Source organism: Motiliproteus sediminis (assembly GCF_017912535.1).
Classification (GTDB): domain Bacteria; phylum Pseudomonadota; class Gammaproteobacteria; order Pseudomonadales; family Balneatricaceae; genus Motiliproteus; species Motiliproteus sediminis.
In genome coordinates this window covers 444,428-496,400 of record NZ_JAERQK010000002.1, presented here as the reverse complement: position 1 = coordinate 496,400, position 51,973 = coordinate 444,428, and the positions used below count along the sequence as shown (strand labels likewise).

Here is a 51,973-nt window from a genome sequence, read left to right as displayed (position 1 = left end):
CGTTCTTTGTCGCGTTTGACAAAGAATGACGCCGCCCGGGTGGGCGGAACAGAGGCTCTCATACCTCGCCGATAATGAGCCTTAAATCTAGAACAGCCGGCCCCGAACTAATGACCGCTCCGCGCCGAATGCAGCCATATCACCATCAAGCGCTAAACCTTCAGGGGCTGGGTCGATGGTCAGGGGGTGTCTTCTGGCGGTTTGGTATCGGCTTGCGACCTGGCGCGGCTGCGCAGCCGACCGGCGACCGCCTGTTCCACCGCGCCGGGGTCGACCGCGGCACCGGCTTCCCCGGCTTCGGCACCGCCCTCTGGCATGCGGATCCGTACCTCGGGATGGGCGAAGGTGATGCCGGCCTCCTGCAATGCATCGCGCACCTGGCGGTAGGCTTCACGCCGCAGTACCCACTGTTCGCCCGGCTTGGCAGTGAACTTCATCCGCACGATAAGCGCCGACTCCTCCACCCGCGCTACCCCCTGGGACTTCAGTGGCAGCAGCAGGTTGGGTCCCAGCTCCGGGTCTTGTTGCAGGTTCTGCCCCACCTTCTTGACGATCTTGCGCACCTTCTCGATGTCGGTTTCGTAGGGCAGACGGATCTCCAGCTTCATGGTGACCCAGTCGCGGCTGAGATTCTTGATGGTCGAGATGCTGCCGTAGGGCACCGTTTGCACCGCGCCAAGGTGGTGGCGCAGCTGCATCGAGCGCAGCGAGATCTTCTCTACCGTGCCGCGCAGGTCACCGGTTTCGATATATTCGCCGCGGCGGAAGGCATCATCGACCAGAAAGAACACCCCGGAGATCACATCCTGAACCAGCTTCTGGGCGCCGAAACCGATGGCGATACCCACTACCCCTGCACCGGCGATCAGCGGGCCGATCTCGATGCCGATGGCACTGAGTACGCTGAGCAGGGTAGTGATCACCAGCAGTGCCAGTAGCATGCTGCGCAGCAACGGCAACAGCGTTTCGGTACGCGTGCCACCGGCCCCGCCTCCTTCTCCTTCCAAGCTGGCGCCTTCACCGTTATCTTCCGGCGGCTCCGGTAGATGGCGTTCAATGCAGGAGACGATCAGCTGCCAGGCAAAGTAGGCCAGCAGCAGGATCAGCAGTGTGTCCACCACCACCGACATCAAGCGTTCGCCGCCGGCTTCGCGCAGTAACTCCACTGTCCCCAGTCCCCAGGCTTCTGCCAGTGACAGCAGCGCCACCGATACCATGATGATGCGCACTCCGCTTTGCAGCACGGTGTGCATGGCCTGGCCACGCTGGGCAAAGCTGCGGGACTGGAACCAGGGCAGCTCGGTGAGTTGGTGGATCAGGCGTGCCAGCAGCCGGTCGGCCAGCGGGAATAGCAGTGTCACCCACCAGCTCAGGCCGACTTTGTCAGCCAGGGTGTCATTACCGGCGAGGCGGTGAAAGCTCCAGAGCGTCCAGAGCAACAGCAGCCAGGCGGAGAGCAGCCAGGGCCAGCTTTGTTGCAGCAGACTGCCTGCCGGTGTGGTGGGTGTTTGTCCCCGGCTGAGCAGTTGTTCCAGTGGCCGGCGCTGGGCCCAAATCAGCATCAGTATGGCCAGCGTCAGCAGTGTGCCCACCACTACTGAATACGCGGTTACCAGTTCCGAGGGATAGGTCGATTGTCGTAACAACGCCCCTAATGCACGACCAAGCAGGTAAACGCTGGCGAAGGCAAGAATAGTGCGGTGCAGCGAACGGGCCTGTTGCGGTGGTAGCGGCACAAGCCGGATGGTGCTGTTTGCGTCTGTTGAAGGGGCGAGAATCCAGCTCGAGATCATTGCCACCAGCCGGATCAATACCGCTGTGTTCATAATGACGCTGAAATAGTTTCCGGCGGCGTGATCTTCGCCGGAGCTCAGGAATAGCAGCGACAGGGCGACATAAAACAGGGCCAGCCGAATCAGGCCGATGCCGATACCCACCAACTGGACGCACAGGCTTTCAAACCAGCTGCCGAACTGCTGGTGGCGGGCGCGCTGCCCCATGCGGTGAATGGGTATGCTGAGCAGGCGTTCGATCAGGTAGGCCAGGGTGACGGCAAACAGGGTATAGAGCAGCAGGGTAAAGCCGGAGTCAAAACGGCTGCTGTCGATGATTCGGGCGCCGATATCGGCCAGGCGTTCGTCTGCTTGCGGCCAGTGCTCTCGCAGCCGGGCGATCTGCTGGCGCAGCTGGCTGCGCGCGGCATCAAAGGAGAAAGGTGTGGCGGTTAATTGCGGTTGTTGCTGTTCGGCCAGCATGTGGTGTAACTGCTGGCGCACCTCCTTGTCGGTCATCGCCGCCAGATCGTCGGGAGTCTGGGCCGCAGAGAACGCGTAAAGGGGCAGCGCTAACAGCAGCAGAAGCAGGTAATGGCGCCATCCCTGCGCAGTGGGTGTCCGGGTCATCGCAGATCCATCAGGAGCGGGTTTCTGCTTAGTTTAGATGGCTTTGCCGCGTCCGCCCGCTCAGGCTTCGGAATCGTTCAGGTGGTGGTCGCTGTGCGGTGGCACCGGATCACTGTGGCTGCGATGGCTGTGTTCTCCGCGCGGATGAATATGCACATGAGCGTGAGTATGCTGGTGCGGGTGGCTGTGAATCACGGCATCGACCAGCGTACCCTCCTGCATCAGTGCAGCGCGGTTGGCCAGTTGCTCAATCAGGCGGCGGTCATGGGTGACCAGGATCATCGTCTGCGGCAGTGCCTGCAGGTGAGCGATCAGGCGCTGTTCCGCCTCTTGATCCAGGCCGTTGGTGGGTTCGTCCAGCAGTAGGATCTCGGGCGACATCGCCAGCACTGTGGCCAGTGCCACCAGTCGCTTCTCGCCGCCGGATAGGCGGTGGGTAACGCGCTCGGCGTAAGCGTCCAGGCCCAGGCTGGCAAGCGTATCGAGGGCGATCTGGCGCGCGTCGGCGTCAGGGTGACCGAGGTTGAGCGGCCCGAACGCGACATCTTCGATTACCGTGGGGCAGAACAACTGGTCGTCGGAGTCCTGGAACAGCAGCCCGACCCTTGCCCGCAGGCTGCGGAAGCCGGCTTCGTTGACGCGGTGCTCGCCAAAGGCATGCAGGCTGCCGGCACTGGGCCGATGCAGGCCTACGATCAGCTCCAGCAGGGTCGACTTGCCGGTGCCGTTGCCGCCCACCAGCGCCAGCCGGTCGCCGGCCATCAGACTCAGATTGACGTTGCTGAACACCGGGGTGTTACCGCGCTGGAAGGCGATCTCCCGCAGCTCAAGCAGCGGTATGGATTCGGTCATGGTTTCAGTCACGGCTTCAGTCAAGGTATGGCCCCTCCGGGCAGTGCGGTCAGCATCCCCGACTCCCACAGCCAGGGGCCGGCAGCGAGCAGGATAAACAGCAGTAACAGGCCGCTGTCGGTCAGTTGCCAGCGATTATTGTCGAGCAGGTAGAGACGGCCGTGGAAACCGCGGCATTTCATCGCCGCCAGTACCCGCTGTGAGCGCTCCATGCTGCGGACCAGCAGCATTCCTACCAGCCAGCCATAGCTGCGCCAGGTGTGGCGATCGCTGCGCGGGGTGAAGGCGCGGGCGCGCATGGCGGTGCGCAGACGGCGGTACTCGTCCAGCAGCACGAACAGGTAGCGGACGCTGAGCAAAAACAAGTGCACCAGTTTGTCCGGCAGCTTCAGGCGCCCCAGGGCGTGGCCCAGTTGCTCGGGCTCCAGCGTACCCAGCAGCGTCAGCATGCCGATCACCACCGTATTGGCACGCAGCAGAATCACCAGTGCCCGCTCTACCCCCTGTTCGCTGGCACTGAAACCGGCCAACTGGAACAGTGGATCACCGGCGACGCTGAACGGCAACATCAGTGTCAGCACCAGCATGAAACCTTCAAACGCCAGTAAGCGTTGAAATAGCAGCGACCAAGGTAGCCGCAGCAGGCCGGCCAGCAGCAGAACCAGCAGCAGTAAGGAGGCCAAAGCCAGAGGTTGGCTCAGGGACACCGCGACGAGGGCCAACCACAGCGCTGCTACAACGCGCAGGCGAGGATCGCGCTTGCGCGCCCAGGTGGGCTGGCGTTCGCTGCCGAGGCTGAGGAGCGAGTTCATGGGCGGGTTGTTCGGCGGCTGCGCCACCACAGCAGGGTGCCGGTCAGGCCGAAGATCAGACCGATGCCGCCGAGGATATCGCCCAGCCGGGCGCGTTGTTGGCTGGCCTGCAGCTCCCGCCGCAATGGTCCTACCTGGCGGGCCACGGCGCGCTCTACCAGCGCCAGCAGTTCGATATCGGTGGCGGTACTGGCAGTGGCACTGGCACTGGCATAGGTGGCGGAGCGTTCAACGCTTTCGGCGTCGAGCACGCTGCCGAGTTCGCTGGCGCCAATCAACCACTCTGCGCGATGGCCGTCGCCGCTGTCGGCGATGACGGTCAGATCGCTGTCAGGATCAACCAGACTGACGAGAGAAACGCTGAACTCTCCCTGTGTATCGGCGCTAAGACTGGTGAGGAGCCGGTCGTCGCCGCTGCGAATCTCGATGGTGGCACCGATGGCCGGGTCGCCGCCGGTAAAGTAGGCGTTGCCGTGCAGTTGCTGGCCTTCGGCGTAGGCGAACACCTTCAACAGGTGAGCTTGGGCGTTGGCGGTAATCAGCGCGAGTCCCAGCAGCGCGGTGGTTAACCGTTGCCGCCAGCGGCGGTGAGCGATGCGGTTCATAGGTGCCCCCGGTTCAACAGCTCGGGGGCCACCCGCTGGATAAACTGTAGCGTGGCGCCGGTGACAAAGGCTTCGACCAGCAGCAGTGGCAGGTAAGTGAACAAAATGACCTGGCCGGCGGGCAGGTAGTCGGGGCTGCTGAGCAGCAGTGACAGACAGAGCAGTAGTCCGGTCACAGCAACGCCCGCGGCGCCGGCGATGGCACCCCAGATAAAAGTGTTGCGGCCTTGAGTCCGGTTCAGCCGCGGTGCTATCAGCAGGCCGCAGAGCAGCGCCGGCAGGGCGATGTTGAAGGCGTTGACGCCAAGCACCAGCAACCCGCCGTAGCCGAAAAATACCGCCTGCATCAGCAGCGCCACCAGCACCGCCGGCACCGCAGCCCAGCCCAGCAGTACCCCCATCAACCCGTTCAGCAGCAGGTGTACGCTGCTGGGCCCCACCGGCACCGTCACCAGCGAAGCGACAAAAAACGCCGCCGCCAGCACCGCCGCCTGGGGCAGCCGCTCGTAGTCGAGCTTTCGGGTGGCGTAGCCGACCGCCAGCGCGGTGGCCAGCGCGCCGCCCACCAGCACCGGGGCGGAGAGTACGCCGTCAGGAATATGCGCCATCGGCGGTTACCTCATATCCCGGGTATAAACCCAGATCAGACCGCCCAGCTCCACCGGTACCGGCTTGCCGGCGGGGTTGACCATGGGTTGTTCGGCCTCGACCAGCGCGGCGAAGCCCCACCAGCCGGCTCGCGGCATCACGTAACTGAACACCCCGTTGGCGTCGGCGCGGATTACCTGGGTCAGGTAGCTGTCGTTGGGGGGCGTCAGCGAGCCGTCGTTGCGCCACTCCACCTCCACCTCGGCAAAGGGCACCGGTTGGCCCTGCTGTTTGACGATGCCCTGGAACAGGTTGCCGCTCCAGAGGCCGAAGGGGCGGGTCAGCGGCTCGATCTCCACCGGCATACCGGCATCTCGCTGCCAGCCCTGCTGGTAGTCATAGGCGTCGACGATCACCTTGGTGTAGTGAATGATCATCTTGCCCTCGCCCGGCTCCCAGTAAGGGGCCGGTTCGAGATAGAACAGGTAGTTGCCGGGGCGGGTGACCGGGTAGCTGGCGCGGTAGGCGTTCTGGCCATCCACCATCTGCGGTTGCAGGGTGTCGAGCAGATTCTGGTCGCCCTGGGGGCCGAGCACCCCAAAACGCTGCGGCGTGCCCATCGCCATCGCTGGGCCGCCGGCCATCGGATGGGTGAAGGTCAGCGTCAGCTCGATCCGGCGTGAGTCTCTGGCAGAGAGCACGTCGCTGGAGGGGATTAGTTCCTGAAAGTGAGCCTGAGCGCTCGGTGTGGCCATCAAGCACAGCAGCAGGCGGATCAGCGGGCGCATGGCGGACTCCGGTTAAAAAACGAGCGCCAATAATACTATTTGAAAAATCGTAATACCATGCGTCGTTTGACGCATAAGGCGACAGCAGAGTGGACCCTGCTCAGGTCTGCGGCTTGATATGAGTGTGCTCGGGGGCGGCGTTCCCGTGACTGTGGCGTTCGTCCGCCACCTCCACCGGAATCAGGCTAAGGTGGCCGTGGCGCACCCCCGCCTGGGCGATGATGCCGTCGGCGAATTCGCGCACCTGCCCGGTTGGCCCCTTGACCACCACCGCCTCCAGACAGTTGTCGTGATCCAGGTGCACGTGCAGGGTCGATATCGCCACGTGGTGGTGATGATGGTGGGCGTTGGTGAGCCGCCGTGCCAGTTCGCGTTCATGGTGATTGAACACGTAACTGAGGGTGCCGATGCAATGCCCGTCGGCGGCCTGATCGGTGCGCTCTGCTTCCAGCTTGTCGCGAATCAGGTCGCGAATCGCCTCGGAGCGGTTGCGGTAGCCGCGGGCCTGTAAAAACTGTTCAAACTGGGCGACCAGATCCTGATCGAGGGAGACGGAGATACGTTCCAGCGCCATGGTGCGACTGCCTTTGTAACGGTGTTTGCGGACGTCAAGCTTGCCTCGAACTCGCTACGGGATGCAACGTCCATGGCTGTCAGCTAAAATTCACATGACATATACGTTTTGGCGTATATATTGTTAGCCACGTACCGCAACCTTGCTTGGTGACGACCGCGATGCTGGACCCCTTGCCCTTCTTCAAAGCCCTGGCCGATGAAACCCGGCTACGCATCGTGCTGCTGTTGCAGGACCAGGGTGAGCTCTGCGTGTGCGAGATCGTTCACGCGCTGGAGCTGTCGCAGCCCAAGGTGTCTCGGCACCTCTCCCAGCTGCGCAGCGCCGGCGTGCTTAGTGATCGTCGTCAGGGGCAATGGATCTTTTACGCCGTCGATCGCCACCTGCCCGCCTGGGCGGAAGCGATGCTCGGTAATGCGGCGGTGGCGGCAACCGCATGGCTGGACAATGATCGGGCGCGGCTGTTGCGTATGGGGGATCGCCCCCAGCGCCAGGCTGCCTGCTGTTAAGGACAACAGGAGAATAACGATGGGACTGTTTGAACGTTGGTTATCGCTGTGGGTGGCGCTCTGCATTATCGTCGGAGTATCGGTGGGTAATACCTTTCCGGCACTGTTTGGCTGGGTAGCCGGGGTTGAGGTGGCTCACGTCAATCTGGTAGTGGCGCTGTTCATTTGGGTGATGATCTACCCGATGATGATCCAGATCGACTTCGCCGCCGTGCGTGGCGTCGGCAAGCGCCCCAAGGGGCTGCTGCTGACCCTGACGGTGAACTGGCTGATCAAGCCCTTCACCATGGCGGCGCTGGGGTGGCTGTTCTTTCGGGTGCTGTTCGCCGGTTGGGTGGATCCGCAAAGCGCCGGCGAGTATATCGCCGGCATGATTCTGCTGGGTGTGGCGCCCTGTACCGCGATGGTGTTTGTCTGGAGCCAGCTGACCAAGGGTGATCCCAACTACACCCTGGTGCAGGTGTCGGTGAACGACCTCATCATGGTGTTCGCCTTTGCTCCCATCGCCGCGCTGCTGCTGGGGATCAGTGAGATCGCGGTGCCCTGGCAGACCCTGTTGCTGTCGACCGTGCTGTACGTGGTGTTGCCGCTGATCGCCGGGGTGGTGACCCGCTGGCGCTTGCGGCGTAGTGGCGGTGATACTGCCGTGGGTGATTTTGTCGCCCGGCTCAAGCCCTGGTCGGTGGTCGGCTTGCTGGCCACGGTGGTGCTGCTGTTCGGTTTTCAGGCCCACACCATTCTCACCCAACCCTACACCATTGGCCTGATCGCTATCCCCTTGCTGCTGCAGACCTATGGCATATTCGCGCTGGCGTATATCTGGGCGCGCCGTTGGCGCTTGCCCCATAACATCGCCGCGCCGGCCTGCTTGATCGGTACCTCCAACTTTTTCGAGCTGGCGGTGGCGGTGGCGATTTCGCTGTTCGGGCTGCACTCCGGTGCGGCGCTGGCGACCGTCGTGGGGGTGTTGGTGGAAGTGCCGGTGATGCTGTCGCTGGTGGCCTTTGTGAATCGCACCCGGCACTGGTTTCCGGCAGCAGAAAACAGCAGCGCTGATGTTTCCGAGGGCCATCGCCCCGCGGTAGAGAGTTAGGAGCTTTAGATGAGTACAGAGAAAACCATGCGGGTTGGTATCAATGGCTTGGGAAGGATGGGGCGGCTGGCGCTGCGGGCGGCTTGGGGCTGGCCGGAGCTGGAGTTCGTGCAGGTCAACGACCCCGGTGGTGACGCGGCCACCTTCGCCCACCTGCTTAACTTCGATTCGGTGCACGGGCGCTGGCAGCATGAGGCCGGTGCCGATGATCAGGCGCTGATCATCGAGGGCAAGCGACTGGCGTTCAGCGCCAACAGCAGCATCGCCGCCACCGACTGGTCTGGCTGCGATCTGGTGATCGAGGCCAGCGGCCGCTTTCGCCGCAGCGAGCAGCTGCAGGGCTACCTTCAGCAGGGGGTCAAGCGGGTGGTGGTGACCGCGCCGGTCAAGGAGCCGGGGGTGCTTAACCTGGTGATGGGGGTGAACGATCAGCTCTACGATCCGGCCCGGTATCCCATTGTCACGGCGGCCTCTTGTACCACCAACTGCCTGGCGCCGATGGTGAAAGTGCTGCATGAAACGATCGGCATCAAGCACGGTGCCTTCACCACCATTCATGACATCACCAACACCCAGAGCATTCTCGATCAGCCGCACAAGGATCTGCGCCGTGCACGAGCCTGCGGCATGAGCCTGATTCCTACTACCACCGGGTCGGCCACCGCGATCATGGAGATCTACCCCGAGCTCAGGGGGCGACTCGACGGCCATGCGGTGCGGGTGCCGCTAGCCAACGCGTCGATCACTGACGCCCAGTTCGAACTGCAGCGTGAAACCAGCATCGACGAAGTTAACGGGCTGTTTCAGCAGGCCGCCACTGGGGCGCTGGCAGGTATCTTCGGCTACGACGAGCGGCCGCTGGTCTCGATCGACTACCGCAGCGATATCCGCAGCGGGGTGCTGGACGGCTCCTTTACCCGGGTGGTCAACGGCACGCTGGTGAAACTCTACGCCTGGTACGACAACGAGATGGGCTACGCCAACCGCACCGTGGAGTTGGCGCGCAAGCTGGTGCTGGCCGAGCGCTGAGTCGATGACGCAGGATACTGCAGCGATGCGCCAGTACGCGCTGGTCACCGGCAACTACTGGACCTTTACCCTTACCGACGGTGCGCTGCGGATGCTGGTGGTGCTCTATTTCCACCAGCTCGGTTACGCGCCGCTGGCGATTGCGCTGCTTTTTCTGTTCTACGAGTTCTTCGGTGTGGTCACCAATCTGGTGGGGGGCTGGCTGGGAGCGCGAATCGGCCTCAACCGCACCATGAACATCGGCCTGGCGCTGCAGGTGATGGCGCTCGGTATGTTGGCGGCGCCGGCGGAGTGGCTCAACGTCCCCTACGTGATGGCGGCGCAGGCGCTGTCGGGGATCGCCAAAGACCTCAACAAGATGAGCGCCAAGAGCAGCGTAAAATTGCTGGCTGGCAGCGGCGGTGAATCATGGCTGTATCGCTGGGTGGCATTGCTGACCGGCTCCAAGAATGCGCTCAAAGGGGTGGGCTTCTTTGTCGGTGGTGCGCTGTTAGCCAGCGTTGGTTTTCAAAACTCGATGCTGGCGATGGCTGCGGTGCTGGTGCTGATTCTGGGCGGCAGCCTGTTGTGGCTGCAGCGTGATCTGGGTATCGCCACTAAGAAGGCGAAGTTTCGCGATATCTTCTCTAAGAGCCGCGCCATCAACCAGTTGTCGGCGGCGCGACTGTTTCTGTTCGGCGCCCGCGATATCTGGTTCGTGGTCGCGCTGCCGGTATTCATGAGCGAGGCACTGGGTTGGTCGCACCTGCAGGTGGGGAGCTTTATGGCCTGCTGGGTGATCGGCTACGGGCTGGTGCAGAGCATCGCTCCGGCGCTGACTGGCAAGCGCGCCGCTCATCCGCCGGACGGTGGTTCCGCCTTGCGCTGGGCGCTGGCGCTGATGCTGGTGCCGACGGCGATCGCGTTGGGGCTGGATCGGGTGCCCACCGAGCCGCTGCTGGTGGGGGGATTGCTGCTGTTTGGAGTAGTGTTCGCACTTAATTCGGCGCTGCACTCCTACCTGATCTTGTCTTATGCCTCGGCCGACGGGGTATCCCTCGACGTTGGCTTCTATTACATGGCCAACGCCGCCGGTCGGCTGTTGGGCACGCTGCTCAGCGGCTGGCTCTACCAGCAGTGGGGGTTGGCAGCCTGTCTGTGGGGATCGGCGTTGATGCTGCTGCTGACGGTGGGTATATCCACTGCGCTGCCGCGGCTGAAGCCTCTGCCGCAGGCAGAAAAAAGCCCTCACTAGGAGGGCTGATCGTTGCGCTGTAGAAACTCTTACAGGGCGTCGGGGCCGGTTTCGCCGGTGCGGATGCGGATCACCTGTTCCAGCGCAGTGACGAAGATCTTGCCGTCGCCGATCTTGCCGGTGCCGGCAGATTTGGTGATCGCCTCGATAACCTGATCGACCATGCTGTCGTCCACGGCGGCTTCGACCTTTACCTTGGGCAAAAAGTCGACCACGTATTCGGCTCCCCGATAGAGCTCGGTGTGGCCCTTCTGACGGCCGAAACCTTTTACTTCGGTCACGGTGATGCCCTGGATACCGATTTCGGACAGCGCTTCACGCACATCGTCGAGCTTGAAGGGTTTGATGACGGCACTGACCAGTTTCATTGGCTATCTCCCAGATTCAAAAGCGGAATTGCCGCAGCCGTCTATGGGCTGAGGTGATAAAAACGGTCCCCAGTATACTCCATTTGCGCGGGTGCGCCATTAGGGTGCACAAAAAGTGTGCAGTTTTGGTGGTTCTGGTAGCAAGAGGTGCTAGCAGTCCAGCAAGTGCAGGCGATGAGTGCGCGTCGTGACCTCAATGGCGTATGCGGCGCCGGGTGTTGGGCACGACCGGATTCGGCGCGTAGCGGTCATTGACTTGGCTCGCTTGGCGAAGTGTTCAAAGCTCTTTTCCGCGTTGCATGCCCGCCTCTGTTCCGCCCACCCGGGCGGGTTACTTTTTATCAGTCGTGACAAAAAGTAACCAAAAAGCACTCGCCCACGAAAGTCGCCCTGCGGGACCTGCGCGCTGATGCCACTGGAGGGGCACAACAGAATGGCCCTCCCTGGCCATACTGTTGCGGCGGCGGCCATCCCGGCCTTGCCCCTGACGGGCTGAAACCCTCAAGTGACACCAGTGCTCGTCGACTTTCTAACGGGCCCTGGGTGCCAGCCGCACCTATGTCACCTATGTAACCTAAGTCCCTTTATTCGCTGGATATAAATCCCAAACCTTCCGGCAGCTCCACCTTCCCCCTTTTACGCAGCCGGAGCAGGGTGCGAAGAATCCGATTAAGGCCCGCAAGGGGCGAGCGCTGGATGCGCGAAGCGGCGGCAGTATGGCCAGGGACGGCCATTCTGACGATCCCCGGATTGTTCGTGCCCTGCGCAGGGAATCGGCGCAGCCGACAAGTAAGTGGGGCGCTTTTTCTTTGCTTCGGTTTCTTTTGCGCGGGCAAAAGAAATGAAGGCGCCCGAGTGGGCGCAACGAGAGGTATCGGAGCGCACAGCAAGGAGATTTAAACGCCCTAGAACAGCCTTCCAAGTATGTCCGCTCCGCGCCGTTTGGCGCCACTCCCGCCTGATCCGCCAACAAACACAAAAAAGGGCGCCCGTTTTACGGGGCGCCCAAGTTTCACTGAGGTCAGGACTTCCAGTGAATCGTGTAGTTGTTGGTGTTCCTTGTGCTTAGCCCTTGTTGAACTCGGGGTAAGCTTCCATACCGCACTCAGCGATATCGACACCTTCGTACTCTTCCTCTTCGCTGACGCGGATACCCATGACCGCTTTCAGCACGCCCCAGACAACCAGGCTGGTTACGAATACCCAGGCGAAGATGGTCAGCGCACCGATGATCTGGCCGCTGAAGGTGGAACCGTCGTTAGTAACCGGTACCAGCAGCAGACCCAGCAGACCACAAGTACCGTGTACCGAGATGGCACCGACCGGATCGTCGATCTTCAGCTTGTCCAGCGTGATGATAGAGAACACGACCAGCACACCGCCGATGGCGCCGAACAGGGTGGCCTGCAGGGCAGTCGGAGTAGACGGCTCGGCGGTGATGGCCACCAGACCGGCCAGCGCGCCGTTCAGCAGCATGGTGAGGTCAGCCTTGCCGAACAGGATGCGGGCGGTGATCAGTGCGGCAACCGCACCACCGGCTGCAGCAGCGTTAGTGTTCAGGAACACCATGGCGACAGAGTGTGCGTTGGCGATATCGCCCAGCTTCAGGACCGAACCGCCGTTGAAACCGAACCAGCCCATCCACAGGATAAAGGTACCCAGCGTAGCCAGCGGCAGGTTGGCGCCGGGGATGGCGTTGATCGCACCGTTGGCTCCGTACTTGCCTTTACGAGCGCCCAGCAGCAGAACACCAGCCAGGGCAGCAGCGGCACCGGCCATGTGAACGATACCGGAACCGGCAAAGTCAGAGAAGCCGAGGTCGCCCAGCGTGTACATGCCGAAGACGGAACCGCCGCCCCAGGTCCAGTTACCTTCCATCGGGTAGATAACACCGGTCATCACTACGGCGAAGGCCAGGAATGCCCACAGCTTCATACGCTCTGCAACCGCTCCGGAGACGATGGACATGGCAGTCGCCACGAACACCACCTGGAAGAAGAAGTCGGATGCGCCAGAGTAGATAGAGCCGCCTTCAAAGCCGTCTTCACGGCCAGCGAAGTCGCTCAGTACTGCTGCGGTATCGACCTCGCCCATGCCGGACAGGAAGATCTCGCCGCCGTACATCAGCGCGTAACCACACACCATGTACATGATGCAGGAGATGGCGAACAGTGCCACGTTTTTAGTCAGAATTTCAGTGGTGTTTTTGGAGCGGACCAGGCCCGCTTCCAGCATGGCGAAGCCTGCCGCCATCCACATGACCAGCGCGCCGCACACCAGGAAATAGAAGGTGTCCATCGCGTACTGCAGGTGAAAGATATTGTTTTCCATGATTTGCCCTCCGATGACACCCGGGTGGGGTGCCAGGTTTGCTCTTACTCGAATTAGGTTCGCGTGTTACAGCGCGCTGTCGCCGGTTTCACCGGTACGAATACGGATCGCCTGCTCGATGCTGGTGACGAAGATCTTGCCGTCACCGATCTTGCCGGTATTGGCGGTCTTGCTGATGCTCTCGATCACCTGATCGACGATGTCGTCACTGACTGCCGCTTCCAGCTTGACCTTCGGCAGGAAGTCAACGACATACTCGGCGCCGCGATACAGTTCGGTATGGCCCTTCTGACGGCCAAAACCCTTAACTTCGGTGACGGTGATACCCTGCACGCCAATTTCTGACAGCGCTTCGCGTACGTCGTCCAGTTTGAAAGGCTTAATCACAGCCGAAATCAGTTTCATGTTCATTCTCCCCAGTTTTAAGTCGCCGGTGCCGCCTGTACTTGATGGTGCACATTGGCTGGCGTCCGTTGCTTGGGTCATAGCAGGGGCTGTGCCATGTTTTGCATAGTTGCTAAAAAACAAAGAGTTGTGTGTTTTTGGTGCCATTGTCTCGCTGGTATTGTTGCGCTGCGGCATCATGATGCAGCACAAAAAACAGGCAGGCGCACCCCTGCCGCACTAAAACGGGGCACAAAAAGGGTTCTTCCGTTTACCGGGTGCCGGGTGGCCTTGCGACGGTGCGTGTTAGACTGCGGTGGTTGGCCCGATAGATCAGTGAGAGAACAGCCCATGATTAGCCATAAATTGCTTGAAACCCTGAATCAACAGTTCACCCAACTGGTTGGTGAGGGACCGCAGAAAACTCAGGAGGAGATCCGTCGCAGCGTTAATCTGATTCTGCAGGGAGCGTTGTCGCGACTGGATCTGGTGACTCGAGAGGAGTTCGACACCCAGTCGGAAGTTCTGATGCGCACCCGCCAGCTGGTCGAGCAGTTGGACGCGCGGCTGGCTGAGCTGGAAAGCGCTGACCATGACACGCCGGAGCGCGGAGGAACGAGCTAAACTTTGCGCTAGACGCTTCTGCTGCGGCTTGAGGAGAATAATAACAATGCGCAGACTCCGTACGCTGGTGATCGGCTTTTTACTGTCTTTTGCCTTGCCCGCTAACGCCGAGGGGTTGCCGCCCCCGGACGGGCGGGTTCTGCTGGTAGTAAAGGGCGCCATCGCATACACCAATGCCAGCGGCGAGGCACACTTTGATCGCGCCATGCTGGATAACCTGCCGCAGCATGGCATGACCACCGCAACGCCCTGGACCGAGGGTAAACAGCGGTTTGAAGGCCCCTTGCTAGCCGATCTGCTGCAAGCGGTGGGGGCTCAGGGCAGCGAGCTGGAGCTGACTGCTTTGAACGATTACCACGCCACGCTCCACTGGGGCGAGGTGTCGCGTTATCCCCTTGTTCTGGTGATGAGAATCAACGGTCGCTCGATTTCGGTGCGCCAGAGAGGCCCAATCTGGCTGCTTTATCCGATGACCGATTACCCCGAACTCAATACGCCCTACCACCATAGCGCCATGGTCTGGCAGCTCAATGGCATCGAGGTCCGTGAGTGAACTGGCTGCGCTACGGCTTGCTGATTTTGCTGGTGATGGTGTTTTCGGCCAGCGCGGTGGTTAATGGCCTGCGTCATGTCAGCGATATGCGGCAGTTGATTACCCTGCAGAAAACCGGAGCCTGGGCCATTTCGGAGCTGGATCGCTCCGTACGCGATTTTACCTATCAGCTGGAGCTGGCGGGTGGGGGGCAGCGCGATCACAGTCAGTTAATGCTGAGTTACGATCTGCTCTGGAGCCGGCTACAGATGATTCAGGTGGGGGATGACACCCGGGAGGTGCGCGATATGCCCACCGCCACCGAGGTGATTCTGGCTCTGGAGCTGGCGATGCGCGCCCATGAAAGCGCGGTGTTGACCTTGCGACCGGGCGATCAGCGTACCGCCAATACTGTTCTGCAGTCGTTTGTACCGGTGCGCGAAGCGGTGCATCGGTTATCGGTGGATGTGTTCAACCGCCAGAGTGCGCCGGCGCGGCAGGTGGTTATTGCGGGCATGGCACCGCCGTTCGCGCTGTCCTTGCTGGGCTTGCTGATCAGTGGGATTGCGCTGTTGCTGCTGTTCCTTCGTGAAGGCATGCGGCGCAAGCGTCAGGCGCTGGAAGACGAGCTGACCGGCATTCCTAACCGGCGCCATTTTGCCCAGCTGCTGCAGCAAGTGGGTGCGCGAAGCCAACGCGACGGTGCGCGGGTGGCCCTGCTTTTGGTTGATATCAATGAATTCAAGGCGATCAATGACTCCATCGGGCACCATCTCGGTGATAGCTTGTTGCAACATATTGCCGAGCGTTTGCGTGCGGCGGTTCGTCAGGGTGAGGTGATCGCTCGCGTTGGCGGTGATGAGTTCGCGGTTATCCAGGAGGGGCTGGGCTCCTTCGAGGAAGCATCGATGCTGGCGCGGCGAATCATCGAGTTCCTGACCCGTCCGGTGATGCTCGACGGTCATGAAATCTTCGTTAGCATCAGCATGGGGGTAAGCTTCTACCCCGATGATGGTGAAGATATTAGCCGGGTATTGGCCTGCGCCGGCACCGCCATGGTGCTCGCCAAGCAGGATGCGGGTAACAGTTACCGGCTGTTTGAAGCCGAGATGAACGCCGCAGCGCAGCGGCGCAAACAGCTGTCTGAAGACCTGCGCGGTGCGATCTCTGCCAGCGAGCTGATGCTTTACTTCCAGCCAGTGGTCAACCTGCGTAATGGGCGGGTGACCGGCGTTGAGGCGCTGTTGCGCTGGCATCATCCGGAGCTGGGGTTTATCCCCCCGCCGGAGATAGTCTCCATTGCCGAGCAATATGGACTGGCCCAGGGACTCAACGAATGGGTGTTGCGTGAGGCGTGCCGCCAGAATCGCTGCTGGCAGCTGGAGGGGCTGGCGCCGATGCGGGTGTGGGTTAATATCTCACCGGCGATGTATACCCAGCATGATCTGGTGGCCTCGGTGGTTCAGGCCCTGGCCGAATCAGGCCTGGATGCCCAGTGGCTGGGCATTGAGGTGACCGAGGATACCACCATGCGGGATATCGAAACCTCGCCCGGCATTCTGCGCGACCTGCAGGAGCTCGGTATCCTGCTGGCGCTTGACGACTTCGGTACCGGCTACTCGTCGCTGAGCCATCTGAAGCGCCTGCCGATCAGTCGCCTCAAGATCGATCGCTCGTTCGTTAACGATCTGAATAACGAGCCCTGTGACATGCGCTTTGTCCAGACCCTGTTGAGTCTGGCCAAGCAGCTGGACATGGAGGTCGTTGCCGAGGGGATCGAAAACCAGCGTCAACTGCGGGCCTTGATCAGCGAACGCTGTGCCTGTGGGCAGGGATATCTATTCGCGCGCCCGCTGCCGGCGGCGGAGCTGGAACAGTTGCTGCGGGACGGCAGTATCGGCAAACCGCTGCAGCTTTGTGTATCTTTACCTGACGATTCAACCATGGATGCCGACTCACCATCTTCAGGGAGCGAAGATGAACCTAGCTATCATTCACAGCCGGGCACAGCTCGGCATTGACGCGCCTGCCGTCACCGTCGAAGTTCACCTCACCAACGGCCTGCCCGGATTATCCATCGTGGGCTTGCCGGAAACCGCGGTCAAAGAGGCCAAAGATCGGGTGCGCAGCGCGCTGATCAACGCCGGCTTCGATTACCCCGCCCGCCGCATTACCGTTAACCTGGCCCCCGCCGATCTTCCCAAAGAGGGCGGGCGATACGACCTTGCCATCGCCCTGGGCATACTGTCCGCGTCGGGGCAGTTAGCCGGAGTTGAGCTGGACAGCTATGAAGTGGTGGCTGAGCTGGCATTGTCCGGTGCTCTGCGCCCGGTGCCGGGGGTGTTGTCAGCGGCAATCAGCGCCCGCGGGGCCGGGCGCACCCTGCTGGTGCCAGTGGCCAACGTGCAGGAGGCGTTGCGGGTTGAAGATGTGAGGGTACGTGGCGCGGATCACCTGCTCGATGTTTGCGCCCATCTCTGTGGCGAGAAGCCCCTGCCGGAGCCGGTCCTCCGTCCGCCGCAAGCACCGCTCAACGGCTCTGCCGACCTGAGCGAGGTGCGCGGCCAGTATCAGGCCAAGCGTGCCCTGGAAGTGGCAGCAGCCGGTGGTCACAGCCTGCTTTTTGTTGGCCCTCCCGGCAGCGGCAAGACCATGCTGGCCAGTCGTCTGTCCGGACTGATGCCGCCGCTGACCAACGCGGAGCAGCTTGAGGTGGCCGCGCTGCAATCGGTGTCTCAAGGCGGGTTCGATCCGGGTGGTTGGGGTGAGCGGCCGTTTCGGGCGCCGCATCACACCGCGTCGGGCGTGGCGCTGGTGGGGGGAGGAAGTTCGCCCAAGCCGGGGGAGATCTCGCTGGCCCATGCCGGGGTGCTGTTTCTTGACGAGTTACCGGAGTTTGACCGAAAAGTGCTGGAGGTGTTGCGCGAACCGCTGGAGTCGGGCGAGATCTGTATCAGCCGCGCCAGTCGTCAGGTGACCTATCCGGCGCGCTTTCAACTGATTGCCGCGATGAACCCCTGTCCCTGCGGCTACTACGGTGACAGCTCCGGGCGCTGCGGTTGCAATCTGGAGCAGGTCAAACGCTACCAGAGCAAAATCTCCGGGCCGCTACTTGATCGCCTCGATCTGCACGTGGAGGTGGGTGCACTGGCCGGGGACGAACTGACCAACCCGAAGCCGGAGGGGGAATGCTCCGCGGATGTGCGTCAGCGGGTGTTGGCCGCACGGGAGCGCCAACGGCGCCGGCGCGGTAAGGTCAACGCCAGGCTGAGCCCAGCCGAGCTGGATCAGGATTGCACCCTGGATACGGCAAATCGGAGCTTGATGGCGAGCGCCTTGACACGGCTGGGGCTGTCAGCGCGGGCTTATCACCGGGTGTTGCGGGTGGCTCGCACGCTGGCTGATCTGCGCGGCAGCGAGATGGTTGAACGGGCCGATCTGCTGGAGTCCTTGGGTTACCGTTCGCAGGAACGAGCCTCATTCAGGCACTGAGCATACTGGTTGTCGAAGTTGCACAGTTGCTCGAACGCCAGTGGCGGCGAAAAGTAGTAGCCCTGAAGCTGGTCGCATTGATTGTTGCGCAGAAAGGAGACCTGAGCCGGGGTTTCCGCCCCTTCGGCGATGACGTCCTTACGCAGGTTGTGCGCCAGATTGATGATGGCGCGCACGATCTCAGCGTCTTCGGGGTTGTCAGCCACACCCTGCACGAAGCTGCGGTCGATCTTGAGAGTGCTGATGGGCAGTTTCTGCAGGTGGGCGAACGAGGAGAACCCGGTGCCAAAATCATCCAGTGAAAAGGTCACTCCGAGCTGGCTCAGTTCACGAATGCAGTGGCTCACATGGCGCTCGTTGAGCATCATTGCGGTTTCGGTCAGCTCGAACTCCAGGCGCCGCGGATCGATGCCGCTGCGCTCTACCAGTCGCCGGATGGTGGGTACCAGCGTTTCGTCCTGGAACTGCCGGAACGACAGGTTGACGCCGATACGCTCTAGTCTGACGCCCTGCCGGTCCAGACGCTTGAGATCTTCGCAGGCCTGGTAAACCACCCAGTAACCTATCGGCACCACTAGACCGGTCTTCTCCGCCAGCGGAATGAATTCGCCCGGGAACAGCAGTCCGCGTTCCGGGTGTTGCCAGCGGATCAGGGCTTCGGCGCCGATCAGGCGGCCGCTGCGCAGGTTGATGCGTGGTTGGTAGTGGAGCCGGAACTGGCCGTTACGCAGGGCCTGGAACAGCTCCGGTTCCAACGCAATCTGGTTGGCCGCTTCGACATCAAGCCCGTCGCTGTAGAAGCGGTGCGAGCAGCCGCGCTCCTTCTTGGCCAGATGCATGGCCGTGCCTGCCTGACGCAGCAGTTCATCCAGATCGTTGCCGGTATCCGGAAAGATGGCGCAGCCCATGCTGCAGCCGAGAATTATATTGCGCCCTTCGTGTTGATAGGGGCGTGTCAAGCGTTCGTTGAGTCGCTCGATCAGCGCGGTGAGATCCTGTTCGGCGTGGCGCGATACCAGCGAGATGGTGAACTGGTCTTCGCTCAGGCGCGCCAGCTGCTGCCCGGGTTCCAAGGCACTGCGCAAGCGGGTGACGGCTTCCAGAATGGCTTGATCGCCCAGCCGTTGTCCCAGCGAATTATGAACCCGCTTCAAACCATCGAGATTGGCCACCAGCAGGCCGAGCTGTTGATGACTGGCGCGGGCGTGTTCGAGCCGGCGGATCAGGCTGCGGTAAAAGTGCTGCCGTGATGGAATACCGGTGAGTTCGTCGTAATCCAGCAGGCGGCGAATGCGGCCCTCCCTCAGCTGCAGATCCTGCGCATAACGAATGGAGCGCAGCAGCGTCGGCAGGTCAATGGTTGGCAGGGCCAGATAATCCGATGCGCCGGCGGCCACCAGCTTGCGCTCGTCGGCGGTCTGGAGCGGTGGGCCATAGAGAATCAGGGGGAGCGCCAGACCGAACTGGCTGGCCAGGCGAAGGTAGTCCCGATGGCTGTTCTGTGACAGGCCGTGGGAGAGAAACACCAGATCGGTACGACTGTCGCGTGCGTGGATCAGCGCGTCCCGGACGCTGCTGCGGTGATCGATGCGGTAGTGTTGGCCAGCCTGCTGGCGCAACAGCTGGTCGAAGAGCTGGCTCGCATGGCGGTCCGTATCGACCACCAGGATAGCGACTTCCCCTTGCGCTTCGTCACTTCGAATCGACTGCATCCGATCTTACTGCTGAACAGGTTACGGCCAACATCCTGCGTATCCGAACCTGCTGTTAACTTCGCAGACGCAATCAATGCATCCACACGCATTTTTTAATAAGTACTTTAGATTTATGCTGTAATCAACTGATTATTATTATTTTCACACGTTGATTTGTTCGGTCAGAACAGTGTTTCTTCCGCAACCATACCGGGCAGAGGATAGGGCTGATACAATCCCCATCCGACCCCTTATCGGCCAACCCCGGCCATGGTTTAGGTTTTTCTGTGAGTCAGCTCAATCCTCGTCAAAAAGAAGCGGTGCACTACGTGGCCGGCCCTCTGCTGGTTTTGGCCGGTGCCGGTAGTGGCAAGACCAGCGTGATTACCCGTAAGATCGCCTACCTGATCGAAGTCTGTGGCATCAAAGCGCACCACATCGCGGCCGTCACCTTTACCAACAAAGCGGCGCGGGAGATGAAAGAGCGGGTCGGCAAGCTGGTCAAGGGTAGCGCGTCACGCGGGCTGACCGTATCGACCTTCCACAATCTGGGGCTCAACATCATTCGCCGCGAGCACCAGATTCTTGGCTACAAGCCCGGTTTTTCGATCTTTGACGCCCAGGACGCCAGTGCCCTGATCCGCGACCTGATGATGCGCGATTCCATGGATGAGACCGATCTGGTCGATTATATCCAGCACACTATCTCTAACTGGAAGAACGACCTGCTCGGGCCCAAGCAGGCGCAGGAGCGCGCCCAGCACCCGAACGAACATCTGGCCGCGCGAATCTATGAGCACTACAACCGCTACCTCAAGGTGTACAACGGGGTCGACTTTGACGACCTGATCCTGCTGCCTACGCTGTTGTTCATGAACCGGCCCGACGTGCTGGAACGCTGGCGGTCCAAGATCCGTTACCTGCTGGTGGATGAGTATCAGGACACCAACACCAGCCAGTATCAACTGGTGAAGATGCTGGTGGGAGATCGCGGCTCGCTCACGGTGGTAGGGGATGACGATCAGTCCATCTACGCCTGGCGTGGCGCACGGCCGGAAAACCTGTCGCTGCTGAAACAGGACTTCCCCGGCCTGAAAGTGGTGATGCTGGAGCAGAACTACCGCTCCACCAGCCGCATCCTCAAAGCGGCCAACGTGCTGATCCAGAACAATCCCCACGACTTCGAAAAGACCCTGTGGAGCGAGATGGGAATGGGTGAGCCGCTACGGGTAGTGATGGCGCGTAACGAAGAGGCCGAAGCCGAGCGTATTGCCACCGATATCATTGATCAGCGCATACGGCGGCAGAATCAGTATCTGGATTACGCCGTGCTCTATCGGGGCAATCACCAGTCGCGCCTGATCGAGATGAAGCTGCAGACCTATCAGATTCCCTACAAGCTTAGCGGCGGTACCTCGTTCTTCTCCCGCGCCGAGGTCAAGGACATCATGGCTTACCTCAAGGTGCTGATTAACCCGGATGATGACAACGCTTTCTTGCGCATCATCAACCTGCCACGGCGCGAGATCGGTCCCAGCACGCTGGAAAAGTTGAGCCAGTACGCGGCTGAGCGCAACGTCAGCCTGCTCTCTGCTTGTGATGAGGTGGGGTTGGCGCAGTGGTTGCCGGAACGTGGTTACAACCGTCTGCGGGAGTTCAGCCGCTGGTTGCGCGATACCCACGAGCGCTGCTTCCGCGGGAACGCCATCGACGCGGTCAAGCAGATGATCCGTGACATCGACTTTGAAGGCTGGCTGGTGCAGAACAGTAGCAGCGAAGCGATGGCGGAGCGGCGCATGGCCAACGTCTGGTTCCTGGTGGAATCGCTGGAACGCACTCTGGAACGACTGCAGGAGGACGATGCCGATGCCTCGATCGAGGATGCCGTGGCGCGGCTGATGCTGATCGACATGCTGGAGCGGCAAGAGGAAGAGGACGACGATGACCGGGTGCAGTTGATGACCCTGCATGCGTCCAAGGGACTGGAGTTCCCCCATGTTTACCTGATGGGCATGGAGGAAGAGCTGTTGCCCCATCGCAACAGTATTGAAGATGACTTTGTCGAAGAGGAGCGCCGGCTGGCTTATGTCGGGATTACCCGGGCCCGAAGAACCCTCACCATGACCCTGGCGCGGCAGCGCAAGCAGTTTGGGGAAGTCGCCGACACGGTGCCGAGCCGCTTTCTTGATGAGTTGCCGGAAGAAGATCTGGAGTGGGAGGGGCGCGACCCCGGCTGCGAACAGACCAACCGCACCCGCGGTAATGCCACCCTGAGCAGCCTGAAAAACCTGTTCAACAACTGAGAGAGGGTGTTGATGGATTTTGTTGACCCGGAGGGAAAAGAACCACCGGCCAACGGATCACAAAGGCTTGCCGCGAGTCTAACGCCTGAGTATCATACGCCCTCTTTCGAGAGTCCTTCTCTGCGCACCCGTAGCTCAGCTGGATAGAGTAGCAGGTTCCGATCCTGTTGGTCGGGGGTTCGAATCCCTCCGGGTGCGCCACTTTTTTTCTCCAGAATACCAGCCCACACCCTGCCTGCGTCATCGCTCCATGCCGACGGGGTGATGCGCTAAGCGCGGAATAACCCGCCACTTCTTTAATCCTCGCTCATCCATTGCTAAGCTGCGCGAGTCGATAAGCGGGGCGTCGCCGCGAGGGTTTCAAGGTGAGAATATCTGTACTGCTGTTGCTTGGTTTGAGTGTTGTGTCACCCGCGTGGGCCGATTGCTCGCTGAATCATACCGCCTGTGACAACGTCTGCGCGGTAAAGCACTTAACTGATGATGCTGCTGAAGCAGGTTGCAAGTCTCGCTGTGTGGCCGAACGCACGGCCTGTGAAGCGAAGCAGGGCGCCAAGGCGGCGGCCAAGGCCACCGAAGGCGCGGTTGAAAGCGTCAAGTCCTTCATTAACGGTTTGTCTGATAAGTGAGGGTTGCTGCCCGCACTCGTTTGACCGTGATCAGTCCGATGGACAAACCGCTATCTGGCCTGATGGCCCTTCTCCTGTCCCCTTCAATCGTTCGGTAACGCGCCCTTGCCGGTCAGCTGCGCAGAGCGGCGGCCAGTGCTTTGTCGGTCTTGAGGATATGGTTGATCAGCCAGTCGCGTAAAAAGCGGGTCAGTTCGGCGGCAATGGCTTCGCCGCTTTCAAAGCGTGCCTTGTAGTCCAGAACCTTTTCGACCAGGTCCTTGTGCTTGGCCAAGTGGTCAGCGCTGTCGGCGTATTGGTGTTTTTTCATCAGCTGCTCTTCAACACCGAAGTGAAACACGGTGTAGTCGATCAGTTCGTCGAGTACTTGCGCGACCGCATTTTGCCCCTTGCCCTCATGAATAGCACCATGGAGTTCGTTGCAGATCTCTACCAGTCGCTGATGCTGACTGTCGATATCCGGGTGATCAACCATCAGGCGGGGCCCCCACTCGATCAGCACACCACGGCTGCGTTTAATCGTCGGGTTATGGCGGTCATCGACCTCGGTCTGGAATCGGCGCACCACGGCAAACAGGTCGTTGGTGGCGTGTTCGGCACGAATAGCAATGTCGGTAGTGGTATTGATCAGCCCCGTTGCCTGGCTGGTGATCTGAATTGATTCGCTAACCTCGTTGACGACCTCCTGGGTTTTTTCTACCTGGGTGCTGACGACATCAGCCAGTTCGCGCATTTTTTCCAGCGTCTGGTCAGATGACGCTCGCACTGACAGCAGCAGGGTGTTGGTATGTTCGGCGGTTTCCACGCCCTGATTTACCAGGGGCAGGGATGAGTTAAGACCGTTAATGGCGGTTTGGGTCTCCTGCTGAATCTCGCCGATCATGACCGAGATTTCGTCGGTCGCCTTGGCGGTGCGTTCGGCCAGTTGGCGAACCTCGTCGGCGACCACCGCGAAGCCTCGCCCCTGTTCGCCGGCTCGGGCCGCCTCAATGGCGGCATTAAGCGCCAGTAGGTTGGTCTGGTCGGCGATCTCCTTGATGATACTGACGATGTTGCCGATCTGTTCTGACTGGTCCACCAGGTGTTGAACGCTTGCCGTTGACTGATCGAGGGTGGTTGCGATCCGGTTCATATCGGCAGCGGCTTGTTGTACCAGCGATTCGCCGTCACCGGTGCGGCTGCTCACTTCCTGTGCCGTCGCCTGGGTGGCGTCTGCCAATTCAGCAATCAAGGCCATATGGGTACTGATCTGCTGTACCGTATGCAGCACTTGCTCGCTGGAGTTGGCCTGTAACTGCAGGCTGGTACCCATCTCGGTGGCGTCGGCGCTGAGCAGGCTCATATCCTGTGCCAGTCCCTCGGCATTTTTATGGATCGTGCCCATCATCTCGCTGAGGTTGGTGCGCATGGTTTCCATCGCATGGATCAGGCTGTCGGCCGGAGCGTGGTCAAACTCAATCGGGGTTTTGAGGTCTCCCGCGGCGATCCGCTGTACGGCGGTGACGGCATCGGCGACCTCGCCTCCCAGTTGTCCCATGATCCAGCGCCGCACCAGCATGCTGATCAGCGCCATAACGACAATGGCGACCAGAGTTAAGGACAGCACCCAGCGCGCCATCGACCAGTAGGCGGCGTCGAGATCATCGATGTAGACGCCGGTACCAATGATCCAGCCCCAGTCATCAAAGCGCTTGACGTAGGAGAGCTTGGGGTAGAGTTCATCGGTTACGCCGCCGCCGGCTAGGGGTTTGGGCCACTGGTAGGTGACAAAACCGTCGCCCTCAGCGGCGACGGCGTCAACAAAGGCAGCAAACAGGTTGTGGTTCGCCAGCGGCGCCGGCTGACTGCCATCCCCCCGACGGGTCTCGGTGGCGCGGTTGTACTTGGGACTGTCGAGCACTGTGCCGTCCAGTGCCGGCACGGTGGGGTGCATTATCATGGTCGGGAACGGGCGCCCGGTGTCGTTTATCCACAGGTACTCCTTGCCGTGATAACGCATCCCCCGAATGGTCGCTTTGGCCTGCTGCTGTGCCTGCGCGAGGGTCAATTCGCCCTGCTGTTGGCGGGCACTGAGATGTTCGAGTGCGGTATACGCCAGCTCCACGGTGGCGCGTAGCTGATTCTGTTTGCTGGTGGCAAGCGAATGCTCCAGCGATCCCAGTGCCAGCGCACCGATCAGAATGAAACCGATCAGGGCGGTGACCGGAAGTACCAGAAGACGAACACCGATGGAGTCAAAGCGCATGGGTTTATCCTTGTCCTGTGCGTTTGCGAATACCTAAAGAGATTGATACGGCAGGTTTTATATTAGCAGTGTTTGATCAGCTGTCAGGGTTCCGGGCTGGGTTGGATAACGGCTATAGCTGCGGATCATGAGTGATCCGGTGACTGTTCGGTTATCGTTGTTGTCGGGCGTTCATGCAGTGCTTGCCAGAGCAAGCGAGCGCTCTCCTTGCCGGTCCCCTTCCTTTGCCGGTCAAGGCTTGAGAGCTCGGTTTTCAAGGTTTCCGGGCTCGGTAGCAGATAGGTGCATTATCTGTGATTCCTCCTTTATCGGCAGCCGGCCCACCAGCCCGCTGCCGTCTTTTTGTCACGTCAGGCTAGTGGCTTGATCAGGGTCGATAACGCCCTGAGTATCTCGTCTCGCAGTCGCTGGGCCAGCGCCTTTGGTACGGGTTGCAGCTCGCGATCAAGGCTGGTCGATGCATCGCTGCGATAGTGGCGCGGATCGCCGGCCAGGGCGTAGAACTGGTTGACCCGTTCGTTGCCGGTTTCTACGTCGGTTGTCACGTTGATCATCGCCTGCGCCAGCACGCCGTGGCCTCCGCCGCTGAGGGGGATCAGTCGCTGGGCGGTGCCGGTGATCTTGCGGCCGTTGACGATCAGGTTGTAGCGGCCATCGCAGTAGGCGTCGGGGACGTTGCCAAATTCACTCTCGACCCCCAATGCCGAGAAGGCCCGTTTGATCGGTTCGCACAGGGCCTGATAGACCAGGTCGAGGTCGTAGCGGTAGTCGGCGGGTAAGGTAAAGATCAGGCTCAGGTGGAGGACGCCGGGCTCATGAGGCACGGCCGTGCCGCCACTGTCGCGGACTACGACCGGCCAGCCCGCCTGCGCCAGCGTTACGCAGGCTTCGCTGTAGCGGGGGAGGCGGGTTTCGCGGCGGGTGATCACCAGGCTGCGGGGATTCTCCCACAGGCGGGCAATACCCTGGCCGGGTTGAAGCTTGCGCAGCAGGTGGGTATCCACGGCGATATTGGCGGCGGTGTCTGTGGTCAGCGGGTCATCCCGCAGTAGCCAGTGTTGTTGCAACTGGAACAGACGGATGCAGTCGGTCGGGTTCATCGCCTTGTTATAGAGAGCGACGAGGGGATTTGCAATGGATCAGATGGCGAACTGTTGTAGTCGCTGGTAAGCACGGGAGCTGCGCAGCAGCTTGGCGCGCTCAGGCTGGCTGAGATGCTGGCGAATTTCTGATTCCAGACGACCGAACTCGTCGCGCCATCCATTATTGCAGGTGCGACAGGCGGTGGCTTTCCAGTAAAGCCGCTCGATCTGGTAGGCGAATTGACAACCGCTGGAGTGATTGGCGTGGTTCATCAGCTGAAGCTCGATTTCTTATTATGAGAATTAACCGGACGATAATTATGGCTGTTTATATTAGGAAATTATGTAGGAATAAATCTTAAATAATCAGCCGATCTCCGGTCCGGTCATGGCTTCGTTTCAGCGCGGAAGTTCGAACAACAACCCCTCTGCGCTGGTCGGTGTTTGCAGCCGTAGCGATGGTTCATTGCCGATGGTGGCACCGTCCCCGGCGCTGAGCGACTGGCCGTTAAGGTCGAGCTCGCCGCGCGCCAGATGAAGGTAGTACTGCCGGTCAGGTTTGGGCACCCAGTCGAGGCTGAGATCATTGATGCGCAACTGCCAGATCCGGGCGTCCTGGCGCAGCGATAGCGGTGCATCGGTGTCATTGCCGACCACCAGGTTGAGTCCTTCAAGGTGACTGAAATCACCTTGCTGATAGCGCGGGGGATAGCCGGCCCGATCGGGCTGAATCCAGATCTGCAGGAAGTGCAGCGGCGTGTCAGTACTGGGATTGTACTCGCTGTGCACAATGCCGCTGCCGGCGCTCATTACCTGTACCTCGCCGGCATTCAGCCGGGAGGTGTTGCCCATGGAATCGCGGTGCTCTATAGCGCCTTCGAGAACATAGCTGACGATCTCCATGTCGCGATGGGGATGGGCGCCGAAGCCAGCGCCGGGCATCACCCGATCATCGTTGATGACCCGCAGCACCGAGATGCCCATCTGTTCAGGGTCGTAGTAATCGGCGAACGAAAAACGGTGATAGCTCTGCAGCCAGCCGTGATCGGCGTAGCCGCGTTGTGCCGAAGGGTATGGCGTAATCATGGCAATCTCCAGAGATAGGGGGCGTGTGGCCCTGTTGGTTAGTGTACCCGATGCAGCTGGTTGTCCAGTGCCAGGCTACCGCCGCCGCGCAGGGTCAGGGCCACGCTGGCAGCCAGCAGACTGAGGGCAAACTCGTAGCCGTTGTTGCTCATGAATAGCCCGTTCTCCCAGTGTACTGACAGGATAGCGACCACCATGGTGAAGGCTGCGACCAGCGCTGCCGGGCGGGTCAGTAGGCCAAGCAGCAGCGCGATGCCGCCAAAAAACTCGGCGCTACCGGCGAGCAGGGCCATCAGAAACCCCGGCTCCAGACCGATCGAAGCCATCCATTGGCCAGTGCCTTCCAGACCGTAACCGCCGAACCAGCCAAACAGTTTTTGCGCGCCGTGGGCGGCAAGAATGATTCCGAGGGGCAGGCGCAGTGCCAGCGCGTCGTAACCGGTGCGTGAAGTCACAATTTTGTTCAGGATTTGTGTGCTCATGATTCTCTCCAAAAGTTGGGTTTTTCTGGCTGCTTGTTGCTGTTGAGATCATGGTATGGCTTGTACCCGAGTAAAAAAATCGGAATAATCTGAGCGAAATATTCAGATTATTTGAACTATGACTTCGCCGCTCACTTTGGATGCCTTGCGTGTACTGGACGCCATTGAACGCCGCGGCAGCTTTGCGGCGGCGGCGGAGGAGTTGTTTCGGGTGCCGTCGGCGATCACCTATGCGGTACAGAAGCTGGAGGAGGATCTTGGGGTCAGCCTGTTTGAGCGCGATGGTCGGCGTTCGCGTCTCACGGCGGTGGGGCGGCTGGTGCTGGAGCAGGGGCGTCTGATTCTGCAGGCCAGTGATGAGCTGTCGCTGCAGGCCCGCGCGGTGGCCAGCGGTTGGGAGGTGGAGCTGGTGATCGCAGTGGAAACCGTGGTTGACCCGTCGCCCTTTTACGAGCTGGTCGAACGGTTCTATCGCCAGCGACAGCCGACCCGGGTGCGAGTCACCGAGGAGGTATTGGCCGGCAGCTGGGATGCGCTGGTGAGTGAGCGCTGTGATCTGGTGGTCGGGGCTTCTGGCCCGTCACCGGTGACCGGGATGGAAACGGCGTTACTGGGGGAGATGGCGTTTGTGCTGGTGGCCGCGCCCACGCATCCGCTGGTGCAAGTGGATGCCCCCCTGTCTTTGGCTGCGGTGGGCCAGTTTCCCAATGTGGTGATCGCCGATAGCGCTCGCAATCTGTCGCAGCTGTCGGTGGGGCTGCTCGACGGGCAGCGCCGGCTGACGGTGCCGACCCACGCGCAAAAAGTGGCCGCTATTGTGGCTGGCGCCGGAGTGGGCCATGTGGCGCGCGGGCGGGTACGAGCGGAGCTGGAGCAGGGGGTGCTGGTGGCATTGCAGACCGACACCCCGCGGCCGCCGGTACCGTTGCAACTGGCGTGGCGACGGGGGCAGGGTGGTCGAGCCCAGCGCTGGTTCACCGAACAGCTGCTCGATTCCGATATGGCTGAGCGCTTGCTGAATGGTTGAGCGCAGCGGCCAGGCCCGCAACCGGGGGGCAGCTCCGCCGGCCCACCAAGGGGTATGCCTGTCTGCTGATCGCTCGGGCTTCATCGCTCAACCAACCGGTTAATTGAACGTCGCCGCAAAGCCGCGCAAGCCAGCAACAATAATCTCGCAGGCCATCGCTGCCAGCACCAGCCCGGTAATTTTGCTGAGAATATTCAGCCCGTTGCTGCCCAGCAGCTTCTCGATACGCGCGGCGGCGTGCAGCAGCACCAGCAGACAGAGCAGCGCCAGCAGCAGTCCGCCAAGCCCCCATGCCGTGTCCCAGCCGTTCAGTTCGGCACCGATAACCAGAATCGCACCGATGGTCGCCGGGCCGATGATGGTGGGGATCGCCAGAGGCACCACCGAGACGTCATCGCGGCTCTGCTCGGGGACGTCGGCGTGGGAGCGCACTCCGTCTTTGACCAGACTGATGGCGGAGAGAAACAGCAACACGCCAGCGCCAACGCGGAACGAATCCAGGGTGATTCCCAGAATGTTGAACAGTGGCTGGCCGAAGAAGAACAGGGTCAGCGCAGTCACCAGCGCGGCCAGTACCGCGCGGTTGGCGGTGGCGCGGCGCTCGCCCGCGCTGCAGCCCCGTGTCAGCGACAGAAACATCGAGACCACGAAAAAGGGCGCGAATAGAAAGAAGAACTGAATCCAGCTCGAAATTAACAACGACATGATCAATATTCTCTACGCGTGGCGGGCGGCGATCATAGCACGGGCGTGGGGTGTCGCAACTACCGCTTGTTCATCGCTGCGTGCGGGGTTCAGTGTGCTTGAATGCCAACCGCAGTTGTTCAGCATTGGAAATGGCGTTTAGCCCGGGTGAGCACTATGTTTTACCCATCGTCATGCGAAAAAGTGAAACTTAATCATGCGGCTAGCGTTCTTCTTTCTGATTGTCCTGGTTGCGGGTTGCAGTGCTGCGCCACCCCCGGCAGTCCCGCTTGAGCAGCCGCCGCTGCGCCCGGCGGATGAATACCGCGCACTGCGTGAACAGGCTCTGCAAGGGGTGGTGCAGGTCAACGAGGTTACCGGCCAGAAAGAGTTTGTCGGGGCAACCGAATATGTGATTCTGTCCGACTTTCAGTTCTCCCCCGCCGAGCTCCATTTTCGCTCGGGCACGGTGGTGCGGGTGCGGCTCAGCAATACCGCGCTGGTGACCCACTATTTCGGCGGCGAGGAGTTTTTCCGCCTGGGTGCCGAGCCGGTCAACCTCATGGGCAGCTTTGTGCCCCGAGGGCAGCACCACATTCCTGTAGCCCCCCTGACGGACCGTGATATTTTCCTGTTTATCAAGGATCCCGGCGTTTATCTGCTTGACTGCTTTGTACCCAATCATCGTGCGGCGGGCATGGTGGGGCGGTTGGTGGTCGATCCTTAACCCCGCACATTAAAAACCGCCGCGGCGGTCATCAACAGGTCATGAATCGGCGTATCATGGGCGCTATCCAATCGATCCTTCTATAGGGGTTTGTTCGCATCATGTTTCACCGTACCAAAATCGTGACCACCCTGGGGCCCGCCACCGACCGGGACCACAACCTTGAAAAGATTCTGCGCGCGGGGGCCAATACCGTGCGGCTGAATTTCTCCCACGGTTCGGCAGAGGACCACATCGAGCGTGCGCGCCAGGTGCGTGAGATCGCCGCGCGTCTGGGTATCCATGTCGCCATTCTGGGCGACCTGCAGGGGCCCAAGATCCGTATCTCTACCTTTCGTGACGGCAAGGTCATGCTAGCGGTGGGGGATGAGTTCATCCTAGACGGCGCGTTGGCCAAGGGCGCTGGCGATCAGCAGCGAGTAGGACTGGATTACAAGGCGCTACCGCAGGATCTGGTGGCGGGCGACCGGTTGTTGCTGGATGACGGCCGGGTGCAGTTGGAAGTGACCGCCATTGATGGCGCCGCGGTGAAAACCCGGGTCGCGGTGGGTGGTCCCCTGTCCGACAACAAGGGGATCAATAAGCAGGGTGGGGGACTTTCCGCGGCGGCGTTGACCGACAAGGACAAGGCGGATATCCAGACCGCGGCGGCCATCGGGGTCGATTATCTGGCCATCTCTTTCCCCCGTAACGGCCGTGATATGGCTTATGCCCGGGAGCTGGCGCAGGCGGCAGGATTGAACGCGCGGCTGGTAGCCAAGGTGGAGCGGGCCGAAACCGTGGCCAGCGATGCGGCGATTGACGACATCATCCTCGCCTCGGATGCAGTCATGGTTGCGCGCGGGGATCTCGGGGTCGAGATCGGCGATCCCGAGTTGATGGGGGTGCAGAAGCGTTTGATCCGGCGTGCACGCCAGCTTAACCGGGTGGTGATTACCGCCACCCAGATGATGGAGTCGATGATCGCCAACCCCATGCCCACCCGTGCCGAGGTGATGGACGTGGCGAATGCGGTACTCGACGGCACCGACGCGGTGATGCTGTCCGGTGAGACCGCAGCGGGGAGCTATCCGGTGGAAACCGTCGAGGCGATGGCCAAGGTCTGTATCGGTGCTGAAAAACACCCCAGCGTCAACGTCTCCCGGCACCGTATGGATAAACAGTTCACTGATATCAATGAGGCCGTGGCGATGGCGACCATGTACGCCGCCAACCACCTGCAGGGGGTCAAGGCGATCGTGGCGCTGACCGAATCCGGTGACACCCCGTTGCTGCTGTCGCGGATCAGTTCCGGTCTGCCGATCTACTCCCTGTCGCAGCATCCGCACACCCTGAGTCGCACGGCGCTGTATCGCGGCGTTTATCCGGTGCATTTTGACTTCACCGACGTTGATATCGTCAAGGTGGCTGATCGCGCGCTGGAAACCCTCAAGGCGGCCGGGCGCCTGCAGCCCGGTGATCTGGTGTTGTTGACCCACGGCGATGATTACGCGGCCGTGGGTGGCACCAACAGCTGCAAGGTGTTGACGGTCGGTTAAGCCGGCAGTCTGCTAGGTGGGGCTGGTGTCCTCGTCGTGCGGCGGTGGTTGGTCGTTGACGGAGTGCTGGCATTGGGCCGCCTGTGGGGTGTTGCTGGCGGCAAACTGAAAGCGGTTTCTCCCGCGCTGCTTGGCGTTGTACATCGCCTGGTCGGCATGCTTGAGCAGTTGGTCGGTGCTGAGGCTGTCGTCACTAAACAGTACGATGCCGATACTGGGGGTGGTGCAATAGCTGTGGGAACCGATCCGGTGAGGGGCCCCGACGCGCTCCAGAATGGTCGCGGCAACCCTGCTGGCATGTTGGTTCGCCTGATGGGCATTCTCCCCCAGTTCTGCCAGCACGATCACGAATTCGTCCCCGCCGAGACGGGCGGCGGTGTCGGTCGTGCGGATCGATTCCAGCAGTCTGTGGCTGGTGGCTACCAGCACCTGATCGCCCGCGTCGTGGCCCTCGTTGTCATTGATCTCCTTGAAGTGGTCAAGGTCGATCATCATCAGCGCGCCGTAGTGCTGGTTGCGGTTGCATAGCGCCAGCAGGTTTTCGAGCCGGTCTACCAGCATTCGCCGGTTGGGGAGCTGGGTGAGAGGGTCATAAAAGGCCATGCGGGCGACCTTCTCTTCGGCCTGTTTGCGCTGGGTGATGTCACGGCTGATGCCGACCAGTCCGTCGATCTCGCCCCGGGTGTCACGCAGCGGGGTTTTCTGGGTCTCCAGCAGGGCTCGTCGGCCGTCGGGGTAGGTAACCCACTCCTCGTTTTTGCGCGTCTTGCGCGCCGCCAGCATTTCGCGGTCCTTCCGACGGAAGAAGTCGGCGGTCTGCGTATCGAACAGATCGTAGTCGGTCAGCCCCGGGATGGTATCGGTATGGGCGCCGGTAAAGTGCCCAAAGGCGCGGTTGCAGCCCAGATAATGCCCCTCACCATCCTTGAAGAAGATCAGGTCCGGGGTAGCATCGACGACATTTTGCAGCAGGTTGCGCTGAAAGCGGGCTTCTTCGCGCAGGGCATACTGTTCGCTGATGTCGCGGAACACCACGGCAACGCAGCTGCTGTCGTCAAGGGTGATACTGGAGGCCTTGAGCTCGACCGGGAACAGGCTGCCGTCCTTGCGAATAAACCACTCTTCGGAAAGCCGCGGCGCGCCGTCCTGCAAGGTCTGGTAGGCGGGGCACTCATCGCTGGGGTAAGGCGAACCGTCCTTGCGGTGGTGGTGAAACAGCGCGTGGGAATTCTTTGCCAGGACTTCACTCTGGGTAAACCCCAGCATCTGTTGTGCTGCCAGGTTCATAAACTGGGTCTGACCGTCTTGGCTCATGCAGTAAACCCCGTCGCCCAGCCGTTCCAGCAGCCGGTCGTGCAGGCGAAGCTTGCGGTTGGCATCCAGCAGGGTGGCATTGAGGCGTTTGAGGTAGGCGATCAGCAAGATGGCGCCAAAGCAAAGGGCTGCGGCGGTAATAGCCGCGTAGCGGGTAAAGCGTTCGGTGAGGGCGGCGGTAGCCCGTTCCCGCGAGCGGGGGTGCAGATCCAGTGCCAGCAGTACTGACTCGATCGGGTTGTAATCCATCGGCGGGACGAAACCGTAGCCGATCCGTTCGGCCGACCCCGGATCGTAACGGGTCATCCACTGCAGTTGATTGGCGATGGTGGCGCCGATCTGGGCGCTGACATGGGGCAGCGCCAGCAGCGGCCACTCCGGATAGAGGTCGGTCGAGAGCAGCAGTGGAAACATTGACGCCGGCTGCCGGTTGATCACTTTGATGTCGGAGAGGGCCAGCGTGCCGTGTTCGGCCATGCTCTCCAGCACACCGGTGCGGACAAAGCCGACATCCGCCTCCGAGTTAAGAATGGCGCGGACGGTGTTGTCCACCGGCGGGCCGATGAAGCGTTGGGCACTGAATACCTTGTCAATCTCAAGGCCAGCATCCTTCCTGAGAGTCCACTGCTGGGCGATGTAAACCCCGAGGGCGTTGGCCCGAGGGGCAATCAGTGTCTTGTCCTGCAGGTCAAAGAGGGTGTTGATATCCTCACGGTCCGCGCGCGTGAAGATGACGCCGCCAAACTGCGAACGCGGACCGCCTTCGGCGACCGGCATCAGCGTGGCGATCGGTGTCAGCGCGGTGTGCGTGCGTAGCTGGATGTAGTCGTCAGGATGGGTAAGGGCAAAATCCACCTCTTGCCGGCGAACCGCCCTGCTCAGTTCGGCGTGACGGAGCGGTATGATCTCGAACCGAAACTGCGGAAGCGTCTGGTTGAGGTAGTCGGCGATCGGTTGCCAGCGTTGGCGTACTTGTGCTGTCGGCCGAAAGGCCAGCGTAGCGATTCGAAGCGGCTTCAAGGCCCCATCTGGAAGGTCGTCAGCCACAGGTTGGGCATGGGTGTACGCGGCCACGCAGCCTAACAGCCCCAGGGTCCGGCCCCAGTGCGATGCAACCTGAGTTAAACGTCTCCAACAAAGACGCGTCATATCCTTACTGCCTACCGGGCCGCATTCCGTGTCGGCCTTACCACGACTACCTGACTTTCCGGCTAGATAAATACAGTCTTTGGTCTAATGCAAGCGGGTTGTCTGATTTGTGGTCGAGGTATGACCTGTATCAGTTCGACAGGGCCAGTGTCGTCGGGTGGCCGAATAATAAAGGGCGCCGTCAGGCGCCCTTTATTCTGTTCACAGTTGTCCGTCAGGCATCAATTTTCTTGTACTTGATCCGGTGCGGATCGGTATTGATACCGCGTTGTTTGCAGTCCTCTTCGTACTCGTGCCAAGTGGATCGATAAGGTGATGCTGCTTGTGGTTGGTACTGGTGTCTGCTTTGCGAACAAAGCAGACGGTCAGGCTACTCTAACGCAATATCGAGTCGACATCAGTTTTTCCCAGATAGCAGACACTTTTCTACTCAGACCTGACGGCAGCGGAGGGTACAAAGGATATATGCGCACCATAAAAGCTGACCATTTCCAGTGCGCTGAAGAAGAAAAAGTATGTATCAAGGCCATCTTACATGCCTGAAAATAAAAAGTTGATATGAGCCAATCAAAATCAGAGGACCAGAAACTGGTCTTTACTATTTGAACTTGATTTTCCAAGAGCGATCAAGTCTCAATGGATTAACTTCTATTACTTTAGCGATACGTATCCAGCCAGCCTTGGAAAATGCCTTAACTGAAGAAGTGTTTGAATGCCAAATGCGGGCAAATAGTTGATGGAAGCCTTGCTCTGAAAGCCTAGCAGCAGAGTAATTTATCAGGGCTGGAGCTACTCCCTGTCCACGACAATCAGGCAATGACACAATCTGAACTAATTTTGCTTGGTAGGGCTGAAGAGGCCAAAAGTTACGCTTTCGATAGCGCTCGCCGTACCAGAAAAAACAAACTCCAATCAAACGGCCATTGTCGATGTAGCCGTAGGCATAGCTTCCGTCTCCTGCGTACCACGCTTGTTGTTGAATTAAATTATCACTGCTTGCCGCTATATCGGCTCCAGTTATTAGTTGAATCTTCGTGTTATAAGCCACACTGCTTTCTAAATTAGAACTTTTCAGGTCTAACGTATAAATATGATAAATGCCGTAATCACCAAATATCATTCTTATTATTTTTTTAACAAGAGCTTTCATAGATGATTTCATCTGGCTTTTCAGCCTGTCCCCCGCAACAAGTGTTTCACTTTTGTCTTTATGCCATATCGATCAAGAAAGTCACCTATGAAGCCAGAAAAATTGTCCAAAAATATCTGGCTAAGAATTATAATTTTGTTGCGAAAGCTCCTCTTGATGAAATAAATGTTAGCACACTGGCGCTGATGAGTGGCGAACTGTTGCTTATGGTGGGATTGTCCTTCTGTAAAGTCAAAATACTTCAGATCTTCATCATCAAACATTTGTTCAATAGCCAACCATTGAAGCACGGTTCCTACTGAAAAATTTGAGTATGAGGGGTCATACCCTAAGTAAGAATAAATCGCTACGGATTCTTTTACTGGGCAGAAAAGGTAGGAAACTGGTCTGGTTCCATCAAAAAGAACATAAGCTCTGACCTCTCCTTTGCTGGCTAAATCATGGCTGTTATTAATGAATTCGGGGTCGCCTGGAATCCCTCCGTCAAATAGCTTTTCTTGATATGTCAGTTCAGACACTTGGCGTGCATGCTTGAAAAAATCATTTATTTCATCAGGCTTATGATAGCTCTTCCAGCATATATCGCCACCAGAATGCTTTGCGTATTTTTTCAATTTTCGGCGGAGAGACGATCGGGTTTTTGATGAGAATTTTTGCTGATAATTTTCGAATCCTGTGCTTAAGTCGATATAGCAATGCTGATAAGTTAATGGGATGTAACAGTAATAATCTCCTAATCGAGAAAGCTTTGGTCGCGCTTTAGAGACAGGCAAGCTGCGTATTAAAAAACCCTGGCTGCTAAAAGCCAAGCCTTCAGAAGGCAATAGTGATTCAAATTGCTGTTCCTCGGCGTCACCAAGCTTCTTCTGGGTTACTTGCATTAATAGATTAGCTTTCCAAAAGCAGTAATCACTTATCTGAAACTTGAAGCTTACTGGTTGTAGTCGCCAACTATTCATCCATATCGCCTCCGATAAACTTGCTCTGCCATGCGCAAGCTGGTTCTCCACAAATTTGATTTTAATGGTTTTGGCTGACAAACAACTTGCGTACTGGAGAGACCTGTGAAGCGCTGCGTATTAAATACATCACGGTTTCGATCTAAGAAATCACACAACCATTCGAAGCGTTTTACAACGATAGGGTCAGGTCGATTTTTTTCTGTATTTAGCAATTCGAAGCTATGAGACAAGATGACAATATTTTGAAGGCCAGTTTCATATGCTTTCCACAATAGAGCTTCAAGCTCACGAATTGAACAAGCCGTCAACTGAATGTGACGCAGTGAGGGAGTGCCATCTTGATACACGGTCATCGGATATTCAATAACGCCTGAATAATGAACCGGCTCAAGTAATATTTTACCTGGCATTACACCGCTGTCTAACCCAAATTTAGAAGCATTGTAGCTGCTGTCAAAAATTATTCCATTTGTTGCTAGCGCCTTCAACGTATCGACATTGAAGGCAAAGCTACCAGCGCGAAAAGCGTTTATCGGTAATGCTCCAGCCTGATTTAATAGCTTCAAGCCTGATTTGATTAGCAGAGTCTGCTCATGCAAGTTAAAAAAGCGGAGATGTTGGCGCTTTTTTATTACATTTGGCAGAAGCGGCTGCCTCGCTTCATCAACCCATTCGGTGTGTAGATGGAGCTGTACTTCTTGATTTGACTCTTGAATAAGACTAACTATCTCCTTGAGAGGTTCCAGCCCAAAGCGTGCAGAAAATAGAGGCTCAACGAAGAAAACTCCATTGATACCATGATCATTCAGTAAATTTAGTTGGATTGGAAGCCCGTAATCACCTGTAGGTGTAGGACCATAGATATACTTACGAAATGCAGAGGGAAATCTGGTATCAATTTCATTCCAACCATCACACCAGATTTCTACATCAACTGTTATAAATACGTTAATCACTAAGGTCCTTCTCGGTTATATACACGCTGGGTTAATCCTGACCAGTTTATATTAGTCTGAAGCGTTCAAATGAGCACCCAATAATTTGCACTGGTCTCGATAGACACAGCTTAGCATGGGATACCTGGCCTTTGAGACGGTAGCCGCCACATCACCATGAAACAGCCGTGCTAGCATCCAGTTTTTCGCAGTTGGAGTCACCAAGGCGACAGGGTTAGGTGCCCGCTCTAGGTTCCTGATTGGCGTGCCTTACGAAGAATATTAGCAACGTCTAACTGTCTACTCTGGGGCTAATACCAGACAAAAGAAAAGGGCGCTTGATGCGCCCTTTATCATGGTGGTTAGCCGTCGATCTTCTTGTACTTGACCCGATGAGGGTCTCTGTATTCTCCGCGCTTTCGAAGGTCTGCCTCGTACTCGCTGTAGTTACCCTCGAAGAAGTTGACCTTGGAGTCACCTTCGTAGGCCAGGATGTGGGTGGCGATACGGTCGAGGAACCAGCGGTCGTGCGAGATCACCACGGCGCAGCCGGGGAACGCCAGAATCGCTTCTTCCAGCGCACGCAGGGTCTCTACGTCGAGGTCGTTGGTCGGTTCGTCGAGCAGCAGCACGTTGCCGCCCTCTTTCAGTAGCTTGGCCAGGTGCAGACGGTTGCGCTCACCGCCGGACAGATCCTTGACGAACTTCTGCTGGTCGGAGCCTTTGAAGTTGAAGCGGCCGGCGTAGGCGCGCGCGGGTACCTGATAGTTACCCACGGTGATGATGTCCTGGCCGTCGGAGATCTCGTCGAACACGGTCTTGCTGCCGTCAAGGTCGCGGCTCTGGTCGACGTAGGCCAGCTGCACGGTATCACCGATCACTACTTCGCCGGAGTCCGGTTGCTCCTGGCCGCTGATCATCTTGAACAGGGTCGATTTACCGGCACCATTACCGCCGATCACGCCGACGATGGCGCCCTGCGGGATGGTCAGGCTGAGATCTTCAAACAGCACCTTGTCGTTGAACTTCTTGCTGACGTTGTGCAGCTCGATCACCTTGTCGCCCAGGCGCGGTCCCGGCGGAATGTAGATCTCCTGGGTTTCGTTGCGGCTCTGGAATTCGCGCGAGTTCATCTCTTCGAACTGCTTCAAACGCGCTTTGGACTTGGACTGGCGGCCCTTGGCGCCCTGGCGTACCCACTCCAATTCGGCCTGGATCGACTTGCGGTGGGCGGCTTCCTGCTTGGCTTCAATCTCCAGCCGCTTCTCTTTCTGCTCCAGCCAGCTGGAGTAGTTGCCCTCGTAGGGAATACCGTGGCCACGGTCCAGTTCCAGAATCCAGCCGGCGGCGTTGTCGAGGAAGTAGCGGTCGTGGGTGATCGCCACCACGGTGCCGGGATAGTCGACCAGGAAGCGCTCCAGCCAGGCCACAGACTCGGCGTCCAGGTGGTTGGTGGGCTCGTCCAGCAGCAGCATGTCGGGCTTGGCCAACAGCAGGCGGCACAGCGCCACGCGGCGACGTTCACCACCGGAGAGGTGCTTTACTTCAGCTTCCCAGGGCGGCAGGCGCAGCGCATCGGCGGCCACTTCCAGGGTGCGGTCCAGGTTGTGGGCGTCGGTGGCCTGAATGATGTTTTCCAGTTTGGCCTGCTCGGCGGCGAGAGCGTCGAAGTCGGCATCGGGTTCGGCGTAGGCGGCGTAGACCGCGTCCAGCCGGGTTAAGGCGTCCTTGGCTTCGCTGACCGCTTCCTCGACCACTTCGCGCACGGTTTTGTTGTCGTCCAGTTCCGGCTCCTGCTGCAGATAGCCGATGTTTATGTCCGGCTGCGGCCGCGCTTCGCCGTTGTAGTCCTGGTCGACACCGGCCATGATCCGCAGCAGGGTGGATTTACCCGAACCATTCAGACCCAGTACGCCGATCTTGGCGCCGGGGAAGAAGGAGAGCGAGATGTCCTTGAGGATTTCACGCTTGGGCGGGACCACTTTGCCCACGCGGTTCATGGTAAAGACGTACTGTGCCATAGCTTCGACCTGTTGTTGGAGGGCGCCAACGGGCGCCGTGATTCAGTGACAATGGGCGCGATTTTACCGGACCTGAGATTCAAGTGCAGCAGCGCTTTGCTGCAAACTTTTCATCTGTCAGCGCGCGGCCTTCGGCTCCGGTAGTTCTACACTGTAATCGGCAGCAAAAAGTGATAATTACATCGCTTTTGTTTCCAGGTCATCAGACGGAAGAGGAGGACTGGTCATGAGCAACTTAACTCGATTCAACCGCTTGTTTGGCGACAGTTTCTTCGATGACTTCTTTCAGCCGCTGTCGCAGTCACGGGGTGACAAGATGCCCGCCATCGATGTGCATGAGTCCGACGAGCAATACCTGATTCGTGCCGACCTGCCGGGTATCGATAAAAAGGATGTTCAGGTAAAACTGGAAAACGGCATCCTTTCGATCGTGGCTGAATCCCGCAAAGAAGACAAAGAGGAAAAAGACGGCAGATTGATTCGCCAGGAACGTCACTACGGCCGCTTCGTGCGTCAGCTCTCTGTGGGCACCGACGTTGATCCGGCGCTGGTCAAGGCCAGTTTTACCGACGGCGTTCTGTCGCTGAGCTTGCCGAAAGTGAAAGAAGAGGCGGCCAAGGCCGTTGATATCAAGGTCCATTAGACCGATTAGTACCACTAAAAACGGCTCCCGGTGAGGAGCCGTTTTTAGTTGGGCGAGAGGGTTAGTCGCGTTTGAAGGCGAAACGGCCGCTGCCGAGGAAGGCGATAGCCAGGCCGCCCAGCAGATAAAAGGCCTGCAGCTCCAGCTGCCAGCCGCCGTGCTTGGTCAGCATGAACAGTTGGTGCATGTGTACCAAGCCGATGGCGAACAGCATGTTAACGACTACGATCAGGCCGGCATAGCGACTGAACACGCCGACAATCAGCATCAGCGCGGCGACCACTTCGCCGACAAATACGCCGTAGGCGAGAAACTCCGGCAAACCGGCGTTGCCGAGCTGGCCGGCGATGTAGTTGAGCGAGCCGGGGTTGAGAATCTTGGCCACGCCGTGAAACAGCATCAGCACACCCACGGTCAGGCGCAGGATCAGTTTACCGGCATCATCGTTCTTCAATAGAGACATCAACATGTTGCTTCCTTTTCGCTTGGTTGTGTTCTGCAGCCTCTGAGCCCTCCCGGGGAGCTAAGTTCCCACTGCCCGTTAAGATAATTAAGGTGCCTCAGACATGAGCGCAGCTTGTGAAAACTTGATGGCTTTTCATGTGCCGGTTGGCGAATAAATAGGCTATAATCGCGGGCTTTCTTAAGGGGGGCCGGTTCTCCGTCGGTCCGCCTCTGCACAGACTTTATCGCCAGGGGATAGCCAATGTTGAACAATGAGATGTCGATTGCCGAGTTCGATCCTGAAGTAGCCGCGGCTATCGCCGCCGAGCAGAAACGTCAGGAAGAGCATATCGAGCTGATCGCTTCCGAAAACTACGCCAGCCAGCGCTCCATGGAAGCGCAGGGTTCCTGTCTGACCAACAAGTACGCCGAAGGCTATCCCAACAAGCGTTACTACGGTGGCTGCGAGCACGTTGACGTGATCGAACAGCTGGCCATCGACCGCGCCAAGGCGCTGTTTGGTGCCGACTACGCCAACGTGCAGCCGCACTCCGGTTCTCAGGCCAACGCCGCCGTTTACATGGCGCTGTGCAAACCGGGTGACACTGTGCTGGGCATGAGCCTGGCCCATGGCGGCCACCTGACCCACGGTGCCACCGTGAGCTTCTCTGGCCGCATCTACAATGCGGTTCAGTACGGTCTCAATCCGGAGACCGGCGAGATCGATTACGCCGAAGTGGAGCGTCTGGCGCTGGAGCATAAGCCCACCATGATCGTGGCGGGTTTTTCTGCTTACTCCCGCATCGTTGACTGGCAGCGCTTCCGTGACATCGCTGACAAAGTGGGTGCCTACCTGTTCGTTGACATGGCCCACATCGCCGGCCTGGTGGCGGCGGGCGTTTATCCCTCGCCGATCGGCATTGCGGACGTGGTGACCACCACCACCCACAAGACCCTCGGCGGTCCTCGTGGCGGTCTGATCCTGGCCAAGGCTAACGAAGAGCTGGAAAAGAAACTGAACTTCGCGGTATTTCCAGAAAGCCAGGGTGGTCCGCTGATGCATGTGATCGCGGCCAAGGCGGTGTGCTTTAAAGAGGCGATGACCGACGAGTACAAGGCGTACCAGAAGCAGGTGGTGGCCAATGCTCAGGCGATGGCCAAAGTGTTCATGGATCGCGGTATCGATATCGTTTCCAACGGTACCGACGACCATCTGTTCCTGGTCGATCTGATCAAGAAAGATATCACCGGTAAAGACGCCGATGCCGCTCTGGGTCGTGCCAATATCACCGTCAACAAGAACTCGGTGCCCAACGATCCGCGTTCACCCTTCGTGACCAGCGGTCTGCGCATCGGTTCGCCGGCGATTACCCGCCGTGGTTTTGGCGAAAAAGAAGCGACCGAGCTGGCCGGCTGGATCTGCGATATCCTCGACGATATCAGCAACGAGGCGACCATCGAACGGGTCAAGCAGCAGGTGCTGGAACTCTGCTCACGCTTCCCCGTTTACAAGTAAGTCGCCAGCAACGGTAAGGGTTGCAAGCCCCGGTCTTCACGGACCGGGGCTTTGCCGTTTTTAATCTGCCCCCTTTGTTAAGCCTGACTTCGAACGCGAGAACCGCCCATGCGCTGCCCATTTTGTAAGGCTCAGGAAACCAAGGTGATCGATTCGCGCCTGGTGGCCGATGGCGATCAGGTGCGTCGCCGGCGTGAGTGTCTGTCGTGCAGCGAGCGTTACACCACCTACGAGATCGCCGAGTTGTTGATGCCGAAGGTGGTGAAGCAAGATGGTACCCGCCAGCCTTTCGACGAAGAGAAGCTGCGTGCCGGTATCCAGCGCTCGCTGGAGAAACGCCCGGTCAGCGTGGAGCAGGTGGAGTCCTGTATCAACCGCATCAAGCACAGCCTGCGCGCCACCGGTGAACGGGAGGTCAGCTCGATGATGGTGGGTGAGGCCGTGATGAAAGAGCTGCGCCGCTTGGATCAGGTGGCCTACGTCCGCTTCGCCTCGGTCTATCGCAGCTTCCAGGACCTGAACGAGTTCAAGGCTGAGATCGAACGGCTGTCATCACAACCGGAAGAGAGCGACAGTTGATGTTCAGCGCCGCCGATCATCGCTACATGAGCCGTGCGCTGCAGCTCGCCGCGGAGGGGCTCTGCACCACCGAGCCCAACCCGCGGGTGGGCTGCGTACTGGTGCGTGACGGCGGAATCGTCGGTGAAGGCTACCACCAGCGCGCCGGCGAAGGGCATGCCGAGGTCAACGCCCTGGCGATGGCCGGCGAGCGTGCCCAAGGTGCCACCGCTTACGTGACCCTGGAGCCTTGCTCCCACTTTGGCAAGACGCCGCCCTGCAGTGATGCGCTGGTCAAGGCGGGCGTGACGCGGGTGGTCTCGGCGATGGAGGATCCCAATCCGCAGGTCAGTGGTCGTGGCCATCAGCGTTTGCGCGATGCCGGCATCGAGGTCGCCAGCGGCCTGATGCAGATCCAGGCCGAAGCGCTCAATCCCGGCTTTATCAAGCGTATGCGTGAGGGGCTGCCCTACGTGCGCATCAAGCAGGCGATGAGTCTGGACGGTCGCACGGCGATGGCATCGGGCGAATCCCAGTGGATCACCGGACCGGCAGCGCGCAGCGACGTGCAGAAACTGCGCGCGCGCAGCAGCGCGGTAATGACTGGCAGCGGCACCTTGCTGGCCGACAATCCGGCGTTGACCCTGCGAGCCGAACAACTCGGGCTGGCCAACGCCGATCAGGTGGTGCGCCGTCAGCCGTTGCGGGTGGTGCTTGATAGTCAGCTGCAGATACCGCTGGATGCGGCGATACTGCACCAGCCGGGTACCACCCTGCTGGTCCATGGCGGTGCCGATGCTGCCAGGGTGGAAGCGCTGCAGCAGCGGGGTGCAACCCTGGTCGAACGTGACAGTCGCGATCTGGAGGCGGTGCTGCGCTGGTTGGCGCGTGATCATCAGTGCAACGAGTTGCTGGTCGAAGCCGGTGCTACGCTGACCGGTGCGCTGCTGCGCGCGGGGTTGGTGGATGAGCTGGTGATCTATCTGGCACCCACGCTGCTTGGGTCCAGTGCGCGCCCGCTGTTTGAGCTGCCGTTGACGCGGATGGCCGAGCAGCAGCGGCTGATCCTCAGGGATCAGCGTATGCTGGGCGATGACTTGCGCTTGACCTATTCGCTGGCAGGGCAGGCGCTGGCGCCCGTTGAGGAGAACTAAAATGTTTACCGGTATTGTCGAAGCGATAGGCGAAATAGCCGAACTGCGACCGGTGTCCGGCGATCTGCGGCTGCGTATTCGTAGTGGTGGTCTGGATCTGGGCGACGTCAAGCTGGGCGACAGTATTGCCGTCAACGGCGTCTGTCTGACGGTTACCGAGCTGCCGGGCGATGGCTTCTGGGCCGACGTTTCACGGGAAACGCTGGCACACACCGAGTTTGAAAAGCTGCGTCCGGGGGATCAGGTCAATCTGGAAAAGGCGCTGATGCCCACCAGTCGCCTGGGCGGCCATATCGTCAGCGGTCACGTGGATGGCATCGGTGAGGTGATCGATCGCCGTGAGGATGGCCGCGCGATTCGCTTCAGGATTCGTGCGCCGGAGTCGCTGGGGCGTTATATCGCACCCAAGGGGTCGATCTGTGTCGATGGCATCAGCCTGACCGTCAACGCTGTCGAAGGGGCTGTGTTCGAGCTGACCATCGTGCCCCATACCCTAGAAGAAACCCTGATTAAGTATTACAGTGTCGGCCGGCGGGTGAACCTGGAAGTGGACATCATCGCCCGCTATCTGGAACGCCTGCTGACCGGGTCGCACCATGCGGCCGCCACCGACGGGCAGGACGCGGATTCAAAGGCGGAAGGGCTCACCTTCGCCTTTCTCGCCAGCCACGGATTTAACGGCCGACGTTAGCAAACACCAAGCGGGAGAGTTTAATGGCGCTCAATAGCACAGCCGAGCTGATCGAAGATATCCGTCAGGGCAAGATGGTGATCCTGATGGACGATGAGGATCGTGAAAATGAAGGCGATCTTATTATCGCGGCGGAGAAGGTGCGCCCGGAAGATATCAATTTCATGGCCAAACACGCCCGCGGCCTGATCTGTCTGACCCTGACCCGCGCCCACTGTGAGCGGCTCAAGCTGCCGCTGATGGTGCAGAATAACGGCGCCCAGTATTCCACCAACTTCACCCTCTCCATCGAAGCGGCAGAGGGTGTCACCACCGGTATTTCCGCCGCGGATCGCGCCCATACGGTACAAACCGCGGTAAAGCCCAGCGTGCAGCCGGAAGATATCGTTCAGCCCGGCCACATTTTCCCGTTGATGGCTCAGCCCGGTGGTGTTTTGAGTCGAGCGGGGCATACCGAAGCCGGTTGCGATCTGGCCCGTCTGGCGGGCTGTACGCCAGCGTCGGTGATTGTCGAGATCATGAACGAGGACGGCACCATGGCGCGCCGCCCCGATCTGGAAGCGTTTGCCGCCGAGCATGACCTGAAAATCGGTACCATTGCCGACCTGATCCACTACCGCAACCTCAACGAACACACAATCGAACGCATCAGTGATGACCGGTTGCAAACGGAAGCGGGCGAGTTCCGGGTGATCAGTTACCGTGACAGCATCTATAACGCCTCCCATCTGGCGATGGTCAAGGGCACTATCGATCCGAACCAGCCGACGTTGGTGCGGGTGCATATGGGTGATGCGTTGCGCGATGTGATCGGCGCACTACCCAGCGAAGGGCCTAAGTGGTCGCTGCGCAAGTCGCTGCAAAAGGTGGCTGATGAAGGGGCTGGCGTGGTGGTGCTGTTGGGAGACCCTCAGCCAGCCGATCTGGCCTACAGTCTGGAGTCCCATCTGAACAACCGCCCGGCTCGACCGGCCAATACCGATGGCACCGGCAGTTACCTGACCATCGGTACTGGCTCTCAGATTTTGCGCGATCTTGGCGTAGGCAAGATGCGCCTGCTGAGCTCGCCGATCCGTTTCAACGCACTGTCCGGCTTCGATCTGGAAATCGTTGAGTTTATTCCTTGCGAAGCCTGAACCAAGAACAGGAAGATTCCATGAGCATCACTACTATCGAAGGTCAGTTCAACGACGCCCAAGGCCAATACGCCATCGTCGTTGCCCGTTTTAACAGCTTTGTGGTTGAAAGCCTGCTGGAGGGTGCCATTGACGCTCTCAAGCGTCACGGCATCAGCGAAGAGAGCATTCGGGTGGTTCGCGTCCCGGGAGCCTTTGAAGTGCCGCTGGCGGTGCAGAAACTGGCGGCCCAGAAAAAAGATGACGCCATTATCGCGCTCGGCGCGGTGATTCGCGGTGGCACGCCCCACTTCGACTACGTCTGCGCCGAAAGTGCCAAAGGTATCGGCCATGTGTCGTTGGAAACCGGGGTGCCGGTGGTGAACGGCATTCTGACCGTTAACTCCATCGAGCAGGCGATCGAACGGTCCGGCACCAAGGCCGGCAACAAAGGTGCTGAAGCAGCGCTGGCGGCCATCGAGATGGTTAGCCTGCTGCGCCAGCTAGAGGGTTGATCTGCGTGACTGATCGCAAGAAATCAAAGAAACCATCCAAAACCGAGATGCGCCGTGAGGCGCGTCAGTTCGCGCTGCAGGCACTGTATCAGTGGCAGATGGCCGGCGCGGCGCTGAACGAGATCGAAGCCCAGTTCCGGGTGGAGCAGGATATGGGGCGCACCGATATGGCGCTGTTCTCCGAGCTGCTGCATCAGGTGCCCGCCAAGGTCACTGAGCTGGACGAGCATCTCACCCCGTTGCTGGACCGTCAGCTGGACGATCTCGATCCCATCGAGTTGAGTGTGCTGCGCCTGGGAGCTTACGAGATGGCTGACCGTATCTCTGTGCCCTATAAGGTGGTGATCAACGAAGCGGTCAATCTGGCCAAGACCTTTGGGGCCACCGACAGTCACAAGTACGTTAACGGCGTGCTCGACAAGCTGGCGCGCAAACTGCGTGCGGTCGAGGTCAACGCGCAGGGGCGCTGACACATCGCCCATGTCCCTGTCTGAATTCGCCCTGATCGAGCGTTACCTGCAAAGCCTGTCGACCGGTGCCGAGGGGGTTGCACTCGGTATCGGCGATGACTGCGCCCTGCTGGAGATTCCGGCGGGGCAGCAGCTGGCCCTCTCCGTGGACACTCTGGTCGAAGGGGTGCACTTCCCGGCAACTATCTCACCGGCCGACCTCGCTTGCCGGGCGCTCAACGCCTGCGTCAGCGATCTGGCGGCCATGGGCGCCGAACCTCGCTGGCTGACCCTTGCTCTGACTCTGCCCGAGGCCAATGAACCCTGGCTGGCCGCTTTTGCGGCGGCACTGGGCGAGGGGCTCAAGGGTTTTGGCATGGCGCTGGTGGGGGGGGATACCACCCGGGGGGCGCTCAGTCTGACCCTGCAGGTGCACGGGTTGGTGCCGGCGGCGCAGGCGTTGCGGCGTGATGGGGCCCGGCCCGGAGACGGCGTCTATGTCACCGGTACCCTCGGCGATGCCATGGCCGGGCTTGATCAGCTGCAGCAGCGGCAGGCCCCGAACTCGGCGTTGCTGGGGCGTTTTTTCCGGCCTTGCGCGCGGGTGCAGGCGGGGCTGCGGCTGCGGGGCAGGGCCTCGGCCGCGGTGGATATCTCCGACGGTCTGGCTGCCGATCTGGGGCATGTTCTCGGCCGCAGCGGGGTTGGCGCCACCCTGTGGCTGGACCAGCTGCCGCTTTCAGAACCGATGCGCGACAACTACACTGCCGAGCAGGCGCAGCGCTTTGCTCTTGGCGGTGGCGAGGACTTTGAGCTGTGCTTTACCCTGCCGCCGGCGGGTGAAACCGAGCTGGGTGATCTGGGGGTGAGCTGGACCCGGATAGGAACCATCGATGCCGAGCCCGGCCTGCGTGGCCGTGATGCGGCGGGACGGATCGCGGTCCTGCCCCAGCACGGTTATCAACATTTCTGACGGGAGCTGTCGTGTCTCAACCACGCCCCAATTGGCGTAATCCGGTCCACCTGGCTGCCTTTGGTTTTGGCAGCGGTGCGCCCCGCCGTGCTCCCGGAACCTGGGGCACGCTGGCGGCATTTGCCCCCTATGCCGTGCTGGTGCAACTGTCGTTGCCCGCTTATCTGGTCGCCATTCTGGTGGCGTTTGTGATCGGTATTTACTTCTGTGACAAGACTTCTCGCGATCTGGGTGTACATGACCATGGCGGCATCGTCTGGGACGAGTTTGTGGGTCTCTGGATTACCCTGATATTGATCCCGCCGGGTTGGGGCTGGCTGTTTGCCGGCTTTGTGGTGTTTCGCTTCTTCGATATTCTCAAGCCCTGGCCAATCCGCTGGGCGGATAAGCGAGTTTCCGGCGGCTTCGGTATCATGCTGGACGACGTGCTTGCCGGGATCTATGCGCTGGCTGTACTGCAGCTGGTCGCTTACCTGCTCTAACCCGTCGCGCGGAGGTGCGAGCTATGCTTACCCTCGGGGCTGCTACCGTTGCACCTTTCTCCATTTAGCGACAGCCCGCGCCTGAGGGAGTGATGGCGCGCCGGTGAACACAGTTTTGGGTCGCCAATACCCGAGTGCGTTGGTAGAATGTTGGCGCTCAAAATTCCGAGGGCCTTTTAGTGTCAGTAGTTTTCGTTGCCTCATCCCAACTGCCCACCCCCTGGGGGGTGTTTACCATGCATGGTTTCGAAGAAACCGGCAGCGGTAAGGAACATGTGGTGCTGACACTGGGCGATGTTGCCAGCGGTGAGCCGGTGCTGGCGCGTATCCATTCGGAGTGCCTGACCGGTGATGCGTTGTTCAGTATGCGCTGTGACTGCGGTTTTCAGCTGCAGGAGGCGCTCAAGCGGATCGCTGAAGCGGGTCGTGGCGCGCTGCTCTATCTGCGTCAGGAGGGGCGGGGGATCGGCCTGCTCAACAAGATTCGCGCTTACCACCTGCAGGATGGCGGTGCCGATACCGTGGAAGCCAACGAACAGCTCGGCTTTGAAGCGGATCTGCGTGATTACAGCATGTGTCAGCCGATGCTGGACCATCTGGGTATCAAGGAGCTGTGCCTGATGACCAACAATCCGCGCAAGCTCGAGGCGATGCGCAAGTTCGGGTTGCAGGTGGTGGATCGGGTACCGCTACAGGTGGGCAAGAACCGCCACAACGAAGGTTACCTGGCCACCAAGGCCGGTAAGCTTGGTCACATGATGACCGAGTTTCATTTCAAGCCCTGATCAGGGCGACAGTCGTTCCAATCGCTGTTGGATCCGTGCGCTGATGCCGTCGGCGTCGAGTCCCAGCTCGCGTTGCAGTTCACTCACCTTGCCGTGCTCGACAAACTGATCGGGTAGTCCCAGATTGAGGCATTGGCAGTGGCTGCCAGTGGCCGCGAGCCACTCGTTGACGGCGCTGCCGGCGCCGCCGCTGATGCTGTTGTCCTCCAGAGTTACCAGCAATGAATGACTGGCCGCCAATCGGGCCAGCATTTCGCTATCCAGCGGTTTGACGAAGCGCATATCCACCAGCGTCAGATTCAGCTCGTCGGCTACCTGTCGCGCGGCCGCGAGCAGCGCGCCGAAGCTGAGCAGCGCCGCGCGCTGGCCGTCGCGCAGGTGCCGAGCTTTGCCAATGGCCATGGGCGCTGGTGCCGTGCTGCGCCCGGCGCCCGGACCTTTGCCGCGCGGATAGCGCACACAGGCGGGCCCCGAGTGCTGGTAGCCGGTGGTGAGCATGCGCTCCGCTTCGGCTTCATCGCTGGGGGTCATGATCACCAGATTGGGTACGCAGCGCAGAAAGCTGAGGTCAAAGCTGCCGTGATGGGTGGGACCGTCTTCGCCCACCAGGCCGGCGCGGTCGATGGCGAACAGGACGTCGAGATTCTGCAGCGCGACATCGTGGATCAGTTGATCATAACCGCGCTGCAGAAAGGTTGAGTAGATCGCCACCACCGGCTTGCTGCCCTGACAGGCAAGGCCTGCGGCAAAGGTGATGGCGTGTTGCTCGGCGATGGCGACGTCGAAAAAGCGTTGCGGATACGTTGCCGCGAAGTCCACCATGCCAGAGCCTTCACTCATGGCCGGGGTTATCGCCACCAGCCGCGGATCCTCCTTGGCCTGGTGGCATAGCCAATCACCGAACACTCGGGAGTAGTTGACCCCGGGAGTGGTCATCGGTGGCGCTTCGTCGGGGGCGGGTAGCTTGGTGATGGCGTGATAGCCCACCGGGTCGCGCTCGGCCGGGGCAAAGCCCTTGCCTTTGGTGGTCACTACATGCAGAAACTGCGGCCCGCGGCAGTCGCGCAGACGCTGGAGCTGCTTAATCAGTGCGTCAAGATCGTGGCCGTCCACAGGGCCGCTGTAGCTGAATTCCAGCGCTTCAAACAGCGCGGCGGTGGTGCTGGCGTCGGTGCGCTGCTTGAGGTTGCGGGCCAGATAGGTGGCCAGTCCGCCCTCGTTGGGCGAAATCGACATGTCGTTGTCGTTGAGAATTACCAGCAGGTCGGTGCCGGTGTGCGCGGCGTGGTTCAGCGCTTCGAACGCCATGCCGCCGGTGAGGGCACCGTCACCGATTACGGCCACGGTACGCTGTGGTTCGCCTTTCAGTTTGTGCGCCAGCGCCATCCCCAGCGCGGCACTGACCGAGGTGCTGGAGTGACCGGTACCGAAGCTGTCATAGGGGCTTTCGTGACGCTTGGGGAAGGGCGCCAAGCCGCCATGCTGGCGAATGCTCAGCAGGGCGTCGCGCCGACCGGTTAGCACCTTGTGGGGGTAGCACTGGTGGCCGACATCCCAGACCAGATCGTCATCCGGAGTCTGGTAAACGTAGTGCAGCGCCAGGGTCAGCTCGACGATGCCGAGCCCGGCCCCGAAGTGGCCACCGGTCTGGCCGACGGAGTAGAGGAGAAACGCGCGCAGCTCGTTCGCCAGCTGCGGTAACTGGTCTGCGGCCAACTGGCGCAACTGCTGGGGGCTGTCGATCCTGTCCAGAAGAGGCGTGCAGGGACGGGTAGCGGGTATTTCGGCGAACATGCGGTGCCCTGTCGGCAGATCAGTAGGTACGCTGAATAATATAGTCAGCCAGTTGGCGCAGGTAATCGGCGCGCTCTCCCAGCGGTGCCAGCGCGGCAACCGCCTGGTGGTGGAGCGCGGCCGCCTGCTGTTTGGCGCCGTCGAGCCCGAGCAGGGCGGGGTAGGTTGATTTGCCGCGTGCCAGGTCGGCACCCTGGGTCTTGCCCAGCTCTGCGGTGCTGCTTTCGATGTCGAGTATGTCGTCCTGAATCTGGAACGCCAGACCGATGGCTGCGGCGTACTGCTGCAGCGCTTCCAGAGCATCCTGATCAGCATGGCCGGAGGACAGACCGCCCAGTGCCACACTGGCGCTGATCAGCGCGCCGGTCTTGAGGCTGTGCATGCGCTGCAGCTGTTCAAGGCTCTGTTGTTGGGCCTCGGCGGCTATATCTACCGCCTGCCCGCCTACCATGCCACGGGCACCGCTGGCCTGGGCCAGGATGCGCAGCATTTCAATGCGGGCGTCGGCGCTTTGGTTGCGGTCGCTGGCGAGGATCTCGAAGGCCAGCGCCTGCAGGGCGTCACCGGCCAGTATGGCGGTGGCGTCATCAAAGGCTTTGTGGCAGGTGGGCTGGCCTCGGCGCAGGTCGTCATTGTCCATCGCCGGCAGGTCGTCGTGAATCAGTGAATAGGCGTGGATGCACTCCACCGCGGTGGCGGCTCCATCCGCGCGTTCATCGTCGCCGCCCAGGGCGCTGCAGGCCGCGTATACCAGCACCGGCCGCAGTCGCTTGCCGCCGTTGAGGGTGCTGTAGCGCATCGCGTCCAGCAGGCGAGGGTCGCTGTCGGTGGCCTCCAGCCACTGGCTGAGGGTGGCGTCGCAGCGGCTGCGCCAGCGGTTAATGGCAGTGGTCAGGCTCATGGGGTGTCGTCGTGCTCAAAAGTGCGTTCTTTGAGGGCGCCGTTCTGCTCCATCAGTATGCGCACTTTTTGTTCCGCCTGCTCCAGTGTTTGCTGGCATTCACGGGTGAGTTTGATCCCCTGTTCGAAGGCTTCCAGCGACGCCTCCAGCGATAGATCACCCTGCTCCATACGAGTCACCAGAGTCTCCAGTTCCGTGAGGCTCTGCTCAAAATCGGCAGCTTTGGCTTTGCGCGGCATGGCGGGTACTTCATTTAGTAGCAGGAAGGCTGCTAACACTACCTGAGCCCTTGAGACGGGTCAATTGGAACCCTTTTTCACGCCAATGGATGAAAAAAGCATGTTGGCCGGCATGACCGGTGACAGATTTTTGATATGATCGACGGGCGTTTACAGCAGCATATCGACGGAAGTCCGCTTTGCGTGGTCGGTGGCAGAGAACTTTAGGGAGGAATCGGTGGACATAGCAACGCTTGTAGGCCTGCTCGGCGCCTTCGGTATCGTGGTATCGGCGATCATTCTTGGCGGCAGCGCGGGCGTGTTCGTCAACCCGCCGTCGATGCTGATCGTGGTGGGCGGCACCCTGCTGGTGGTGTTGATGAAATTCACCCTGGCCCAGTTTATCGCCTCCCTCAAGGCTGCCGGCAAGGCGTTCATGTTCAAGTCCAGCAACGCCGAAGATCTGATCTCGGAAACCGTGGAACTGGCG

51 protein-coding genes and 1 tRNA gene (1 of these 52 only partly in view) are annotated in these 51,973 nt (G+C 59.9%); 26 read left to right on the top strand and 26 right to left on the bottom strand.

All coding sequences use genetic code 11. The features are described from left to right. Positions 1-179: 179 nt before the first annotated feature. The 7 genes from JJQ76_RS06850 to nikR form a co-directional block, all read right to left on the bottom strand. Positions 180-2,402, bottom strand: a complete 2,223-nt coding sequence (locus tag JJQ76_RS06850) for a mechanosensitive ion channel family protein (protein WP_210395966.1) — start codon at positions 2,400-2,402, stop codon at positions 180-182. 60 nt (positions 2,403-2,462) lie between these two features. Next, a complete protein-coding gene (locus tag JJQ76_RS06845; RefSeq protein WP_246480342.1) occupies positions 2,463-3,278 on the bottom strand; it encodes an energy-coupling factor ABC transporter ATP-binding protein in 816 nt (271 codons plus the stop codon). After that, positions 3,275-4,066: a cobalt ECF transporter T component CbiQ gene (gene cbiQ / locus JJQ76_RS06840; RefSeq protein WP_210395965.1), complete on the bottom strand. Its 792-nt coding sequence runs from the start codon at positions 4,064-4,066 to the stop codon at positions 3,275-3,277. The genes JJQ76_RS06845 and cbiQ overlap by 4 nt, the downstream gene beginning before the upstream one ends. Then, complete coding sequence (locus JJQ76_RS06835; protein ID WP_210395964.1) at positions 4,063-4,671, bottom strand: Ig-like domain-containing protein; 609 nt, start codon at positions 4,669-4,671, stop codon at positions 4,063-4,065. The genes cbiQ and JJQ76_RS06835 overlap by 4 nt, the downstream gene beginning before the upstream one ends. Further along, entirely contained in the window at positions 4,668-5,279 is a 612-nt protein-coding gene (gene cbiM, locus JJQ76_RS06830; RefSeq protein WP_210395963.1) for a cobalt transporter CbiM, read from the bottom strand. Before cbiM ends, JJQ76_RS06835 begins: the two co-directional genes overlap by 4 nt. Positions 5,280-5,285: 6 nt before the next feature. Beyond that, positions 5,286-6,047 carry a DUF4198 domain-containing protein gene (locus tag JJQ76_RS06825; protein WP_210395962.1) on the bottom strand — a complete coding sequence of 254 codons (762 nt, stop codon included), beginning with the start codon at positions 6,045-6,047 and terminating at the stop codon, positions 5,286-5,288. Between the two features lie 100 nt (positions 6,048-6,147). Then, entirely contained in the window at positions 6,148-6,621 is a 474-nt protein-coding gene (gene nikR, locus JJQ76_RS06820; protein WP_246480335.1) for a nickel-responsive transcriptional regulator NikR, read from the bottom strand. A 161-nt stretch (positions 6,622-6,782) separates the two neighbouring features. Here nikR and JJQ76_RS06815 point away from each other — a divergent pair, with 161 nt between their 5' ends. Genes JJQ76_RS06815 through arsJ form a run of 4 tightly spaced genes read left to right on the top strand, consistent with a single transcriptional unit; the run spans position 6,783 to position 10,486 of the window. Next, on the top strand, positions 6,783-7,130 hold the full coding sequence (locus JJQ76_RS06815) for a metalloregulator ArsR/SmtB family transcription factor (RefSeq protein ID WP_210395961.1): 348 nt from the start codon (positions 6,783-6,785) through the stop codon (positions 7,128-7,130). 19 nt (positions 7,131-7,149) lie between these two features. After that, positions 7,150-8,223 carry an ACR3 family arsenite efflux transporter gene (gene arsB, locus JJQ76_RS06810; protein WP_210395960.1) on the top strand — a complete coding sequence of 358 codons (1,074 nt, stop codon included), beginning with the start codon at positions 7,150-7,152 and terminating at the stop codon, positions 8,221-8,223. Positions 8,224-8,232: 9 nt separating this feature from the next. Continuing rightward, a complete protein-coding gene (locus JJQ76_RS06805; protein WP_210395959.1) occupies positions 8,233-9,252 on the top strand; it encodes an ArsJ-associated glyceraldehyde-3-phosphate dehydrogenase in 1,020 nt (339 codons plus the stop codon). Positions 9,253-9,256: 4 nt separating this feature from the next. Continuing rightward, positions 9,257-10,486: an organoarsenical effux MFS transporter ArsJ gene (gene arsJ, locus JJQ76_RS06800; protein WP_210395958.1), complete on the top strand. Its 1,230-nt coding sequence runs from the start codon at positions 9,257-9,259 to the stop codon at positions 10,484-10,486. Positions 10,487-10,515: 29 nt separating this feature from the next. On the opposite strand, the gene glnK (JJQ76_RS06795) is transcribed toward arsJ, so the two are convergent. The 3 genes from glnK (JJQ76_RS06795) to glnK (JJQ76_RS06785) all read right to left on the bottom strand — a co-directional run bounded on the left by glnK (JJQ76_RS06795) (position 10,516) and on the right by glnK (JJQ76_RS06785) (position 13,590). Beyond that, positions 10,516-10,854 (bottom strand): P-II family nitrogen regulator, encoded by a 339-nt coding sequence (gene glnK, locus JJQ76_RS06795; RefSeq protein WP_210395957.1) that lies wholly within the window; start codon positions 10,852-10,854, stop codon positions 10,516-10,518. Between the two features lie 1,065 nt (positions 10,855-11,919). Further along, positions 11,920-13,185 carry an ammonium transporter gene (locus JJQ76_RS06790; RefSeq protein ID WP_210395956.1) on the bottom strand — a complete coding sequence of 422 codons (1,266 nt, stop codon included), beginning with the start codon at positions 13,183-13,185 and terminating at the stop codon, positions 11,920-11,922. Positions 13,186-13,251: 66 nt separating this feature from the next. Continuing rightward, entirely contained in the window at positions 13,252-13,590 is a 339-nt protein-coding gene (glnK, locus tag JJQ76_RS06785) for a P-II family nitrogen regulator (RefSeq protein WP_210395955.1), read from the bottom strand. A gap of 330 nt (positions 13,591-13,920) precedes the next feature. Between glnK (JJQ76_RS06785) and JJQ76_RS06780 the strand changes: the two genes are divergently transcribed. From JJQ76_RS06780 to JJQ76_RS06765, 4 genes are read left to right on the top strand one after another with little or no spacing between them, the layout of a single operon-like run. Further along, the gene (locus JJQ76_RS06780; RefSeq protein ID WP_210395954.1) at positions 13,921-14,193 is read left to right on the top strand and encodes an accessory factor UbiK family protein; all 273 of its coding nucleotides are present in this window, start codon (positions 13,921-13,923) and stop codon (positions 14,191-14,193) included. A 46-nt stretch (positions 14,194-14,239) separates the two neighbouring features. Beyond that, the gene (locus JJQ76_RS06775) at positions 14,240-14,746 is read left to right on the top strand and encodes a putative pterin-binding protein (RefSeq protein WP_210395953.1); all 507 of its coding nucleotides are present in this window, start codon (positions 14,240-14,242) and stop codon (positions 14,744-14,746) included. Next, positions 14,743-16,746 (top strand): putative bifunctional diguanylate cyclase/phosphodiesterase, encoded by a 2,004-nt coding sequence (locus JJQ76_RS06770; protein WP_210395952.1) that lies wholly within the window; start codon positions 14,743-14,745, stop codon positions 16,744-16,746. The genes JJQ76_RS06775 and JJQ76_RS06770 overlap by 4 nt, the downstream gene beginning before the upstream one ends. Then, positions 16,703-18,217: a YifB family Mg chelatase-like AAA ATPase gene (locus tag JJQ76_RS06765; RefSeq protein ID WP_210395951.1), complete on the top strand. Its 1,515-nt coding sequence runs from the start codon at positions 16,703-16,705 to the stop codon at positions 18,215-18,217. Before JJQ76_RS06770 ends, JJQ76_RS06765 begins: the two co-directional genes overlap by 44 nt. On the opposite strand, the gene JJQ76_RS06760 is transcribed toward JJQ76_RS06765, so the two are convergent. Next, complete coding sequence (locus JJQ76_RS06760; RefSeq protein ID WP_210395950.1) at positions 18,181-19,929, bottom strand: putative bifunctional diguanylate cyclase/phosphodiesterase; 1,749 nt, start codon at positions 19,927-19,929, stop codon at positions 18,181-18,183. The genes JJQ76_RS06765 and JJQ76_RS06760 overlap by 37 nt on opposite strands. A gap of 269 nt (positions 19,930-20,198) precedes the next feature. On the opposite strand from JJQ76_RS06760, the gene rep reads away from it, so the two are divergent. The 3 genes from rep (at position 20,199) to JJQ76_RS06745 (ending at position 22,843) form a co-directional block, all read left to right on the top strand. Then, positions 20,199-22,214: a DNA helicase Rep gene (gene rep, locus JJQ76_RS06755; protein WP_210395949.1), complete on the top strand. Its 2,016-nt coding sequence runs from the start codon at positions 20,199-20,201 to the stop codon at positions 22,212-22,214. Positions 22,215-22,338: 124 nt separating this feature from the next. After that, positions 22,339-22,415, top strand: a tRNA-Arg gene (locus tag JJQ76_RS06750). 164 nt (positions 22,416-22,579) lie between these two features. After that, positions 22,580-22,843, top strand: a complete 264-nt coding sequence (locus JJQ76_RS06745) for a hypothetical protein (protein WP_210395948.1) — start codon at positions 22,580-22,582, stop codon at positions 22,841-22,843. 112 nt (positions 22,844-22,955) lie between these two features. Here the strand turns inward: JJQ76_RS06745 and JJQ76_RS06740 are convergent, their stop codons facing one another. The 5 genes from JJQ76_RS06740 to JJQ76_RS06720 all read right to left on the bottom strand — a co-directional run bounded on the left by JJQ76_RS06740 (position 22,956) and on the right by JJQ76_RS06720 (position 27,738). Further along, positions 22,956-25,088, bottom strand: a complete 2,133-nt coding sequence (locus JJQ76_RS06740) for a bacteriohemerythrin (protein WP_210395947.1) — start codon at positions 25,086-25,088, stop codon at positions 22,956-22,958. 350 nt (positions 25,089-25,438) lie between these two features. Next, positions 25,439-26,188, bottom strand: coding sequence for a lipoate--protein ligase family protein (locus JJQ76_RS06735; protein ID WP_210395946.1), 750 nt, complete (start codon positions 26,186-26,188; stop codon positions 25,439-25,441). A 39-nt stretch (positions 26,189-26,227) separates the two neighbouring features. Continuing rightward, positions 26,228-26,443 (bottom strand): hypothetical protein, encoded by a 216-nt coding sequence (locus JJQ76_RS06730; protein ID WP_210395945.1) that lies wholly within the window; start codon positions 26,441-26,443, stop codon positions 26,228-26,230. A 126-nt stretch (positions 26,444-26,569) separates the two neighbouring features. Beyond that, positions 26,570-27,256 (bottom strand): pirin family protein, encoded by a 687-nt coding sequence (locus JJQ76_RS06725; RefSeq protein WP_210395944.1) that lies wholly within the window; start codon positions 27,254-27,256, stop codon positions 26,570-26,572. Positions 27,257-27,294: 38 nt separating this feature from the next. Further along, positions 27,295-27,738 carry a DoxX family protein gene (locus tag JJQ76_RS06720; RefSeq protein WP_210395943.1) on the bottom strand — a complete coding sequence of 148 codons (444 nt, stop codon included), beginning with the start codon at positions 27,736-27,738 and terminating at the stop codon, positions 27,295-27,297. 118 nt (positions 27,739-27,856) lie between these two features. On the opposite strand from JJQ76_RS06720, the gene JJQ76_RS06715 reads away from it, so the two are divergent. Continuing rightward, positions 27,857-28,765 carry a LysR substrate-binding domain-containing protein gene (locus tag JJQ76_RS06715; RefSeq protein ID WP_210395942.1) on the top strand — a complete coding sequence of 303 codons (909 nt, stop codon included), beginning with the start codon at positions 27,857-27,859 and terminating at the stop codon, positions 28,763-28,765. 99 nt (positions 28,766-28,864) lie between these two features. On the opposite strand, the gene JJQ76_RS06710 is transcribed toward JJQ76_RS06715, so the two are convergent. Next, positions 28,865-29,470 carry a MarC family protein gene (locus JJQ76_RS06710; RefSeq protein WP_210395941.1) on the bottom strand — a complete coding sequence of 202 codons (606 nt, stop codon included), beginning with the start codon at positions 29,468-29,470 and terminating at the stop codon, positions 28,865-28,867. 196 nt (positions 29,471-29,666) lie between these two features. Here JJQ76_RS06710 and JJQ76_RS06705 point away from each other — a divergent pair, with 196 nt between their 5' ends. Next, entirely contained in the window at positions 29,667-30,176 is a 510-nt protein-coding gene (locus JJQ76_RS06705) for a cupredoxin domain-containing protein (protein ID WP_210395940.1), read from the top strand. 101 nt (positions 30,177-30,277) lie between these two features. After that, complete coding sequence (gene pyk, locus JJQ76_RS06700) at positions 30,278-31,714, top strand: pyruvate kinase (protein ID WP_210395939.1); 1,437 nt, start codon at positions 30,278-30,280, stop codon at positions 31,712-31,714. A 12-nt stretch (positions 31,715-31,726) separates the two neighbouring features. On the opposite strand, the gene JJQ76_RS06695 is transcribed toward pyk, so the two are convergent. The 5 genes from JJQ76_RS06695 to ettA form a co-directional block, all read right to left on the bottom strand. Beyond that, on the bottom strand, positions 31,727-34,048 hold the full coding sequence (locus JJQ76_RS06695; RefSeq protein WP_210395938.1) for a diguanylate cyclase domain-containing protein: 2,322 nt from the start codon (positions 34,046-34,048) through the stop codon (positions 31,727-31,729). 727 nt (positions 34,049-34,775) lie between these two features. Then, positions 34,776-35,339, bottom strand: a complete 564-nt coding sequence (locus JJQ76_RS06690) for a GNAT family N-acetyltransferase (RefSeq protein WP_210395937.1) — start codon at positions 35,337-35,339, stop codon at positions 34,776-34,778. A gap of 8 nt (positions 35,340-35,347) precedes the next feature. Further along, on the bottom strand, positions 35,348-36,286 hold the full coding sequence (locus JJQ76_RS06685; RefSeq protein ID WP_210395936.1) for a GNAT family N-acetyltransferase: 939 nt from the start codon (positions 36,284-36,286) through the stop codon (positions 35,348-35,350). After that, positions 36,283-37,245 (bottom strand): polysaccharide deacetylase family protein, encoded by a 963-nt coding sequence (locus JJQ76_RS06680; protein ID WP_210395935.1) that lies wholly within the window; start codon positions 37,243-37,245, stop codon positions 36,283-36,285. The genes JJQ76_RS06685 and JJQ76_RS06680 overlap by 4 nt, the downstream gene beginning before the upstream one ends. A gap of 341 nt (positions 37,246-37,586) precedes the next feature. After that, entirely contained in the window at positions 37,587-39,245 is a 1,659-nt protein-coding gene (gene ettA, locus JJQ76_RS06675; protein ID WP_210395934.1) for an energy-dependent translational throttle protein EttA, read from the bottom strand. A gap of 226 nt (positions 39,246-39,471) precedes the next feature. Between ettA and JJQ76_RS06670 the strand changes: the two genes are divergently transcribed. Next, positions 39,472-39,888: an Hsp20/alpha crystallin family protein gene (locus JJQ76_RS06670; protein ID WP_210395933.1), complete on the top strand. Its 417-nt coding sequence runs from the start codon at positions 39,472-39,474 to the stop codon at positions 39,886-39,888. A gap of 61 nt (positions 39,889-39,949) precedes the next feature. On the opposite strand, the gene JJQ76_RS06665 is transcribed toward JJQ76_RS06670, so the two are convergent. Beyond that, complete coding sequence (locus tag JJQ76_RS06665; RefSeq protein ID WP_343232488.1) at positions 39,950-40,357, bottom strand: DoxX family protein; 408 nt, start codon at positions 40,355-40,357, stop codon at positions 39,950-39,952. Between the two features lie 237 nt (positions 40,358-40,594). On the opposite strand from JJQ76_RS06665, the gene glyA reads away from it, so the two are divergent. From glyA to ribA, 10 genes are all read left to right on the top strand, one after another. After that, positions 40,595-41,848 (top strand): serine hydroxymethyltransferase, encoded by a 1,254-nt coding sequence (glyA, locus tag JJQ76_RS06660; RefSeq protein ID WP_210395932.1) that lies wholly within the window; start codon positions 40,595-40,597, stop codon positions 41,846-41,848. A 108-nt stretch (positions 41,849-41,956) separates the two neighbouring features. Then, a complete protein-coding gene (nrdR, locus tag JJQ76_RS06655) occupies positions 41,957-42,427 on the top strand; it encodes a transcriptional regulator NrdR (RefSeq protein WP_210395931.1) in 471 nt (156 codons plus the stop codon). Beyond that, the gene (ribD, locus tag JJQ76_RS06650) at positions 42,427-43,560 is read left to right on the top strand and encodes a bifunctional diaminohydroxyphosphoribosylaminopyrimidine deaminase/5-amino-6-(5-phosphoribosylamino)uracil reductase RibD (protein ID WP_210395930.1); all 1,134 of its coding nucleotides are present in this window, start codon (positions 42,427-42,429) and stop codon (positions 43,558-43,560) included. Before nrdR ends, ribD begins: the two co-directional genes overlap by 1 nt. A 1-nt stretch (position 43,561) precedes the next feature. Then, positions 43,562-44,251, top strand: a complete 690-nt coding sequence (locus JJQ76_RS06645; protein WP_210395929.1) for a riboflavin synthase — start codon at positions 43,562-43,564, stop codon at positions 44,249-44,251. A 23-nt stretch (positions 44,252-44,274) separates the two neighbouring features. Beyond that, positions 44,275-45,387, top strand: a complete 1,113-nt coding sequence (gene ribBA / locus JJQ76_RS06640) for a bifunctional 3,4-dihydroxy-2-butanone-4-phosphate synthase/GTP cyclohydrolase II (RefSeq protein ID WP_210395928.1) — start codon at positions 44,275-44,277, stop codon at positions 45,385-45,387. Between the two features lie 20 nt (positions 45,388-45,407). After that, positions 45,408-45,881 carry a 6,7-dimethyl-8-ribityllumazine synthase gene (gene ribH / locus JJQ76_RS06635; RefSeq protein WP_210395927.1) on the top strand — a complete coding sequence of 158 codons (474 nt, stop codon included), beginning with the start codon at positions 45,408-45,410 and terminating at the stop codon, positions 45,879-45,881. Between the two features lie 47 nt (positions 45,882-45,928). Next, positions 45,929-46,351 carry a transcription antitermination factor NusB gene (gene nusB, locus JJQ76_RS06630; protein WP_246480433.1) on the top strand — a complete coding sequence of 141 codons (423 nt, stop codon included), beginning with the start codon at positions 45,929-45,931 and terminating at the stop codon, positions 46,349-46,351. Between the two features lie 10 nt (positions 46,352-46,361). Then, positions 46,362-47,303 (top strand): thiamine-phosphate kinase, encoded by a 942-nt coding sequence (gene thiL, locus JJQ76_RS06625; protein WP_210395925.1) that lies wholly within the window; start codon positions 46,362-46,364, stop codon positions 47,301-47,303. 11 nt (positions 47,304-47,314) lie between these two features. Continuing rightward, complete coding sequence (locus JJQ76_RS06620) at positions 47,315-47,785, top strand: phosphatidylglycerophosphatase A family protein (RefSeq protein ID WP_210395924.1); 471 nt, start codon at positions 47,315-47,317, stop codon at positions 47,783-47,785. A 179-nt stretch (positions 47,786-47,964) separates the two neighbouring features. Then, complete coding sequence (ribA, locus tag JJQ76_RS06615) at positions 47,965-48,570, top strand: GTP cyclohydrolase II (protein ID WP_210395923.1); 606 nt, start codon at positions 47,965-47,967, stop codon at positions 48,568-48,570. Here ribA and dxs read toward each other — a convergent pair whose 3' ends face one another. The 3 genes from dxs to JJQ76_RS06600 are packed head-to-tail and all read right to left on the bottom strand — an operon-like array spanning position 48,571 to position 51,543. Continuing rightward, positions 48,571-50,364, bottom strand: a complete 1,794-nt coding sequence (gene dxs, locus JJQ76_RS06610) for a 1-deoxy-D-xylulose-5-phosphate synthase (RefSeq protein ID WP_210395922.1) — start codon at positions 50,362-50,364, stop codon at positions 48,571-48,573. 19 nt (positions 50,365-50,383) lie between these two features. After that, positions 50,384-51,265 carry a (2E,6E)-farnesyl diphosphate synthase gene (gene ispA, locus JJQ76_RS06605; RefSeq protein ID WP_210395921.1) on the bottom strand — a complete coding sequence of 294 codons (882 nt, stop codon included), beginning with the start codon at positions 51,263-51,265 and terminating at the stop codon, positions 50,384-50,386. Continuing rightward, on the bottom strand, positions 51,262-51,543 hold the full coding sequence (locus JJQ76_RS06600; protein ID WP_425515225.1) for an exodeoxyribonuclease VII small subunit: 282 nt from the start codon (positions 51,541-51,543) through the stop codon (positions 51,262-51,264). Before JJQ76_RS06600 ends, ispA begins: the two co-directional genes overlap by 4 nt. Positions 51,544-51,721: 178 nt before the next feature. Between JJQ76_RS06600 and pomA the strand changes: the two genes are divergently transcribed. After that, positions 51,722-51,973, top strand: the beginning of a protein-coding gene (pomA, locus tag JJQ76_RS06595) for a flagellar motor protein PomA (RefSeq protein ID WP_210395920.1). The gene runs 513 nt beyond the window's last position; 252 of the gene's 765 nt are visible here — the first part of the coding sequence; its start codon is at positions 51,722-51,724; the stop codon falls past the right edge of the window.

Excerpts from the sequence above, each read along its gene's own strand:
- nikR (WP_246480335.1), bottom strand. The coding sequence starts at position 6,621 with ATGGCGCTGGAACGTATCTCCGTCTCCCTCGATCAGGATCTGGTCGCC.
- JJQ76_RS06825 (WP_210395962.1), bottom strand. The coding sequence starts at position 6,047 with ATGCGCCCGCTGATCCGCCTGCTGCTGTGCTTGATGGCCACACCGAGC.
- pyk (WP_210395939.1), top strand. The coding sequence starts at position 30,278 with ATGTTTCACCGTACCAAAATCGTGACCACCCTGGGGCCCGCCACCGAC.
- JJQ76_RS06780 (WP_210395954.1), top strand. The coding sequence starts at position 13,921 with ATGATTAGCCATAAATTGCTTGAAACCCTGAATCAACAGTTCACCCAA.
- nrdR (WP_210395931.1), top strand. The coding sequence starts at position 41,957 with ATGCGCTGCCCATTTTGTAAGGCTCAGGAAACCAAGGTGATCGATTCG.
- nusB (WP_246480433.1), top strand. The coding sequence starts at position 45,929 with ATGCGCCGTGAGGCGCGTCAGTTCGCGCTGCAGGCACTGTATCAGTGG.
- JJQ76_RS06725 (WP_210395944.1), bottom strand. The coding sequence starts at position 27,256 with ATGATTACGCCATACCCTTCGGCACAACGCGGCTACGCCGATCACGGC.
- JJQ76_RS06690 (WP_210395937.1), bottom strand. The coding sequence starts at position 35,339 with ATGAAATCATCTATGAAAGCTCTTGTTAAAAAAATAATAAGAATGATA.
- glnK (WP_210395957.1), bottom strand. The coding sequence starts at position 10,854 with ATGAAACTGGTCAGTGCCGTCATCAAACCCTTCAAGCTCGACGATGTG.
- JJQ76_RS06815 (WP_210395961.1), top strand. The coding sequence starts at position 6,783 with ATGCTGGACCCCTTGCCCTTCTTCAAAGCCCTGGCCGATGAAACCCGG.
- ribBA (WP_210395928.1), top strand. The coding sequence starts at position 44,275 with ATGGCGCTCAATAGCACAGCCGAGCTGATCGAAGATATCCGTCAGGGC.
- JJQ76_RS06740 (WP_210395947.1), bottom strand. The coding sequence starts at position 25,088 with ATGCGCTTTGACTCCATCGGTGTTCGTCTTCTGGTACTTCCGGTCACC.
- JJQ76_RS06735 (WP_210395946.1), bottom strand. The coding sequence starts at position 26,188 with ATGAACCCGACCGACTGCATCCGTCTGTTCCAGTTGCAACAACACTGG.
- cbiQ (WP_210395965.1), bottom strand. The coding sequence starts at position 4,066 with ATGAACTCGCTCCTCAGCCTCGGCAGCGAACGCCAGCCCACCTGGGCG.
- arsJ (WP_210395958.1), top strand. The coding sequence starts at position 9,257 with ATGACGCAGGATACTGCAGCGATGCGCCAGTACGCGCTGGTCACCGGC.
- JJQ76_RS06790 (WP_210395956.1), bottom strand. The coding sequence starts at position 13,185 with ATGGAAAACAATATCTTTCACCTGCAGTACGCGATGGACACCTTCTAT.
- JJQ76_RS06730 (WP_210395945.1), bottom strand. The coding sequence starts at position 26,443 with ATGAACCACGCCAATCACTCCAGCGGTTGTCAATTCGCCTACCAGATC.
- JJQ76_RS06720 (WP_210395943.1), bottom strand. The coding sequence starts at position 27,738 with ATGAGCACACAAATCCTGAACAAAATTGTGACTTCACGCACCGGTTAC.
- JJQ76_RS06670 (WP_210395933.1), top strand. The coding sequence starts at position 39,472 with ATGAGCAACTTAACTCGATTCAACCGCTTGTTTGGCGACAGTTTCTTC.
- glnK (WP_210395955.1), bottom strand. The coding sequence starts at position 13,590 with ATGAAACTGATTTCGGCTGTGATTAAGCCTTTCAAACTGGACGACGTA.
- JJQ76_RS06760 (WP_210395950.1), bottom strand. The coding sequence starts at position 19,929 with ATGCAGTCGATTCGAAGTGACGAAGCGCAAGGGGAAGTCGCTATCCTG.
- dxs (WP_210395922.1), bottom strand. The coding sequence starts at position 50,364 with ATGTTCGCCGAAATACCCGCTACCCGTCCCTGCACGCCTCTTCTGGAC.
- JJQ76_RS06710 (WP_210395941.1), bottom strand. The coding sequence starts at position 29,470 with ATGTCGTTGTTAATTTCGAGCTGGATTCAGTTCTTCTTTCTATTCGCG.
- JJQ76_RS06805 (WP_210395959.1), top strand. The coding sequence starts at position 8,233 with ATGAGTACAGAGAAAACCATGCGGGTTGGTATCAATGGCTTGGGAAGG.
- JJQ76_RS06685 (WP_210395936.1), bottom strand. The coding sequence starts at position 36,286 with ATGAATAGTTGGCGACTACAACCAGTAAGCTTCAAGTTTCAGATAAGT.
- JJQ76_RS06645 (WP_210395929.1), top strand. The coding sequence starts at position 43,562 with ATGTTTACCGGTATTGTCGAAGCGATAGGCGAAATAGCCGAACTGCGA.
- JJQ76_RS06705 (WP_210395940.1), top strand. The coding sequence starts at position 29,667 with ATGCGGCTAGCGTTCTTCTTTCTGATTGTCCTGGTTGCGGGTTGCAGT.
- ispA (WP_210395921.1), bottom strand. The coding sequence starts at position 51,265 with ATGAGCCTGACCACTGCCATTAACCGCTGGCGCAGCCGCTGCGACGCC.
- JJQ76_RS06835 (WP_210395964.1), bottom strand. The coding sequence starts at position 4,671 with ATGAACCGCATCGCTCACCGCCGCTGGCGGCAACGGTTAACCACCGCG.
- thiL (WP_210395925.1), top strand. The coding sequence starts at position 46,362 with ATGTCCCTGTCTGAATTCGCCCTGATCGAGCGTTACCTGCAAAGCCTG.
- JJQ76_RS06775 (WP_210395953.1), top strand. The coding sequence starts at position 14,240 with ATGCGCAGACTCCGTACGCTGGTGATCGGCTTTTTACTGTCTTTTGCC.
- ettA (WP_210395934.1), bottom strand. The coding sequence starts at position 39,245 with ATGGCACAGTACGTCTTTACCATGAACCGCGTGGGCAAAGTGGTCCCG.
- cbiM (WP_210395963.1), bottom strand. The coding sequence starts at position 5,279 with ATGGCGCATATTCCTGACGGCGTACTCTCCGCCCCGGTGCTGGTGGGC.
- glyA (WP_210395932.1), top strand. The coding sequence starts at position 40,595 with ATGTTGAACAATGAGATGTCGATTGCCGAGTTCGATCCTGAAGTAGCC.
- ribD (WP_210395930.1), top strand. The coding sequence starts at position 42,427 with ATGTTCAGCGCCGCCGATCATCGCTACATGAGCCGTGCGCTGCAGCTC.
- JJQ76_RS06850 (WP_210395966.1), bottom strand. The coding sequence starts at position 2,402 with ATGACCCGGACACCCACTGCGCAGGGATGGCGCCATTACCTGCTTCTG.
- JJQ76_RS06765 (WP_210395951.1), top strand. The coding sequence starts at position 16,703 with ATGAACCTAGCTATCATTCACAGCCGGGCACAGCTCGGCATTGACGCG.
- JJQ76_RS06665 (WP_343232488.1), bottom strand. The coding sequence starts at position 40,357 with ATGTTGATGTCTCTATTGAAGAACGATGATGCCGGTAAACTGATCCTG.
- JJQ76_RS06715 (WP_210395942.1), top strand. The coding sequence starts at position 27,857 with ATGACTTCGCCGCTCACTTTGGATGCCTTGCGTGTACTGGACGCCATT.
- ribH (WP_210395927.1), top strand. The coding sequence starts at position 45,408 with ATGAGCATCACTACTATCGAAGGTCAGTTCAACGACGCCCAAGGCCAA.
- arsB (WP_210395960.1), top strand. The coding sequence starts at position 7,150 with ATGGGACTGTTTGAACGTTGGTTATCGCTGTGGGTGGCGCTCTGCATT.